Genomic DNA, 56,660 nt, shown 5'->3' on the forward strand with positions numbered 1-56,660 from the left:
GGATCGGTCGTGTAGTGAAATACGGAGAACGCACCGCTCGAGGAGAGGTCGTGTGCGAGCGACTGCGGAACGACACCGTCGTTCGTATAGAAGTACGAGAAGTTCCGGCTTCGGGCGACCAGATCAGCCAGGACGAGTATTCCGGCGAACACCCGAAACACGGCGAGGGTCCGCGTGTCGATCCGTACGCGATCCGCAACGCCCTCACGGACTCGAGTGGCGAGATCCAATCGACGAAGCGATAGCTCGGAAGTCATCGGTTCACGACCGCCTGACGGTCGAACGGCTGTGCTCTGTGAACGCACATCGCTCGTCCGTTCGTCGCCGTCCGTTCTCTCTGGCTCGTCATCGTGGCTTCCGTTTCGCCCGGTTCTCGACCAACTGTCGATCGAACGCCGGGTCGGGGACTCACGGCGTCGGTTCGGGAGGGATGACCGGGTATCTCTCCCAGTATCGCGAGCCGTCTCCTATATATTTTCTGTTCACCGCCGATCGACGGGAACGGTGAATCAGTTCGCACACCGGTACTCGAGTACATGCCTCGCCACCTACCCGTCGGGTTTTGCGGCCCGGTCGCGCGCCCGCTTCGGTGTCACCGGACTGCGACGCTCGGCGACCGTCGATCAGGGTCGTCTGTCAGACAGTTTCACCTGCCACGTCCCATCAGGAGCTCGTCCGCTGTCCCTTTGTTACGGCCTCGTCCGCTGTCTCTCCGTCCAGGACCTCGTCGGCTACGTTCCTCCTGTGTACTGGCTGCCGACGACCTCGCGGATCCGTTCGGCCGTCACTGCGCCGACGCCGTCGGCTTCCTGTAACTCCTCTTCGCTCGCGATCATCACCGCCTCGACCGTGCCGAACTCCTCGAGCAACGATCGGGCGGTGACGGGACCGATCTCGGCGATCGAGGAGACGACGTACTCCTGTTGTTCGCCCAGCGTCTTCGCCTGTTTCTCACCGTGAACTGATACCTTGCGGTCGCTGAGGTCCTGCTCGCGGCCGGCGATGACGGCGAGCAGTTCGGTCGTCTCCGCCTCGCTTTCGGTCCGCAGAACCGAGGCACCGAAGTCGACAGCCAGACTCGATAGCGCCCCCCGGATCGCGTTCGGGTGGACGTCCCGCTGGTCGTAGAGTCCGTCGCCCTCGACGACGACGATCGGCCGCGAGTAGTGTCTCGCCATCGCACCGACCTGTTCGAAGACCGACCGGTCGCCGCCGACGAGCGAGTCGACGAAGTCGGCGACCGACTTGCGTTCGACGACGACGCGATCCGAGAGGACGTAGTCGCCGACGTCGAGCGTCTCGAGACGAACCTCAACCCCCTCGCGCTTCGAGAGATCGCGGGCGATATTTGCGTCCATCTCGCGCTGGTCGGCGACGATCTCGATCGCGTCACCCTCGGCGGACGGTTCGTGGGTTTCGACGTCGCCGTCAGTGTCCGCCGAATCCGCGGACTCGCCGTTGGCACTCGAGTTCGAGTCAGCTTCCGCGAACTCCTGTAATCCGGGCTGTGTTCGATCCCCCTCGCTTCCACTGGAAGAGTCGCCGCCTGCGTCGGGTTCAGTGGTGTCGCCGTTTACTTCCGCTTCGCTTTGATCCGCGTCGAAATCGGCGAGTGACTGCTGGGAGTCGTCGAGTTCCTCCTCGAGATCGGTGGCGATCCCCTTCAGTTCGCGGAGTTCGTTCTCCATCTCCTTCTCGCGGCGACGAGAGATCCAGAAGTAGGCCTCGTCGCGGGTGTCCTCGGCCATGAGCACGACGACCCGCCCCTCCGACTGGCGGCCAGTTCGCCCCTTGCGCTGGATCGACCGGATCGCCGTCGGGACGGGTTCGTAGAAGAGCACGAGGTCGACCTCGGGGACGTCTAGTCCCTCCTCGGCGACGGACGTCGAGACGAGTACCTCGAACTCACCCGCCCGGAAGTCGTTCAACACCTCCTGTTGTTGGTTCTGGGTCATCCCGTCGGACCCCTCGCGGTCGCCCTGGCCGACGAACCGCTTCGCGTCGAAACTCTCCGAGAGGAAGTCGGTCAGCGCTTCGGCGGTGTCCCGGGACTCGGTGAAGACGATGACGCGCTCGCCGCCCTCGAGTCCCAGCGTCTCGGCGAGCAACATCCGGGTTTTGCGGTACTTCGGGTGGAGTTGATCGAAGTCCTCGGCCCGGCGCATCGCCTCCCGAACGCGGGGATCGCTCACGAGTCGCTGGCTCGCCTTCGAGGCGCCCGACGAACGCGCCTGGTTGCGCTGGCGTTCGAAGTACCGCTCCAGGGCCTCGACGCTTTGCGTTTCGACCAGGGTGACCGCCTGGCGGAGCTTCATCACCTCCGCGTGGATCGACATCCCCTCGAACCCCTCCGACTGATCGTTGTCGATCAACTGCTGGAGTTCCGCGCGCATCCGGTTCAGATCCGTCTGTGACTGGTCGGGTTGGGTCGAAGAGGCGATACCGAGTTCTTTGAGCTTCTCGAGGCGGTCCCTGACGACGTCGTTCAGCGCGTCCCTGATCTCGAGTACCTCCTCGGGGAGGTCGATGCGTTCCCACTCGACGTCGGTGTCGTGGGTGAACTCGCCAACGTCGGCGTCCTCTTCGGTCATCACCTCCACCTCCTGGATACCGAGGTTCTCACAGACCTCGAGGATGGCCTCCTCGTCCCCGCCCGGTGAGGCCGACATGCCGGTGACTAGCGGCCGGTCGGCGTCGGCGTGGTAGCGCTCGGCGATGTAGTTGTAGGCGTAGTCGCCGGTCGCGCGGTGACACTCGTCGAACGTACAGTGAGTGACGTCGGCAAGCGAGATCCGCGAGCCGACGAGGTCGTTTTCGATCACCTGCGGTGTGGCCATCACGACCGTCGCCTCCTGCCAGGTCTCGGCGCGGTCGTCGGGACTGACGTCGCCGGTGAAGACGACGATCTCCTCGTCCGGTATCTGGAGGGCCTCCCGGTAGAACTCCGCGTGTTGCTGGACGAGCGGTTTCGTCGGCGCGAGCATGAGCGAGGTGCCGCGGACCTCCTCGAGTCGCCGCGCGGTCACGAGCAGGCTCACGGTCGTCTTCCCCAGCCCCGTCGGCAGGCAGACCAGCGTGTGGTCGTTTGCGGCCGTACCGGCGAGTTTCAGCTGATAGAGTCGTCGCTCGAGGAAGTCGGACTCGAGCAGCGGGTGCTCGATCGACGGCGGCTCCGTCCCCTCGTCCGTCGTTGCCATTGTCCGTGGTTTGCCGTCGCCGCTGTTAAGGATTCGTAAAGCGAGGTGGAAGTGAAGAGGGGAGACCGGTTCGTCCCGGAATCGCTCGACTCGGTCTTCGACGTCGTCGAAATCGCCGTCGGTATTTATCGATTGCTGTACCGATTTACCGGCTCGGCGAGGGAGTTATCGAACGACTCGCGTGGTGTTCGTTTCGTCCCATTCGGACTGAACTATCAGTTCCAGTTACGTGCGTATTGAGCGGCGAGTATTCTATCAGTCTGGAAAAACAGAAGAAAACTCGGCAACTCGATCACGCTATTCGTTAGACGATTTGAAGATGTTCTTCTCGGAGCTCGTCATCTGAGAACTCCTGTCCGTGAACCTCTTTCATGTGTTTCTTAGCCAATTCAACAGTCTCTTCTTCGTTTTCCGATTGAATAATGAACCGGCATGTATCCGATACTGATTCACAATCGAGTTTGTGTGCGTCTGCCATGGGTTTTCACTCCTGTTTGGCCGCGGAGACTGGTACCCGATATTGCGTCCAATGCTACCAAGCACCAAATGACGTACGTCAGTAGATTACTTATCTATTTTTGTCGGAATATAACCACAACCTGAGAAGAAGTTCCAGCGAGCAATCAATTTATCTGCCGACGTTCCCCTCGCGAGCAGTACGCAGATGTGGCGAGCGGACGGGTCACCGGGTTCAGAGTGAAAAAACGAAGTCGTCGTGCTACACTAGTGGCGTCCCAAGCCTGCACTGATGGGTGAAACCGTGTGTGGGTGACTGGTTTCACCCATCAGTCAACGCTTGGGACGGTACTAGTCCGCTATATCTATCGGTAACTGTTAACACAGAACAGATAGATCGGTAGCCGCTTCGGTAACCGCTTGACCAGTGTAGAACGCTGACGCTTTCACGACCCGATCAAAATCTTGTGCGGCATTCGCGTTGTATGTTCGGTAAATCCCATCTCTCGACTACTGGAGAAGCATGAAACGAAACCACGGGTCCTGTCCTCTCCCATCGAGTATTCGAGGAGCGCGACTGACGACGGCGCGCTCGAGAACCCGTCAGGGAAGCCGCTCACAAACGCTCGAGACGACCGCCGCCTAGAAGCTTTTTCCCTGCCTCCGTGGTCTGCCTCCCATGGCGAGTTCGGACGTCGCAGTCAGCCTCGAGAACGTACACAAGACTTACCGGCTGGCGGAGCCCGTCTACGCCCTCGACGGCGTCTCCCTCGAGGTTCCACGGGGATCGTACACCGCGATCATGGGCCCGAGCGGGTCGGGGAAGTCCACCCTGATGAACCTCGTGGGCTGTCTCGACACGCCGACGGAAGGTGTGGTCGTCGTCGACGGACGGGACGTGACCGCCCTCGACGGGAGCGAACGGACCGCCCTTCGGGGGGAGCAGGTCGGGTTCGTCTTCCAGACGTTCAACCTGATGCCGCGGCTGTCGGCGCTCGAGAACGTCGCGCTTCCGCAGTTGTTCCTGGGCGTCGGCCGGGCCGAACGACGGGAGCGAGCGCGGGAGCTCCTCGAGCGGGTCGGCCTCGGCGATCGGACGGACCACCTGCCGAACGAGCTCTCGGGCGGTCAGCGCCAACGAGTCGCGCTCGCGCGGGCGCTGGTGAACGATCCCGCACTCGTCCTGGCCGACGAACCCTCCGGGAACCTCGACACCGAGACGGAAGCCGACGTCCTCGACCTCTTCGCCGAGTTCCACGACGCCGGGACGACGATGGTGGTCGTCACCCACGAGCGCCACGTCGCCGAGCGCGCCGAACGGATCGTCCACCTGTTGGACGGGAGAATCGAGCGGATCGAAGAACTCGAGGGCGTCGGCGAGCCAGCCAGGCCGGATCCCGCGTCGGGTTCCCGGCCCGGTTCGGCCGTCGAGCCGAAAGGCGCGGACAGCGACGACAAAACGAGAGCCGAGGACGAGCACGAATGAGACCGCTCGAGCACGCCCGCCTCGCGTGGCGGTCGATCCGTGGACACAAACTCCGGTCGGCGCTGACGACGCTCGGCGTGATCATCGGTATCGCCGCGGTGATCGCGTTCGTCACGCTCGGGGCGAGCCTGCAGGCGGGGATCGTCGGCGACATCAGCCCCGACGACCAGCGAAACCTCTACGGCTGGGCTGCCGAGCCGGAGACCGAAGGCGGGCCGCTGGCGGGCGCTCAACCCGTCGTCAGCCAGGACGATCTCGAAGAAATCGAGGAGTTCGACGAGGTGTCGGCCGCCTACGGCTACGCGACCGTTCCGACGCAGGCCGTCTCGGACGGCGACGAACAGGTCGCACTCGGTGATGGTCTGGTCGCGACGGGACCGTCGTACGTCCGAGAGGGAGAGCTCGCGGAGGGGCGGAGCTTCGAGGCGGGCGAGCGCGAGGCCGTGCTCAACCCGGCGGCTGCCGAACAGTTCGAGGAGAACGTCACCGTCGGCGACGAACTGGTAGTCACGACCGTCGGCGGCGGCCAGACGACCGTCGACGTCGTCGGGATCACGGCGACCTCCGAGGGGTTGAGTCCGTTCGAAGGGTTCGAGGCGTCGCCGCGGATCTACGTCCCGACCGATCCGTACTACGCCGAAGGGGCGGCCGGCATCGGGTTCGGGGACGGACTCGGTGGCGATCCGGGCAGCGGTTCCGAAGCCGAACCGACCGACGATCTCCGGTATCTCGCCGTCGTCGTCGAGGCCCAGTCCGCCGAGGAGGCGGACGTCGACGCCGCTCGCGATCGGGCGGTCGAGTACCTCGAGAGCGAGGAAGCCGACGCGAGCGAGTTCGTCGGCGGTGGCGAGGATCTCGAGGTGACGTTCCAGACCAGCACCGAGTTGCTCCAGCAGCTACAGGATATCCTCGAACTCTTACAGAACTTCATCGTCGGCATCGCGGCGATCTCCCTGCTCGTCGGCTCGATCGGCATCGCGAACATCATGCTGGTGAGCGTCACCGAGCGCACCCGCGAGATCGGGATCATGAAAGCCGTCGGCGCGCAGAATCGGGAAGTACTCGGACTGTTTCTCGCCGAAGCAGTGATCCTTGGCGTCGTCGGTGCCGTCCTCGGGACCGCACTCGGTCTGCTCGCGGGTTATCTGGGTGCGCTGTACGTCGACCTTCCGCTCGTCTACCCCCTCGAGTACGTCGCCCTTGCCATCCTGGTTGGAATTCTCGTTGGCGTCCTCTCGGGACTGTATCCGGCCTGGCGAGCGGCCCGCACGGATCCGATCGACGCGCTCCGATACGAGTGAGACGGACTGTCGTCACTGGTTACCGCTTCACTCGCCTCGCCGATGGTCGTCTCGGTCGTCCTCCCCCTCTTCGCGCCACCGCGTCGGCTCCGTCGGATCGGTCGACGGCGATCCGCCCGGTTCGCCAGGCGCTGACCAGCCGGTGTCGCTCGATTCGAGGTCCGTTCCGGCCCGTGATCGGGTTCGGTCCCCCCGACTAGTCGGACGTCGACCGATCCGTTCGTCCTCGCTCATACCGATCGTTCGGCGGGCGTTGGTTCGCTTCTCTGGATACTCGTTTGCGAGATAGGCACCAAGATAGCCACCCAGTAGCGCCACGCCGACGGTGTAGAGGAGTAACGCCGTCGCTCCGACGAGGATGAAAAACAGGACGAACGCGAACCCGCTGGCCGGCGCGCCCGAAACCCCGAACCCGAAGCCGACGAAGACGAACGCGAGGAGTGCGAACGCGGCGACGGGCAGAAACGTGATCGCACCCGCCAGCGCCCCCACGATCGCGCCCTCGCGCGTGTCCGGCCCCTCGAGAAATCCCGCGACTGCGCCGCCGATCACGGTCGAAAACGGGATGAACGAGAGGACGATCCCGACGATGGCACCGATGATCGCGTGAATGAGTGTCCGACTACTGACCATACCGAACGAACGACGAGCAGGGAGAAAAATGTCTGTGTACCGAAACACCGAGAGGTTGGGATCACCAGAGCGCAAACGGTGACTCGAGACCGACGCGAGTCGACAGCAACTCGACGACGGATGGGGGTCAACCTCGATCGAGAGGGGATCAGTGGTCCGCCGGTCGCGAACGGGACTCGTCGAACGTCGCTTCGGTGTCCGATTCGGGTTCGGATGACTGTGCGCCGGAATCGTCAGTGGCGTCCACATCAAGCAGATCGGCGACGTCGGCGTCGCCGTTGACCTCGTCGGCGAGCAGATCGACGGCCTCGACGAACACCGCGACGATCAGCGGGCCGACGACGATGCCGATCGCTCCGAGCGTAAACAGACCGCCGGTGAATCCGACGAAGTAGAGGCTTCCGGGAAGACCTGCCGATCGACGCGCTAGACGCGGACGAACGGCGATATCCGGAAGCCAGGCGACCAGTGCGATACCGAGAACCCCCACCAGAACGGCGGCGGCCAGTTCGCCCGCAACGACGTGATAACCTGCGATCGGTAGGATGAGAAGACTCGGACCGATGATCGGGACGAACTGCAAGATCGCCGCGATGATCGCGAGCGTAAACGGAATCTCGTACCCGAGCGCCCAGAACAGCGGGTAAGCGATGAACAGCGTCGCGGCCGATGTGGCGAGTTGTAACACGTAAATCGCGTACAGCGTCTCCCGAGCCCGCGTCGCCAGCGCGTCGACGATGTCCCGGTAGTCGTGGGGGACCGGTGCGATGGCGGCTCGAGCAGCTTCCTCGCCCTTGAGGACGAGCGCGAACAGCAGGATGACGAACAGCGCGAACTTGATCGCGAGGACGGGAAGCGCCGAGACCAGCGAGAAGGCGGTGCTCGTGAGCAAGTCGATTGCGAACGTCTGTACTTCCGCGACTTCGATCGTGTACGTGACGTCGAAAGCGGTAATCGGGATCTCCGGCGGGAGCCCCTCCACGATGTCGACGATCTCGTCGACGTTGACGTACAGCGTCAGGACGATCGGCGAGAAGACGGCGACGGCGACGACGAAACCGACGCCGGTCGCCGCGAGGGCACCTGTCCACTCGGTGAATCCGCGTCTGACGAACCAGCGCTGGACCGGCATCAACACGTACGCGACCGTCAGCGCGAAGAGGATCGTTCCGAGTACCTCGAGCAGTATTCCGGCCGTTAGAACCCCCAGGGCGGCAACGATGGCTGCAAGTACGTGTCGACGCGACCGCGTTCCGTTCGATTCCACGGTCGTGACTCACACCGAACGGAGAAAGTCTTTCCTCCAGACCGAAACCACGGATCGACTCCAAACGGTCGGGTCACGATCGATACGGTCTGTGACCGACCGATACCGACGCATCGCGGTCCGGACGAGCGTCCGAACCGCTCGGCGGCGAAACGGCACGATCCTTAAGCCGGTTCGTCGCGACATTCGAACGATGAGACGACGGAGCTTCGTCCGCGGCGTCGGCGCGGGATCGGTGATCGCCCTCTCCGGGTGTGCGACCCGCGAAAACGGGGACGAAGACGAGGATGATGACTCTGCAGCGGAACTCCCAGAGGACGAACTCGAGGACGACGGTGGCCTCCGCGTGGCAACGTACAGTTCCATGGTGGCCGAGGAGACGTCGGCCGGTCGCTGGCTCGCCGAGGCGTTCGAAGCCGAGTTTCCCGACGCCGAGATCGACTGGGTCGTTCCCGAAGCGGGGATCGAGAACTACATCCAGCGAGCACAACTCGAGGCCGAAATGGACGCGGACGTCTACCTCGGGTTGACCCTCCCCGAACTCGTTCGCGTCGACGAGTCCCTGTCGGAGCCGCTGTTCGAACCGCTCGAACGTAGTCGTCTCGAGAACGACGACCGGATCAGCGCCGACCTCGAGTTCGGGGATCCCGACGGGCGGGTGCTCCCGTACGACGTCGGGTACGTGAGCCTCGTCTACGACGAGACAGTTCTCGAACCGCCGGAGACGTTCGAAGACCTCCTCGAGCCCGAGTACGAGGACACCCTTCTGGCACAAGACCCCCGACGGTCGGCACCCGGGCGGGCGTTTCTGTTGTGGACGATCGCGACGTTCGGGGACGAGTACCTCGCGTACTGGAAGCGACTGTGGGAAAACGGCGTCGACGTGCGTCCTCGCTGGACCGACGCGTACGTGGACGGCTACCTCGAGGAGGCCCGGCCGATGGTCGTCTCCTATACGACCGATCGAATCGGCGCGAACCTGGCCGAGCGGAACCTCGATCGTCACCAGGTCGCAACGCTCGACGACGCGGGCTACGAGACCGTCGAGGGGGTCGCCGTCTTCGCCGAGACGGAACGGCGTGAACTCGCCTACGAGTTCGTCGACTTCGTCCTCTCGAGCGAAGCGCAAGCCGAGATCGCAGTCAGAAACGCTCAGTTTCCCGCAATCGAAGACGAATACCTCACGCTCGGAACCGAGTTTACGGCGTTTACACGCCGGCCATCGGAATCGGTCCGGTTTACCTACGACGAACTTCGAGAACGGCTGGATGGCTGGCTCGAGGCCTGGGACAACGAGTTTGGCGACCAGTTGGAGGATACTCCAATCGGAGAAACCGACGACGTATCGGGCGTCGAAGAAAACGGTGGCGAATCGGACGACGTCCCAGCGGAAAACGAAACGGCCGACGACGAGACTGATAGGGACACCGACTGATACGGTTTGCTGTAACGATTTACCGGTTCGACCGTAGGACGGGTCACGGTCGCACCGGAAATGACTTACAGCAGACCGTATGATACGGTCTGCGATCGACCGGGACAGAGATTGCGGCCCGTATGATACGGACGGCCCACTTTTGCGGGAGAAATGCGTCCTTTCGCTCGCGACAGCGGTGATATTGCAGTGCAGATTTAAGGAAGGGAACGTGGTACGTCGCGGCGCATGGAGTTTGGACGGTTACTCAGCGGCGACCCATCGAGGAGTTCGAAGCTCTACCTCGCGATCGGCCTCCTCTCGCTCGTAAAGGCGATCGCGGTACGCAACGACCGGGAGCGATTCAGACGTGAGCTACTCGACGCGGGACTGTTCATCGGCGTCGGGATCGCCCTTCGAAAGTACAGCCAGCTCAAAGCCCAGAAACGCGCCGAACTCGAGTCACAGGTACCGGACTGGCTCGCTGGATCGGGAGCCGACTCGAGCGAACCGACGCTCCAGTCGTTCGCGAAACGACAGTTCGGTCAACGATCCGAGTCCGAGCCCGAGCCCACGATCACGGATCGGGCCCGCGGAATCGTCTCGAGCCTGTAACCGCCTGGACGCCGCCGTCGCGATCGGCTACGTGGGTGGAGCGCCCATCGGTACCGACACCAGCTGGTGGAGATCCCACAGGAGGGACATCAGGCACGTGAACCGCCTCGGGGTCAAGCCCCGAGGCTTCCCGTGGTTTAGTCGGACACTCCCACGACACCATCGGTCTGATAACCTCGAACAGCGTCGTGGGTCACGGTCGGGGCGTCCACGGCCCCCGATGCCTGCCGTCGCACTTTCCGAACAACGGGAAGGCTGTTGAGAGCAGGCACATTCCAATCGAGTTTCTTCATACCTTTCACGGCGATATTGACGCTTGCACCTCGGTCGCTGTGGTCTTGATGACCACAGTCCCGACACTTGAACCGCTTCTTGTTGCGGTTCGCACGCTCCGTATGCCCACACATCGGACACCGCTGGCTGGTGTATTCGGGATTAACCCACACGGTCGGAATGCCCTCAAACGACGCTTTGTACGCCGTATAGATCTGAAGGGCGCGGAACGGGATGTGGTGCAAACGTCGGTTCATCCGCGTGCCGTAGTCGATACTGTCGCGCATCTCTTTGAGGTCTTCAAAGACGATACACGGCTTCTCGAACTGACGGCTCCACTCTACGATATGTCGAGACACCTTGTGGAGTCTGTCGCGGACGAACCGTTCCTCACGCCCTTCCAGCGTGTCGTGGATGCTGTCTTTCCCCGCGTTCTGCACGCGCTTACGCATCGTGAAGTAGCGGTGGCGCTCGAATTTGATTTCGGGGAAGTCGATGACCAACGTATCTTCGACACCATCCGTTGAGAGTGCGGCCAACGCCACGTTATCCTCATTCACGTCCACACCGACAACCGACCGCGAGCCCTGCTTGTCTCGAACGGTCTGTTCGGTGTTGGTGACGTTGACGTGCAACTCGGCGTTGTCGTTGTGGAACAAGGCTTCTGCCGTCCCAATCTTCCACTCGTCACTTTCGAGTGCAGTCTTGAGAATGTCGAGGTGGGCGTCACTCCCTTTGAGGACACCTTTGACGTGCTTGTACGGCTTCGCGCTGATGCGGAACGCCACGTCACCGTCGTCGGTGAGTGACAGGTTGTAGCCTTCCTCGTAGTTTGCACGAAGCGGGTACGCGCCGTTCTTGGTGTGACTGGGTTGGGCGAAGTCGTCGTACTCGTAGTAGTTCTCCATCGCACCGAGTGCCTTCGCAACGACACGCTGAGTCGTGTTCTTCACGAGGTTAGCGCCGCCGGCTACTCGGTCAGGAATGTCATCCCAGTCCACGCCTTGCTTGGCGAGGCGGATGGTTTCGTTGTACACCGACCGTGCTTCGAGCGTGGCGTCGTACAGCAGGCTCTCGTTGTCACTCTGGATGTTGAGTTGGAAGTCCAGCGTCTTGACGAGAGCCTGTGCGTCCGTCATTCTTGGTCGTTAGGTTGGACGTGACGGTAGTGGAGGAGGAGCGTGCGGAGTACGCTATCGAAACTCGTGTGGCCCTCCTCGTCCTTGAGTTCGTCAAGCTCGTCGTACACGGCGTCGGATACCTTGAGTTGCTTCGTCACGTCTACCCCTTGTTCTTCCACACTTAATAGTATACTGGTGGTAGTCTGTAAGTCGCTTCAAAGAATACTTTAGATCAGTCGTTGTGTTGTCAGGTATGGGCGAGAAGCGGTCAAACCACACGGTGTACAACGTCAACTACCACTTCGTGTGGTGTCCAAAGTCAAGCAAAGCGAAACTTTGCGTACCTCGCGGGATCGAAGATCCCGCTTAGTACCGTCACGCGATTCTCGAACCAATCGAAGCTTCGCTGGAAACGAGTTTCCGCGACGTGTGCGACAAGTACGGCTACGAGATATTATCGCTCCACATCTCGCCCGACCATGTACACCTGTTCGTCTCCGCTCACCCGAAGCACTCACCGAGCGAGATCGTGCGAACAGTCAAGAGCATCACGGCGCGGGAGATGTGGGAACAGCACGAACCGTTCTTGGAAGACTACCTGTGGGGCGGTGGGTTCTGGGAAGAATCGTACTACGTTGGGACGGCAGGCGATGTTTCGACCGACACGATTGACCAGTATATCGAGCGCACGGAACACGTTTAGCGGGGCTTACGGCCTTCACCCTCGGGGTCAAGCCCCGAGGCACTCGGCCTGCTCCGCCTGTAGACGAGACGGCTGATCGTCATACTACAGCGTCAACTCGAGTCCCGCACCGAACCAGCAAAACTCACTCGCCAGCCCGTCACCGAACGCCTCGTCACCGATTCGTTCGGCCGTCGGCTCGGGCCCGACCAGTTCGAATCCCGACCTCGAACGGTCGTCGTCGCACTCCGATACTGACTTCGAGTTCGATTCGGGGAACAGATCCCCAGCGTCGTCGCTCGATCGAATCGTTACCGTCGGCTCGCCGACGAGCACGGCGTCCGTCTCCCTGCCGAACTCGACGGGTTCGCTGTCGGCTGTCCCATCCAGGGGATCGGGCGCTGTATCGAGTCGGTCGAGACCGTCGAACAGCCCTTCGAGGTCGTCGGCGGTCGCATCGATCTCGTCGTCTGTCGTCGGATCGTGGTCACCACCGGCCTCGAGGAGTTCGTCGGCTGATTCGGCTCCAGACGACGCGAGGATTGCGTCGGGATCGGGCTCGACGTCTTCGAACACTTCGGTTACCACGGGGTTCGGGCTCATGCCCTCGAGTCCCAGGCCGGTCTCCTTCGTTACGAACCCGTTTCCGTCGGACAAGGGTTCGGTTACCACCGAATTAATTACAGATTCGGAGAAGACCAAAACAGTCAGAAAACGACGGGATTTCGATCCGAAGGATCGAATTAGTGACGGAAAGTCGATATCGAATGCGATAGCCTCGACGCGACGCTCGGCGACTGCGAACGTCGGTCGGGGAGGTCGACGCTTGTCGAAGTAACTAGAAGAGGTCCTGTGTCAACTCGAGAGTCTTCTCGCGGTCGTCCCACTCGACGAACAGGGCCACGCTGGTCGCGCTCGTGACGACATCTAGCAGGTGGATTCGTTCCTCCGCGAGTGGGCTGATGATCTCGTTGACGATTCCCGGTTGGTTGGGGAGTTCGCCGCCGGTAACCCGAACCACGGCGATCGGCGAGTCGACGGTGACACTCGAGAGCGCGTCGTGGGCGATAACCTCGCGATGGAGGATGTTTTCGGCGCGTTCGGCCTCCTCATCGTCGATGTAGAACGTGATCGTATCCATTCCGCTCGCGACTGCATCGACGTTAACGTCGCTCTCGCTCAGCGCCTTCGAGAGGTCGTAGAAGACGCCGGGTTGGTTGCGAATCGCGCGACCGGCGACGGTTAGACAGGCCAGCGGTCGTTCGCGAAGGTCGACGAGGTTCTTGAACTCGCCTTCGATGCTCGTTCCGCCCGAGAGTAAGTCGCCGTGTTGGTAGTGGACGACCCGGACGTTGAGCCTGCCGTCTTTGTACGAAAGCGCCGATGGGGCGACGACCTCTGCGCCACGGAACGAGAGGTTTCTGAGTTCGTCGACGGAAATTTCGCCGACGTTTCGCGCTCCCTCGACGACTCGGGGATCACCCGTCATAACGCCCTCGACGTCGGTCACGATGACGACCTCGTCGGCCTCCATGTACTTGCCCATCATGACTGCGGTCGTGTCGCTGCCGCCACGACCGAGCGTCGTGATCGAACCGTCCGGCCCCTCCGCGAGGAAGCCGGTGAGGACTGGAACCTCCTCGTCCATCGTCTCGGCGATCTCGATGGCGCGTTTCTGGGTTTCCTCGACGTCGACCTCGCCGTACTCGTCGGTTATGACCGGCCATCCGTCTTTGCCCGGTTCGAGGAACCGGGAGTCGATGCCCCGGGAAGCGAGGGCAGCCTTGAGCATCCGAACCGACGTTCGCTCGCCCATGCTGACGATCTGTGCGCGGTCGGCCTCGTCAGTCTCGAAGGTGATATCGTCGAGCAAGTCGTCGGTCGTCGACCCCATCGCACTCGCGACGACCGCGATCTCGTGGCCGTCCTCGACCGCCGCCGCGACGGAGTCGGCTGCACGGTCGATTCGGTCACCGCTCCCGAGACTCGTTCCACCAAACTTAGCTACAACGCGCATACTGGCACCTCACGGCGTGGCTGTGATCGTGTACCGATGTCCGAACTCATACTCGGTTCGTTACCAGAGCGAGCAGATAACTGTGTCCCATTGGACCGGCAAAGACCTCCGTATCGACACCTCAAGGTGGCAGACGAGACGACCATCGCCGAAAGTGATACGTTCTGGCGCGGTCGGAAACGACACGTCGACACCGCAGCCGGGATTTATATTCACGCGTGGCATTACCACACGACGATGAACGTACGGGACGCACTCGAGGCCGACGCCGACGCACTCGCGGCGATCGCCGACTCGCCGACCGACGTGATGCGAAATCTCGTTCACGATCGGACGGTCCGCGTCGCCGAAGACGGCACGCACGATCCGAACGCGGACGTCTCGAGTTCGCAGTACGACGGCTCGGATCCGGAGGATCTGCTCGGGTTCATCAGCTTCGACGCGCGCGAGGATACGGTTCACGTCACCCAGATCGGCGGGACCGCCGAGGCCTGCAAGCGGCTGCTGGCCGAACCGGTCCGATTCGCCGAACGCGAGTCGATGGCCGTCGAACTGCTGATGTCGCCAAACCGCGACTCCGTTCGAGAGGCTGCCGACGCGCTCGGGTTCGAACGAACGGGACGGGGACCACGGTTCGACGGCGCTCGAACGGAACGGTTTCGACTGGAGTCCGAGTGAATGGCGACACTCGACGCCGTTGGATCGTCGAGACGGGCCATCTCGTCGATCTGGCGCGCCCTCGAGCGACGTGTCGCGAACCCCGTCTTTCGTCGGTTGTTACGATCGCGATGTCACTGGCTCGTGAGTCGTCGTCTCCTGGTCCTCTCGTACGTCGCCACCCGTAGCGGGAAACGTTACACGTTCCCGGTCTCCTACCGTTCGGTCGACGGCCACCCGACCGTCCTCACGCCGCGGTCGGCGACGAACTGGTGGAAGAACTTCCGCGACCCTCACGAGTGTGTGCTCCACCTTCGCGGGAGGGAACTCCCCGCCACTGGGGAGGTCGTCGGCGACGACGAACGCGATGCCATTACCTCTGCGTACCTCGAGTCGAGTCGCCTGATCCGGTTGGTGTTCGGCTCCCACGAGATCGAAGCAGACCGAACCGACGACACGTCACCACGTCTCGTGGCCGTTCGATTTCGACTCGAGACCGACGTGGTCAGCTGAACTTCTGGACGGTAACGTCGAGCGTGTCCAGATCAACGATGGGCGCGTACCCCGCATCGGGGTCGATGTTGACGGACTTCTGGAAGTCGGTCTGGGCCTGCCAACAGCCCGAGTTTATCGCGAGCACGTTGTGATACTTGCCGAAGCCGAGTTTGTGGACGTGTCCGGTATGGAAGATATCGGGAACGTCCTCGATGACGAGGTAATCCCGTTCCTCGGGTGCGAGACGTGTGTGACCGCCGAACTGCGGCGCGACGTGTCGTTTCTTGAGGAGATGGTACATCGCTTTGTGGGGGTCGTCGTAGCTCGCTTTCTCCTCGGGGAGTTCGGCGATCACCTCGTCGAGGGAAACGCCGTGGTACATCAACACGGAGACCCCCTCGAGTGTCACCGTCGATGGGTTGCTCACGATCCGGGCGTCGTGAGCCGACATAATGTTGCGGAGGTTTTCGTCGAAGCCAGGCTGAGGTTCCGCGAGTCGTACCGCGTCGTGATTCCCCGGAATCATGACGATCTCGATGTCCCCGGGGACCGATTTGAGGTGTTCGTTGAACGTCTCGTACTGTTCGTAGATGTCGACGATCTCGAGTTCCTCGTCCTGGTTCGGATAGACGCCGACGCCCTCGACCATGTCCCCGGCGATCAACAGGTACTCGACGTGGTCGGCCTCCTCGGTGTAGAGCCAGTCCGCGAAGGCGTTCCAGGCGTCTTCCATGAACTCCTCGCTCCCGACGTGGACGTCGCTGATCAGCGCCGCCTGCACGTGACGATCCGCGGTCGACGGCTCGCGCGTTCGAGGAACGTCGGGGAAGTACATCGAGTCGACGAACGCGATCCCCGCATCGTCCGAGAGCGTCCCCTCCATCGCCAGCACCTCGTCACACAGCAGTTCCTCGACCAGGTCGGCGTACTCCCGGTCTTTCATCACCAACCACGGAAACGTCCCCGTGGCGTCCTCGAGTTCGATCAGCCAGTGCCCGCTCGCCGTCGACCGAACGTCGTTGACCAGCCCGACCATGCCCGCCTCGCTCCCCCCAGGCATACTCTGGATCGCCGTCGCCGGCCGGTGGTTGACCCGCCCTTTGAGCTTCGAGCCGAGTCGCTCGAGTCGATCGCGAAACACCGCGACGAAGTCGTCGTACTCCCCCGTCCCCGTGCTCTCGCCGGTCATATCGCCGTCAATCTCGAGCGACCGTAACTCGGGATCGGCCGATCGGTTTCCGGTAGACGACCGGTCGACGTCGGACGTCGACCGCGGCGAATCGACGGCGGTCGACGCCTGATCGGTGGCTGGCCGGGATCGGTCGTCGGGGGGTGGAGACCCCTTCGTTTCACCTGGAGATTGGGTACCCGAATCGTTCACACTGGTGGAGTTGTCTCCAGTTGAAACAGAGGGGTGTTCTCCAACGGGATCAGCCGACTGCGGGACCGAATCGTTCGACGACGATTCCGCCGAAAGCGCCGTCTCGACGTGGTCGGTTCGAACCACCAGCGCGTCCTCGGCCACGTCCTCGACGACGCGCTCTAAGACCGCCGCCGGATTCTCGGCGGAGGCGATCAGCGTGACGGCTTCGCGCTCGGCGTTGTAGCCGCGGCTCGTGAGTTCGTCGACGATCCGGGCCGCACCCTCGAGTGGCACGATCACACGTCTGCGACCGGACGAAAAAAGGGTAGCGAAACGACGGCCGACGCGATCGTTCGTGGCTCACTGCAACGGGTGTCGAACCGACCGGAACGCTACCCACTCTCAGTACTGTTCGACGAGGGGAACCTTGATTGCATGCCCCGGTAAAATGCGGGACGATGAGCGGTCCCCACTCCGGCGATCCAGGCGGTGACTCGGACGACGGAGATTCCGGTTGGAATTCCCGCAATTCGACGCGGAACGACGATCGTCCGGAAGAATCCGACGACGACGCCGTAGCGAACGAATCCGCTGTCGCCGACGCGTCGACCGAAAACGCCACGAGTGACGTGACGATCGAAGACGACGGAATCGTCCGCTGGTTTCTCGGCACCGAAGACGGAACGGTCGTCTTCGTCCGGGACATTCTGAGTAGCGTCGCTATCGTCGCCGTCATCGCGCTGATACTGTTCGGAATCAGCGGCATCTGGCCACCGCTGGTCGCCGTCGAGAGCGGAAGTATGGAGCCGAACATGGAACGTGGTGACCTCGTGTTCGTCGTCGACGACGACCGGTTCGTCGGCGACGAGGCCGTCGACGGAACCGGCGTCGTCACGCTCGAGAACGGCGAGAACGGCGACCACGAGAAGTTCGGCCAGGCCGGAGACGTAATCGTCTTCAAACCCGACGGAAGCGATCATCGCACGCCGATCATCCACCGAGCTCACTTCTGGGTGGACGAAGGCGAAAACTGGGTCGACACCAAAGCCGAAGACGAGTACGTCGGCGACGCCACCTGCGCCGAAGTGCCGACCTGCCCCGCCCCACACGACGGGTTCGTCACGAAAGGCGACGCCAACAGCGGCTACGACCAGTACCGCGGCGGCGCCCAGACGGACGTCGTTTCCCCCGACTGGGTGACCGGCAAGGCGATGATTCGCGTCCCGTGGCTCGGTCACGTCCGGCTGTTTTTCGACTCGCTGTTCGGCGCGATGGTCGGTCCCGTCCCTCACGGCGCAGGGTCCGGACTCGCCTCGAGCCTCCTCGACGGATCCACCGCGGCACACGTCGGCGTCGGCGCTGTCGTCGCCAGCGGAGACGGACTCGTTCGCCGTCGATAACTCGAGGTCAGCGTCCGCTTGTGATCTCGAAATTACTCCCCGGTCGTGATCTCGAGTCGAAGCGCATCCCCGTCCCGAACGACGTGCTCGGTCGGATCGACCCGTTCGTCGTCGACGAAGAACTCGAGTTCGACCGCCGACTCGCGGCCATCGTATTCGGTGTCGTCGATGGTGACGACGTGCTCGCCGTCTCGCTCGTCGGAGGTGAACTCCGGCAGGAGACCGATCGCCTCAGCGAACGTGACTCGCTCCCCACTCTCGGGATGGTCGTTGTACCAGTAGTCGTCGCTCTCGTGAAGGTGGAAATTCATCGAGTAGTCATCAGCATGTTCGGCCTGGAATCGGTCCGCCGAGAGATCGAACGGATCGCCGTCGATCACGATGTCGATTTCGCCGCGCTCGTACTCGTGATCGGGACCGTCGTCGGAAAGACACCCGGCTAGCGAGACGAGTCCCGCTGCGCCGGCGAGCACCGCCCGTCGGTTCATGTCGAGTGGAATCGGCTCGAGGACTATTAGCCCGTCGTCTCGAACCGGCGAATGCGTCGAAAATCGGTGGTTCAGTTCTCGAAACGGGCGATGCGCTCGTGGTTCAGTTCTCGAATCGCGCCTGCACGAACGGCTGGACGTCGTCGATATCGCTGAGCCGCGAGTCCGACAGCAGGACAGCTTCGGTCTCCTCGAGGGGCACCGAGAGGCTGATCTCCTTGGTCCGGCCGTACCGACCCTTCGAGACGACGACGGCGTTGACGATACCGAGCATGTCGAGTTCGCTGATGAGGTCAGTGACCCGCCGCTGGGTGAGGACGTCGGCGTCGATCTCCTCACAGAGGCGCTTGTAAATGTTGAACACTTCTCCCGTGTTGATGCTGTGAACGCCGTTTTTCTCCAGCAGGATGATCGAGAACAGGACGAGTTTGCTCTGGGTCGGGAGCGTGCGGACGACCTCGACGACGCGATCGAGTTCGATCTTGTCCTGGGCCTGTCTGACGTGTTCCTCGACGATCGTCTCGGACTGGGCCCGTTCGGCGAGTTCGCCCGCGGTTCGAAGCAAGTCGAGTGCGCGTCGCGCATCGCCGTGTTCCTGGGCGGCAAAGGCCGCACAGAGTGGGATCACGTCGTCCGAGAGCGCCCCACCTTTGAACGCCACTTCGGATCGGTGCTGGAGGATATCGCGCAACTGGTTCGCGTCGTAGGGCGGAAAGACGATCTCCTCTTCACCGAGCGAGGATTTGACGCGCGGATCGAGGAAGTCGGTGAACTTCAGATCGTTCGAGATACCGATGATCGACACCCGCGAGTTCTCGAGTTCGGAGTTCATCCGCGAGAGATTGTAGAGGGTGTCGTCGCCGCTTTTCTCGACGAGTTTGTCGATCTCGTCTAACATGATAACGACGACCCGCTCGTCGTAGTCGACCGCATCGAAGAAGACGCTGTAGACGCGATCGGTCGGCCACCCCGTCATCGGCACCTCCTCGAACGACTCTCGGTCCTCCTCGAGCGACTCGATTCGAGCCTCGACGGCTGATTTCGAGTCGAACGGCGTCGACTCGAGTGGGTGATCCGGCGGGAACTTGGCTCCATGTTCCTCGTGGCTCGAGGCGGACTCGTCGTCGACCGTGGTGATGAACCGGTCGGCGTCGTCGGTCTCGTCCGATCGCTCGCTACTGTCGGATGCGTCGGTTCCGGTGGGATCGTCGGTCGATCGATCATCCCCCTCGTTTCGAGTCGGTGATTCGCCCGTTTCCAACCCCCCCATTTCTACTGCAGAATCGCCATCAGTAGTCTGGTTTGTATCTCCAGATGAATCAGTCGAACCGGCGGGAGAGGTGGCAGTCGGATCTCCGGATCCAGTGTCGGCTTCGGTCGGACGCGCCTCCGCGTCCTCGATCGGGAACTCGAACAGTTCGGACTCCCCCTCGGACGAGTTGGGGGGTGAATCGGGCGGCTGGGATCGATCGTACTCGTCGACGGCAGCGAGAAGCGACTCCAGTTCGTCGATTCGGTCGTCGATACGTTGTTCGTTCTTCTCGATGAACTTATTCGCCAACTGTGCGAGTACGCGATACTGCGTATCGGTGACCTCGCAGTTGATGTACTCGACGTCACACGGAACGCTGTACTTCTGGGAGGTGCTCTCGAGTTCCTTGCTGACGAATTTTGCACTTGCGGTCTTTCCAGTTCCCGTCTTTCCGTAGATGAGGATATTCGACGGGGTCTCGCCACGGAGTGCTGCCACCAGGATCGTCGCCATCTTGTTGATCTGGTCGCTTCGATGGGGGAGTTCGTGGGGAGTGTAGGACGGGCGGAGCACCTCCTTGTTCTCGAAGATCGGCTCGCCGCTGAGGAGATCGTCGAACAGACCCTGATTCGACTCCTCATCGTCGACCTCCGTTCCGCCGAGATCCATGGCAAATCCACGCGTCCCGTCGATTTCGTTCGACCTATTGTTCGTATTGTCGTCTGACATTCGTCGTACACGCACCCCCTTGTTTCGTGTGGAGACCCGAACTCGAAGTCGCGATTAGACGGGCGTAGACGGGGAAACACAGCCAATCTACGAGAGTGGTGACCGAGTTCGGATCCAGTTGATGCAAACGAACCAGAGGAACACATGGATAATAAATTCTTCCCTTCAATTCAGGGTATTCGAGAAAAGACGGTTCACATCCGCCCTACGTTTCGTCTCGACGGCGCGTTTGGCGGCGTTTCGTTCGGCGACGTGGATAGTTCGCCTCGACAGGGTCGAACGTGATCGACCCGTACGGGTCGGTCTCGAGTACGGTGAGGGACAGTTTCGAGGAGGGTTTCGACAATCCGAGGCCAGACACTGGAGTGAAATCGAAACTGGGGCGATGAAGTCGGACGGGACGAGTAAATCGCCGATCGACGTTGTCCAACCCCCCCACCCCTTCGTTTCGAGTGGAAACCGTCGAAGAGGTCGGTGGGAACGACAGGATCTAGTCTGGGAAGTTTTATTTAGGTGGGATAGAAACAGTATCCGTAGAACTAGCAAAATAGAGTTGTTACTAGAGTGAATTGGTTTTCTTACTAGAAAGAACTAGATTTGCTCGATTTCTGCCGATGAATTACTAGAAGTCCTGAAAGCGTCAAAATCACTCCAGAGACGCCCAATCACTTCCGATCGACGCCGCTTCGTCCACCTCACCGTCCTCGAACACCGTCTCAAGAGTGACGGGTTCGTTGGTCTCCACTCGAAACGAAGGGGTGGGGGTGTGTTCCCCAGCCTCGACTCCACTCGTACTCTCTCCTCTCATGGGTCGTGACAACACTCCACATTCTCGTGTTGTCCTCTCTTAGTTCCGTGCTATCTCCTCTCACAGTTTACTCAGCACGTCCGACATCCCATCCGGACTCCTCGTCTTAGTTCACCTGTAGTAACACGTCCTTATCTCTCTGTTCGGACCAGCGACAACCGACCGAGTATCGCTCGAGTGATCGATACCAAGCTCGGTACTTCTCGCAAAACCCACACTCAAATATCTCGAAGGTATTACACTCTCTTCTGTCCGAGAGTCAACTCGTTTGACGTAGGCTTAAGTGAGTTCGGTTCAGTAGTACGCGCAGACACACCCCGTGTGCTGGAGGCCCTAACGATGGGACTGTTCACAGAACTCAAAGATAGTATCTCTCGGGCTACGGACCGCCTGTTCTCCGAACAGGAACCCAAACGAATCGGTATCTATGGTCCACCGAACGCCGGAAAGACGACACTCGCAAATCGCATCGCCCGAGACTGGACGGGCGATGCGATCGGAACGGAGAGTCACATCCCCCACGAGACTCGTCGCGCGCGTAGGAAAGAAAACGTCGAGATCGAACGGAACGGAAAGTCGGTAACGATCGACATCGTCGACACGCCTGGCGTGACGACGAAAGTGGATTACGAGGAGTTTACCGACGAGATGGAAGAAGACGACGCAATTCGTCGCTCTCGTGAGGCGACCGAAGGGGTCGCCGAAGCCATGCACTGGCTTCGCGAGGACGTCGACGGCGTCATCTACGTCCTCGACAGCGCGGAGGATCCGATCACGCAGGTCAACACGATGTTGATCGGTATCATCGAATCTCGTGATCTCCCAGTTCTCATCTTCGCGAACAAGATCGACCTCGACGACTCGAGCGTCAAACGCATCGAGGACGCCTTCCCACAGCACAAGACCGTTCCGCTCTCGGCGAAGGAAGGCGAGAACATGGACGAAGTGTACGAGAACATCGCGGAGTACTTCGGGTGATCCTGGATGCCAACAGCAACTAACGCCGACGACTCCGATCCCGCAGACGGAATCCAGATCGACCTGATCAGCGGTGAGCGCATGGAGAACATGGCGACGATGGAGAAGATCCGGATGATCTTAGACGGCGTCCACGACGGAAACATCGTCATCCTAGAAGAAGGTCTGACGCCGGACGAAGAGAGTAGGCTCATCGAGACGACGATGGCCGAAATCAATCCCGAGGACTTCAACGGGATCGAGATCGAGACGTATCCGAAGTCGGATAGCAAGGACTCGTCGCTTCTCGGTCGGATTATGGGTGGCGACGGATCGGAGGCGAAACTGACCGTGATCGGACCGGCGAACCGGATCGAGACGCTTCATAAAGACGAGACGCTCATCAGCGCCCTCGTCTCTCGAAGCTAACACCTACACCACTCCGAACTAATGCCCCACGAATGCACGAACTGCGGCCGGACGTTCCCCGACGGATCGAAAGAGATGCTGTCGGGCTGTCCAAACTGCGGCGGAAACAAGTTCCAGTTCACGCCGTCGACGTCAGCTGGAGCCGACTCCTCGGCCTCGGCTGAACCTGATTCCGAAGCCGACTCCCCGGCCTCGGCTGAACCTGATTCCGAAGCCGACTCCCGGTCGACCGACGCCGTAGCCGGAGCTCGATCACCGACCGACCCGGATGGAACTGGCTCGTCCGCTGTCGACACGGACGAATCTTCGTCGCACCCTCCCGACTCCGACTGGGTTCCGGCAACGGAGGCGACTGAATCGACCTCGTCTTCGTCTCGAGAGCCGTCACCCTCGAACCATCTCGAGAAGTCGGATGTCTCCGATCAGGCCTGGCCGGATACGGCTCGTCGTCCGGAGGACCGATCCGGCCGCGAGTCAGATCCCTCGTCCGCACAACCGGATCAACCTTCGTCCTGGACCGACGACGGTTCGACTCCGCCAAGCGATTCGAACCGACCCGAGGATCAGAGAGCGACGCTCGCGGAGTCCGAGGAATCTGCGCAGGCGGATGCACGGAGCGAATTCGTTTCGAGGAACGATTTACCGCCTGTTTCCGAACGTTCGTCTGCTGATCGATGGGACACAGCACAAAACCATCACGTGTCTGACGGCCCGGCGGATTCGACATCGACTGGTGAGGGCGACCGCCCCACCGCAAACTCCGAGGGAGCCGTCGACGACGCTGCGAACGAGGAGACGGCGTCTGAATCCGACGAGGACCCCGACCACGGGCGTGTCGTGAGCGAACCATCCGCTGATCAGCCATCGATGGAGGAACTTCGAGCAGAACTCAACGAGCAATTCGAGAGCATCAAGATCCTCAACCCGGGACAGTACGAACTCAACCTGATGGAACTGTACAACCGAGAGGAGTACATCATCTCCCTCCAGGAAGACGGTCGGTACGTCATCGACGTTCCGGACTCGTGGCGCGACGCGGAAGACTGATCGATCCGCGGAATCGGTGTCTCTCCGAGAGATCGACCCGTGTTCCCCGACCACCTTCGTTTCTTCTCGAGACGATCCGATTTGTTCAACCTTTCGAGAGCCAGGGCATGTAACAATTCCACGTGAACTGGTGGGGGTTTCTCCGAAGCCTTTGTAGACCGAACGAAATCCGCAGTGACCCACGGTCGACGATAAAGGGTGTCACGACGTGATCTTCGCCACACCCGTCCGATCGCGCCTCGAGACGGAGAATGATGGATTTAAGCGACGGTAACGGAAAGATGGATTTAAGCGGCGGCAACGACTGGGATCGAGTATGAGTACACCCACCAAGATCGTCGTCGGCACCGTTGCCGTCTCGGCTATCCTCTCGCTTTTGCTCGTTTTCCAGACCGTCTTCGTCTGATGTTCGAGAGCCGCGAACTCTCGGGACGTCTCGCGGACGTTCGAGACGAGCACGCGCCGAACACGCTCGTCTTCGACTGCGAGCGCGATTTCGAGACGCTGCGACCGGCGGTCGCGGAGGACCTCGGAGTGATCGTCGACGGCTTCGAGCCGACCAGCTATCCGTCGGAGTGGCTTCCGGAGGACGCGCCGACGTTGCTCCGGCGGTACGCCGGTTCGGAGCTCACGATCGGGATGCCCGGCGACGGGAGCATCGCCTGGACCAAACAGACCGATCCGGCGGTCGTTCTCGTCAAACCGCGAGTCGAAGGCTCACCCGAGCCGTTTCTCGAGTTTCTGATCGCCGAGGCGTTCGTCGAACTCGGCCTCGACATTCCCGAACACTTTCTCGGCTTCTTCGAGGAAGCCTACCGCGAGTTCGATCGGGTGGTTCCGCTCGGTCCGAACGATACTTACCAGGTGGCAACGGCGTTGTACGACGGCTGGGTCGGCCTCCAGGCGCGGGACGTGTTCGCCGACTGGCGGGACGACCAGCCCGACCTCGCGGACGCCTGGCAGGACGCCGGGAACCACCTCGAGGGACGGGTTTCTAACCTTCCGCGAGAAGTCGCCCGCGGCGAGACGGAGTTCGCGGATGCGACCGAACTTGCCTGTGGGGCGATCAAACACGCGATCGAGCTCCCAACCCCGTTCGCCGCCCTCGAGACGGGCGCGTACCGCGATCACGGCCCCGAGTACGCGATTACGTGGGCCGAGAAGACGTTCGACGCCCTCGCGGAGTAGTTCGTCTCGCGGAGTAGTTGTCTCGCGGAGTACGCCCTCGTAGAGTACACCCTCGTAGAGTAGTCCGAGTCTCCACGGAGTAATTCGGCGTCTTCGTGACGTGACTGCGTTCTCGTCTCTCTCGCCTTTCGGTCTCGTCCCCGGTTCTGGGTTATTCTTCGACGTCTTCGGGGTACCCTTCGGCACTTTCGGGGGACTCTTCGACGCACTCGAGGACGATCCCGTCCGCGAACCCACCTCGCACCGATCGTTTCTCGCGGCGAACCGCCTCGAGGTCCTCGAGCGTTCGCTCTCGGTGGTCGAGGATCGCGTAGACGACCTCGAGGACGTCGGCCAACTCCTCGAACTCACCGGAGTCTGCGAACTCCCGGCTCTCTTCGCGGAGTTTCGCGGCGAGGCGATCGGTGTACTCCTCGGCGTCGGCGACGTGGATCTCCGGTCGTTGGTCGTTTTTCTCTACGATCTCGGGAATCCGGTCACGGACGAGTTTGTCGTACTCCGGCATGTGTCTCGTTCGGTGTGGATCCGCGTCTCGTTCGTAGATCGATCAGGGTCTCGCTCGAAAGGCGATTGGAGTCTCGCTCGAAAGGCGATTGGAGTCTCGCTCGAAAGGCGATTGGAGTCTCGTTCGAAAGTCGGTTCGAACCTTGCTCAGAAGTCAGCCTCGACGTTCCCGTCCTCGTCGAGGTCGATCACGCCGTCGAAGCGGCTGCGAAAGTCGTCGACGACCGAGCGGTCGTGGGGTTCTTCCGAGAGGTGAAAGAGCCCGACTGCGTCGTGGTTCGCGAGTAGCTTGAGGATGCGGTCGACCGCCTTGAGGGCGTCGTCGTCGCCGGCGTAGTAGGCGAGTTCGGTGACGGAGTCGAAACTGAGCCGAAGTTTGCCGTCGTGGTTCTCGAGGAAGCCGTCGATGTGCTCGACGATGCCGTCGACGTCGTCGGGTGCGGCGACGTAGTGTACCGTGTCCGTCTTCCGTCGGGAGTAACCGCGTTCGATGCTGAGCGTGTCGAGGATCTCGGCGCGTTCTTCGTCGACGTCGTAGTACTCGAGTTTCTGTCTGACTTCGCGGGCGGTGGTTCGGGTGGAGACGACGAGGAAGTGGTCGGTGTCGGTTTTCAGAAAGTCGGTATCGATTCGGTCCGTTTCTCCGGTGCTCGGGTGAAGTAAGAGAACGCCGGTCCCACCGGGGATCGTCGCCGGTGTCCCGTCGATCTCGAGCCGATAGTCCATGTTGCACTGAACAACTTCCGGAATCGACTTAATAGTGCGGATATCACGAGTGGGGTGGTCTGCCACCACCGGAGGTTGATAGGGTTGATGGCGTCTGGCCTCCGACCGACCGTCGTACGGGTAACCCATTTCCAGCGCAATCGCGGGACGGGTCACGGTTTCGCCGGTACATTGTTACAGCAATCCGTATCAGCCGATCTTGCCACCCTCCTGTCGGAGCAGGACGATCATCGAGAGTCCGGAGATGAGAATCAGTAACAACGAGGGAACCGCCGCGTACCGGTACGCGAGTGAGTCTTGGGCGTTCCAGATGAGGCTGACGAGCGTCTCCATCCCGATTGGTCTGAGCATCAGCGTCGCTGGCAGTTCCTTCATCGTCGTCAGAAACACGAGGATGCCGCCGGCGATCACACCGGGCATAATAAGAGGTAGGGTGATGCGACGGAACGCCTCGAATCGGCCAGCGTTGAGTGTCCGGGCGGCTTCAATCGTCTGGTAGTCGACCTGCAAGACGGACGAGCGGACGGTCCCGACCGCCTGGGGCAGGAACCGGACGACGTAGGCGAACACGAGTAGCCAGATGCCTTCCCGGTACAGCGACGGCAGGGTTCGGGTTCCAAGGAACACTAACGCGAGGCCGATAATGACGCCTGGAACGGCAAAGCCGATGTAGGTCGCCCGTTCGAACACCCGTGAGACGAATGAATTCGCCCGTCCGGAGTAGTAGGCGACGGGAAGCGCGAAGACGCAGGCCACCAGCGCAGCGATTGCGGCGAGGTGGACGGAGTTATAGATGATTCCCCACCCGTCGCCGATGGCTATCCCGAAGCCCTCGAGTGGGTTGACTGAGCTGACGGTAATTCCTAAATCCAACTCGTAGGCCGGAATCCGGTCGCCCTCACTGCGGAACACCCAGTTCGTGAAGATCGCGACCGGAACGACGAGGGTGAGCATACCCAGCCCCGAAACGAACCCCATCGCCGGCCACTTCCAGTTGCCGAGTCGTATCGTACTCCCAGTGTCACCGCCACCGCTGGCGTCCTCGTCGCGGCCGATCCCTGCCTCGATGACGAGGACGACGGCGACGATCGCGATCAGTTGCAAGGCGAGCAATGCGGCGTACTCGACGTTGAAACTACTGAATTCCCAGTATATCCTGCTCGTGAAGACGCTCGCCCGCATGAACGCAGGTGTTCCGAAGTCAGAAATCGCGTAGAGGCCAGCGAGCAACGCACCGGCGGCGATCCCTGGCCTGATCTGTGGCAGCGTGACGCGCCGGAACGCTTCGAACGGACCGGCGTTGAGCGTCCGTGCGGCGTCGGCGAGCGAACTGTCCATCGACAGCAGCGCTGCGCGGGTCGTCAGGAACACGTACGGGTAGGTGTACAGCGTGATGATGAAGGTCGCGCCGGAGAGGCCATCGATCCGCGGGAGCGACATCCCGAATAGCGAGTCGATTTCACCGCCCGAACCGAACATGCCGGTAAACGCGATTGCGCCGATATAGCTCGGAATTACGAGCGGGAGTGCGGCCACGACCGTCCAGAACCGCGGATACGGGAGATCGGTTCGGGTCGTCAATAGGGCGAGCGGGACACCGAGCAAAATGGAACAGACGGTCACGAACAGCAGCAATCCAATACTGTTCGCCGTAATGCGTGCGGTCTGTGAGGAAACGATGAGATCGTACGCCCGGGATAGTTCGACCGTCGACGCCTGCCAGACCAGCCAGAACATCGGCAAAATGATGAGAAACGCGACGAGAGCGCTCGCGGCGGCTAGGGCGATCGTCCAGGGCTCGACACGCTCGAGGCGCTCCCTGGCTGCTTCGACGCGTTGTGTGGTATCGACGGCGTTTGTGAGCGATTTCATCGTCTGTGTCTGCTAACCGAATCGGCTCTCCTATGAATCGGTCCGCCTTCGATTCTCTTGAACCCCCTGATTAGTTCCTCGAACCGGGAATGCTGAACGGTGATACACATTCTACAAATAACGAAATCGATTGTATCGATCGAACGTCGGTATTACGACTGATCGAAGCACGTTTTCGGAGAGATGAGGCCGTGTGAGTTTGATGAACACTTGTGTGGGTGGTGAAAGGCGGAACGGAATGGGTGGGACAGAATGGACCCGATTTCAGGTGTCGGTGGTCGTCGTACGATTTGCTGTACCGAGTTCCCGGCGTACGCGCCGTCCGGTTCGCGATAGCGCGGGAAATGATGGACAGCAGACCGTATCAATCGTTCGTCGGTGGGTTACAGCGGCATCATACCTTCGTCTTCCAGAAGGTCGTTGGCCGCCTGCAGTTCCATGTCGAACTCGCTGAGGTCGTACGTCGGCGAGTTGAGCTCGTCGGGACCGGGCAGCGGGCCAACGTAGTCGACGCCGTCGACGACGGGGAACTCGCCGTTGTCATCCATCATGAACTCCTGTCCCTCGACGGCGACGAGGTGACGAGCGAATTCGGCGATGAGTTCGGGATCGTCGACGTTGTTCGTGACGGCGATGCCCGCAACACTGAACAGGGCACCTGCATCGCCTTCGGTGAACGTCACGCGGATCGGCGAATCGGGGTCCTCGTTGACGAGGCGGGCGGCGTAGTAGCTGTTGCCCAGACCGATGATCGGGTCGCCGTCACCGCCGCGGTTGACTTCCTCAGCCTGCGTGCTTCCGCTCCCGTACCGCTGTGGATCCTGATCCATGAAGTCGCTGACCCACTGTCGCGTCGCGTCTTCGCCCTCGAGGTCGACCATCGCCTGAATGAATCCGCGGAACGTTCCGGAGTTCGGCCGCGTCGAGATGATACCCTCGAACCGATCGTCTTCGGCGTACGAGAAGATGTCCGTCGGTAGTTCGTCCCAGCTGTCGAACGGCGTCTCGTCCAATCGGTCCTCATTGTAAAAGACCGAACGGACTCGGCCGCTAACCCCGGTCCAGTATCCGTCCGGATGGCGGTAACTCTCGGGGACCGTATCGACGATGTCGCTCGGAAGCTCCTGGACGATTCCCGCGTCGTGGACGGCACCGAGCGCGCCCGGGTCCTGTGAGTAGAACACGTCTGCCGGCGTCGCGTCGCCTTCTTGTTCTAACTGGTTGACCTGGACGTCGTTGTCGTCGTAGTCGCGGTTGATCGTCAGTCCGCTGTACTCGTTTTCGAGTTGCTCGAAAACGAGATCGATCTGGTCGGGGGTTCGGCCGGAGTACACCGTGATCTCGCCCTCGAGATCGCCGAGATCGTCCCAGCTCACGCCGCTCGAGTCGACCGGAGTGGCGAGTGGTTCGGCGTCGGCGACCGACGGGGCCCCGGCGTCCCCACCGTTTCCGTCGTCATCACCGTTTCCATTACCGCCGTTACCGCCATTGCCGCCGTTCCCACCGTTACCGCCGTTTCCACCCTCGTCGCTCGTACAGCCTGCGAGTGCTGCGAGTCCGACCGCGGAGAGGCCCGCGGAGGCGAGGAACGGTCGTCGTCCAGTCGTCCTGTCCGTGCGATTGCTGTCGCGCTGTTGCATATCTTGTTTTAGGTCGGCCTAAAACACATATAGCTTCCGATTATCTTCGAGAGAAGGGTCGAGAGGAGGGGACAGCGTTGGCTGTCTCGCTCGACCGAGACCGATGCCCACGGTGTTTCGGCCGACCTAAACCTCTCCACTCATACTTTTTAGGCGGTCCTAAAGAGTCTGTCGGTCGTCACGGAGCGATCGACACACCGTCGAGGCGGCGGGCGCGCCAGGCGTCGATACCGCCGGTCGCCGACGACATCCCCGTCGCGGATGTCGATGACTCGAGTCGAAGGCGAACGGATTTTGGTGTGGGGAGTCGACCGCTGTGTATGAGCGTTCGCGAGGAGTTCGACGAGTGGGCCGCAAGCGGCCGAGACAGGGGAATGGAGGACCGACACTGGCACACCGCGAAACACGCGCTGGCGCGGATGCCGGTCGAAGCCGGCGACGTGGTTCTCGATCTCGGCTGTGGCAGCGGCTACGCCGGTCGTGCACTCCGGGAGACAAAGAACGCGGGACGGATCTACGGGCTCGATGGCTCACCCGAGATGACGCGAAACGCGGCGGGGTACACCGACGATTCCAGTGTCGGTTACGTCGTCGGCGACTTCGGTTCGCTTCCGTTCGCGACCGACTCGATCGACCACGTCTGGTCGATGGAGGCCTTCTACTACGCTGGCGATCCCCACCACACCCTCGAGGAGATCGCCAGAGTACTGCGGCCGGGCGGAACCGTCTACTGTGCGGTCGACTACTACGAGGAGAACGTCCACTCCCACGAGTGGCAGGAATCCATTTCGGTGGAGATGACCCGCTGGGACCTGGCGCAGTACCGCGAGGCGTTTCGCGAAGCGGGACTCCACGTCGCCGAGCAGGACAACCTTCCCAACCACGAGATCGAGATCCCGCCCGAATCCGAGTTTCCAACCGATAACTGGGACACCCGCCAGGCGATGCTCGAGCGCTACCGCGAGTTCGGCACGTTGCTCACGGTTGGTGTCGCCCCGTAGCGATTACGATTCGAACCGTTCGCCGGCCGGAATCGTTACCTCGAGCCAGTTTTCCTCCGGTGGGAGCGGACAGTCGTAGCTGTCACTGTACGCACAAAACGGCGTGTACGCCAGGTTGAAATCGAGGAGGATCTCGTCGCCGTCCGTGAGCTCTCGGTCGGGTGACAGCTCCATGTACCGGCCGCCGCCGTAGCTTTGCTGGCCGGTCGTCTTGTCACGGAAGGGGACGAAAAGCGGCTGATCGCCCGAGCTCTCGAGACGGTAGGCCGCGAGTTCGAACATACCGTCCGCGAGGTCGGGCTCCTCACGATCGAGCGTGAACTCGAGGGTCCTAACCCGCAGGTACCGCATCTCTCCGCCGGCGGTCGTCTCCATCAGGACGACCTCGGGATCGTCGTGAGTCTCGACCGTCGCCGTCACTCGGTAGGTCGGGTCCGGTTCGAAGTACGAGAGCCCGTCGAACGCGTCGCGGTCGTCCGGCGGGATCGGCGACTGGGGATGGGTGCCGAAGAACTCGTCTTTCTCGGCCCGTTTCTCCTCGAGTTCGGTCCGCCACCGATCTACGTCCACGTCGTCACCCGTGCCGTCACCGGAGTCGCTCATAGCGGGACTACCGTCCGAGGACGGGAGTGAGTTGCGCTTTGGCACTGATCACTCGAGGACCGATCGGAACCGGACAGACTCGGAGCGCGTATCGAGGATCGCGACGGTCCGGTGGTCGTCCGGGATCGTCGGGAACTGTCCGCCAGGATTGAGCACTGTCGTTCGACCACGTTCCGTCCGCTCTCGCTCGTGGTGGTGGCCGTAACAGACGACGTCGTACGTCTCGGCGTCGGCGAGTGCCTCGACCTCCGCCTTCGACTCGCCGTGGAGAACGGCAACGGAGAGCCCGTCGAACTCGAGGCTCGCGAACCGGCCGTGGAGTTCGCTTTCCGACCCGAGGTCGTCGAAGGCCACCTCGAGCCCCGATATCTCGCCGTCGTTGTTCCCGAGGACGCCGTGGACCTCGAACCCCTCGAGGGCGGACAGCAGCGGCGGGGCTATGAAATCGCCACAGTGGACGACGATCTCGACGCCTTCCTCCGCGAATATCTCGGCGGCTCGCTCGGCGGCGTCGACGTTGTCGTGGGTATCTGCGATGATCCCGATGTTCATACGGGTATCCGTGCGGGCGAACCACAAAGGCGTTCGGGAGCCGACGGAGTCGCGTCCGGGACCGAAGCCTCGATGACCGACTCGAGTTGAGTGTTGCGCTCGTTTTTGCCACGTCAGTTACGACGAACGTATCACGCTGGATCTTGACGAGATTACCACGCGCTGGGTTCGTCGGATTTCGTCGTCCAGCACTCGACGAATTCCGGGGGCGAACTGCCGAGTTCAGCCCGTCTCGAGCGCTCACTGGGCAAAACGTCCCACATCTATAATTGTTTTCAACACGCTGGTCAGTGTGAGATTGGGATGACGAGCGCAGAACAGTCGCTGACCTTCTTTATGCTGATCTGTGCCGTCCCCATCGCCGGAGTGGCGGCCTACGCGTTCCGCAAACGCGACGAGCCGGGTGCTCGTGGCCTCTTCCTCTGTGAACTCGGAATGGCCGGCTGGTCGATTCAACTCGCGTTGATCACCTGGCCGACCGCGGTCATGCCGGTATTTCTCAACACGACGATCCGGCACGTCTTCCAGATCCTCGTCATCTTCGGCTGGCCGCTTCTCGTCCTCGAGTACACGAGACGGGGACAGGTAACGGTCAAACGGCCGTGGCTGGTCGCGCTCCTGGTGGTCCCGGTCGTGACGGTCGTCCTCACCGCGACGAACCCGTGGCACCATCTCGTCCTCGCGCCGGAGACTCCGGGGGACCCCTCCGGAATCGCCGAGTTCGTCCTCGGACCGTGGTACATCGTCCACATCGGGTTCGCGGTGGCGATGGTGATGCTTCCCGCCGGTCTCCTCGCACAGGACCTCCGGTCGGCAGTCGGGGATCACCGCAGACAGCTCCTGTTGCTCATCGCCGGCTGGGCCATCGGCTTTCCCGGCGCGCTCAACACGTATGTGTTCAGAAACGTCGACGCCGTTCCGCCCTACGTCGATCTGACGCCACTTCTGTTCCTCGTTACGACCGTGCTGTGGGGGCTCGCACTCTTTCGATACCAGCTCTTTGCCCTCGCGCCTGTCAGCCGTCGGAAAGCCGTCGAGACCATGTCCGATGCGCTGCTCTCCGTCGATACCGAGGGCGTCATCGTCGACAGCAATCCGGCCGCACGAGCGCTGTTCGACGTCAACGGGAACTGTACCGGAGACGATCTCGAGTCCGTCTGTGGGGAGTACCCCGCGATCGTCGAACAGTACGAGCGCGGTGTCACGGCCGGGACCGAAGTCAGCCTCGAATCCGAGGGGGAGGTTCGTCACTTCTCGATGGACGTCCGACCGATCGAGCAGGGAGCGACGGCGACCGGCACGTTGCTTCTCTTGCGCGATATTACGGAACTCAAAGAGCGCGAACAGGAACTCGACTTGCTCAAGCAGGTGCTCTCTCGCGTGTTCAGACACAACATCAGAAACGAGTTGACGATCCTACGTGGACACGCGGAGATCATCCAGGAGCGGGCCGACGACGGCCGGTTCGACGATCACGTCGCCGAGATCGTCGCCAACACCGATCGCATCCTGAGCCACAGCGAGAACGCCAAAGACCTCGAGACGATCATCGACGCCGAGACGGCCGACGAACGGATCCCACTCGACCCCGCCGTTCGGCGGTGTGCTCGAGCGTACGCCGACGACCACCCGGGCGTCGAGATCGATATCGACGTCCCCCCCGAGGTGGTCGTTTCGGCACACCCGAGCATCGAGCGGGCGCTCGAGGAACTCGTCCAGAACGCCGTCGCTCACCACGACGGCTCCGATTCGATCCGAATCGACGTTCGTGCCCGACCGACGGATGGCACTGTCCGTCTCGTCGTCGCGGACGACGGCCCAGGTATCGATTCTCACGAGATCGAGACGCTACAGGCCGGGGAGGAAACCGACCTCCAGCACGGCTCCGGGATCGGACTCTGGATGGTCGATCTCGTCGTTCGCAAGTCCGGTGGCTCGCTCCGGATCGACGACGACTCCGAACTCGGCGGCACGCGAGTGTGTATCGAGCTTCCACGGGCCGACTGATACGGGGTCAGTCTCGAGACGGATCCGGCTCCGGCGTCGTGACGAACTCGAGCAGTTCGTCGGGGTCGGTCTCGAGTCCCTGCCGGGAAAAGAAGCTCGCGACGTTCTCACAGTCACGCTCCAGGAAGTCGCGGCTGTTGGGGTGGTGGACGGTGACGGCCTGCCCGACGTCGATGATCACCAGTTGTCCCTCGTCGAAGACGACGTTGTACTCGCTCAGGTCGCCGTGGATGATCCCGGCCGAGTAGAGCCGGCGCATGTACTCGCGCATGACCTCGTAGGCGGTCTCGGGGTTCTCGATGTGGACCTCACCGAGGCGTTTTGCGCGCCCCTCCTCGTTGCCGATGTACTCCATGACGAGGACGTTGCGTTCGGCGGCGATCGGTTCCGGGACGCGGACGCCCGCCTTCTGGGCCCGCCGGAGGTTCGCCAGTTCCTTCTTGGTCCAGGCGAGGACGACGTCTTTCTTCTTGCCACCCAGCCCCTCGAATCGCGGGTCGCCCTCGAGATAGTCACGCATCTGGCGGAAGTTCGACGCGTTGATCCGGTAGACCTTCACGGCGACTTCGCGGCCATCGCCCTGTGCGTGGTAGACGTTTGCCTCCTTGCCCGTCGAGAGTGGGCCACCGAAGGCCTCGACGTAGCCGTCCTGGACGAGTTTGTAGAGTGCCGCCAGCGTCGCGTCGTCGAACACCGACTGTTCGACCTTGAACTGGTCGGCGTCTTTGATCCGCTCTTCGAACTGCTCGAACTTTCGGTCGCGCTTGCGGGCGATGCGATCGGCCTCAGTATCCGAGACGTCGATCTCCTCCCACTCGTCGCCTGGAACCTCCGTCTCCTCGAGGTCGACCAGTCCGTACTCCGTTCCCGTTTCCATCTACCGTGGTATACTCTCCCAGCAGGGTAAAGTGCTGGGTCTCGCCACGGGGCCGGTCAGCTCCTGGCGGTCGACGACGAAACGAACGATCTGACCCGATCGAGCAGTCGGTCGTCGCCGCCGGTCGGCTCGACACGGTACTCACTCGAGAGGTCGCCTCCCGTCGCGCTCACCATCGTGACGTCTTCTGCGTCGAGTATCTCCGCGACGCCTTCGTCGACCGAGCCGTTCGTCGAGAGCACGATCGGTCGAGCGTCTACCTCCCGTGCAATCTTGGCGAGTCGGCGGACGTCCTCGGAGTCGGGAGAGTCGTGGACGCCCGCGACGATCCGATCGTCGAGGAGGTCGTCTTCCGCGTACACGTGCACGGGCAACTCCGTCTCCGCCGCGGGCGGAGACACGTCGACGCTCGTCTCGTATCCGCGACTCTCGAGGGCTTGCGCGAGCGATCGCCGCGCGTCCTGTTGGTCGGCGAGCCACCGCTCTCCGGCGGACGTCAGGTAGTACCTGTTGAGCGGCTGTTCGCGAGCCTCAGCCGGTGGGTACGTGCGCGGACACTCCCGACACCACAGTCGGTGGACCGGCGAGTCGGTCCAGGAATCACAATCGTGACACCGATAGTGCTGACCGCGCTCGAGGTCGTCCCGGGCAACGTCCGCGTCACAATCCGGACAGTTCGACGCGTCCGCGTGCGCCGCGTCGTCGTCCGGGGGCTCCTCGAGCGGTTCGCCACACTCTGGGTGGACGACCGTCGTCTCCCACGTCCCGTGAACCGAGCTACAGCTCGGACAGCCGGTGCTGTATTGCATCCCTTCGGCGGCGCAGTTCGGACAGACGTACACCTTGTGTTCGAACGACGACGAGAGGACGCCGCTGTCGGCCATCGCCTCGAGAACGTCGATAGCCGTCCCGTCCCGCTCGTCGAGGTGTCGCTCGACCGCGGGGTAGGTGACGTCCCCGGTTTCGTCGATCGACGGCTCGAACGCGTCGCGGTCGTCGCGGTGCAATTCGCTTACGGCCCGGAGCTTGCCTGGTGATACCATGGACGGATACGCTCGTCCGTTCCGACCGCCCGCGTCGGCTTTAGTATGGGCTGATTTATCCGAAGACCTGGGAGAGCGGCGCTCTCGGCGCGTTTGACCGCACGAACCCAAGAGGGTAGCAGACGAGTACACGTGGCTGTCATGACACGATCGGCGACCGGTCGATTCGACTCGTCGACACCTGCTCGAGGGTAGCATCCCCCGAGTCGAGTCATCGTCTTTAGGAGGTGGTGGTTCGAACCATCGACCCAGAGCCATGTCCGCCGCCGACGCGCCCGAGGAAGGCAATCCGTATCTTCGGGATCCGCCGACGGAGTTCGATCCGCTCGAGGACCTCTCGGAGGACGAGGCCCGCGAGCACGTCGAGTTGCTCCGAGAGGCGATCCGCGAACACGATCGCCGGTACTACGTCGAGAACGATCCGATCGTCGCCGACCGCACCTACGACGCGCTGTTCGCGCGCCTCCGGGAACTCGAGGAGGCGTTCGACCTCGCCCATCCCGACAGCCCCACGCGGAGCGTCGGCGGCGAACCGATCGAGGAGTTCGAGACGGTCGAACACGTCGCGCCGATGCTCTCGATCGACCAGAGCGGCGAGGCTGGCGACGTCCGGGAGTTCGACGAGCGCGTGCGACGGGAGGTGGGGGACGTCGAGTACGTCTGTGAACCGAAGTTCGACGGCGTCTCGATGGAGTTCGTCTACGAGGACGGCTCGCTCGAGCGCGCCGTGACCCGCGGCGACGGCCGCGAGGGCGACGACGTGACCCGAAACGCCCGGACGATCGGCTCCGTTCCCCAACGTCTCCACGGCAACTACCCCGACTTTCTCGCCGTCCGCGGCGAGGTCTACATGCCCAAAGACGCCTTTCAGGAACACAACCGCGAGCGGATCGAACGCGGCGAGGACCCCTTCGCCAACCCTCGAAACGCCACCGCGGGGACGATCCGTCAGCTCGACCCCTCCGTCGTCGCCGAGCGCCCGCTCGAGGTCTTTTACTTCGACGTCCTCGACTCGAGCGACGGGGCCGACACTCACCGGGAGGAACTCGAGCGCTTCCCCGAGTGGGGGCTGCGGGTCAACGACCGCGTCGAGGTCGCCGACGGCTCCGGCGAACGGTCAGCGATCGAGGCGGCGATCGACTACCGCGATCGGATGCTCGAGGCTCGCGACGACCTTCCCTACGAGATCGACGGCGTCGTCGTCAAAGTCGACGACCGCGACGCCCGCGAGCAACTCGGGCGAACCGCTCGCCACGACCGCTGGGCGTTCGCCTACAAGTTCCCCGCCCGCGCGGAGGTGACGCCGATCGTCGACGTCGCGGTCCAGATCGGCCGCACGGGACGGGTAACGCCAGTCGCCTTGCTCGAGCCGGTCGACGTCGGCGGCGTCACCGTCTCCCGGGCGAGCCTGCACAATCCCGAGGAGATCGCGGCAAAGAACGTCGACGTCGGCGATACGGTCCGCGTCCAGCGGGCGGGCGACGTGATCCCCTACGTAGAGGAAGTGGTCGAGAAAGGCGACGAGAACGAACCAGAGAGCCACTACGAACTCCCCGATCGCTGTCCAGTCTGTGACAGCGCCATCGAGCGCGACGGGCCGATGGCCTACTGTACGGGCGGGTTAGCGTGTGACGCCCAGCTTCGACGTTCAATCGAGTACTACGCCAGCGACGACGGCCTCGACCTCGAGGGGGTAGGCGAGAAGACCGTGCGCCAGCTCGTCGACGAGGGACTGCTCGAGTCGATCGCGGACCTCTACGAACTCGAGTCAGAGTCCCTCGTCGCCCTCGAGGGGTGGGGGGAGACGAGCGCGACGAATCTCCTGTCCGAACTCGATTCGGCCCGTGAGCCGCCGCTTCCGAACTTCCTCTCGGCGCTCGGCGTCCCACACGTCGGGCCGGCGACGGCTCGGGAACTCGCCCGCGAGTTCGGGACGTTCGAGGCGATCCACGAGACGGCCGAGACCGAACCCGACCGGCTCGAGGGCGTCGACGACGTGGGCGAGACGGTCGCCGAACAGATCCACGACTTCTTCGTGAGCGAGGCCAACGCCGCCGCGGTCGACGCCATCCTCGAGCACGTCTCGCCCCAGGAAGTCGACCTCGAGACCGGCGGCGACGAACTCGAGGGGCTCACCTTCGTCTTCACCGGCTCGCTCGAGGGGATGACTCGAGGCGACGCACAGGAGCTGGTGGAGGCCCACGGTGCGAACGCGACCTCGAGCGTCTCGGGCAACACCGATTACCTCGTCGTCGGCGACAACCCCGGACAGACCAAACGCGACGACGCCGCCGAAAACGACGTCCCGATCGTCGACGAGGAGGCGTTCCGGGAGTTGCTCGGGGCGAGCGGCATCGACCTCAGGTAGGCCCGGACGAGAGGTGGCACGACTTCGAGGGTGTGGCCGCCGGGGAACTGTCCTCGATCGCCACGTCGTACTCGAGAAAGCGACAGCTACATGCTCCTACTCGGTGTACCACCGGGACGAACCCGTGATCGATCGTCGTTCGCTGTCGATCTTCTTCGGCTCGCTCGTGGCGCTCTCGAGTGGCTTCGTCGCCGTCTCGAGACTCACAGGCGTGAGCATGATCGTCCTCGCCCCGGCGTACATGTTCACCCCGATGTTCGCGGGGATCGTCACCTGTATCGTCGGGCGTCCGTCGTTCGAACGCGCGGGGCTTCGGTTCCCGTCGAACCGACTCGTCTGGCTCGGCGTCGCCGCCGTCGTGCCGATCGCGTTGCTTCTGGTCGGTACCGGCGTTTCGTTACTCCTTCCTGGCGTCGAGTTCGTCCCAGACGCCGATCCACTCACCGGTGAGGGGACCGAGTTCGCGCCGGCGGAGGAACCGGCCGGGCCGTCGCTGCCGGGCTGGCCGCTCAACCTCCTGTTCGCTGTCGTCCTCGCCATCGCGGTCGGCGCGACGATCAACGCGGTCTTCGCGTTCGGCGAGGAGTTCGGCTGGCGGGGTGTCCTCCTCACCGAACTCGCACCGCTTGGCTTCTGGGGCGCGTCGGCCGTGATCGGGGTCGTCTGGGGACTCTGGCACGCTCCAGTCGTCCTGGCGGGCTACAACTTCCCGTCCAACCCCGTTCTCGGCGTCGGCGTGATGACCCTGGCCTGTCTCGCGATGTCGCCGGTGTATACGTATCTCACCGTCACGGCGCGGTCGGTACTCGCGCCGTCGATCTTCCACGGCATCTTCAACGCCTTCGCCGCGACGATGTTTGTCTTCGCACAGGGCGGTTCCGAACTCCTCGTCAACCCCGTCGGCGGGGTCGGCATCCTCGTCTTCGTCGTCGCCGCCCTCCTGGTCGCCGTCTCTGGGCCACCCACGCTCGACCGCGACTGGGCGCTCGAGGGCGATGTCGCGGACGGGCCTCGAGCGGACGCCGACGCCGAATCCGCAGACGCGTAGCCCCGGGATCGAGGGTCTTGGGGCTACCAGTGGTTGAGAACACAGTTATTTTATTCAGCAGAGTGGCTGCAACGATTGTTCGATACAGGCGAAGAAGTGTGCACTCACCGCGAGCGAACGACGTGAGCGAGCGGGCCGACGACCGACCCGAAGGGGAGGGAGGAGTGCTTTTTATCAACGTTTTGCCGAGTGCGGTCGCTCTGCGACCGCACGCAGAGCAAAAGGTTGGCACACGTAGTTATCGCACTGTATTCAATTACAGAAATACGGTGGAATGAAGAATTCGAACTGCTATGGTGAACTTCCAGCAATTCCTGGGCTATGTACCAAAGTCCATAGGATTATGGCGATGGAGCTAATAACATAGGATAGCGGATGGCGTCCTACATCACTATCGTAGACTGGAAGGATGTCGAAGACGGATACGTCGTTGATGTCACCATCCGACAGACGGAGGATGAGAAGTATCCGAGCGGGTGGGACTACGGTCTTCACCTTGGAGAAGTCGGCGGGGATACCATCCTTCGCTACGACAACGCCCACGAACGGACGAAGGGTCACGAGCACCACACCCATGACGGTGTCGAAATCATCGAATTCCCTGGGATGCTGACGCTCTACGACCAGTTCAAACGAGAGACTGAAGCAATATCGTCTGTTTCGTGGAATTGGCCTGAGTAGGACGCCTCTAGGAGGTACAAACAATGCCCACGCTCAAAGTCACAGTCGGCAAACGCGACCGCCTCGACCAGCACACGCGCAGCCGTATCAAGGCCGCCCAGGAGGGTGAAGAACTCGACGACGCCCAGCCGGTATTGAACTTCGGATCGTATACAGAACTCAGTCGCCTGCTCAGCCCGAAGAATCTGGAATTGTTGGAGGCAATATCCAAACACGACCCCGAGAGTATCCGCGAAGCCGCTGCCTTGGTGGAGCGAGACTACAAGCAGGTCCATCGGAACCTTTCCGAACTCGAGGACATCGGTGTCCTCGAGTTCGAAGGCGGTGGATCGGGCCAGGCGAAGCAGCCGAAGTTAGCCTACGATGGTCTCGAAATCGACATCCCGTTTGCAAGGTCGAACGGGAGTTTCGGTGCAGCCGCACCTTGAAGGCCCTATCGCTCTTGTACAGCACATCGTTTACTCGTATCATCAGCTGAGTATCACCATCCCAAATTTGACACTCTCATCGCCCTGAACAGTAGTTGTGAAGGGCAACATCTGTGCACGGCAAATTTTCACCTCGATATTGTAGAATTGAGCAGTCGGTATAGAGTAAACAGTTACCGTTCTGTTGACTCTTGTGGGAGATCGTCAACCCCACTCGCTTGTAGCACCTGGCGAATATGGAAGTCCTTCTCAGACGAATCGTCTGACTCTAAAGCGATCTCGAGATGTTCCTTGCACTCATTTCTGAGCCGCGCCATACAGTCAATCCTCGACACCTCTTATTAAAATACCATCATGTGCATTGGTAATAATTTTGCAATATTTGAATTTGGAACCGTCACTATGCACACGTCGTTATCGACTCACCCAATCCAGTTCCAGCCGTATTCTGAATACAGAAATCGCGCTACCAACTACTGCTAGTGCGACGACACCAGTCAGTATCCTAACGTTCTTTACGTTGGTTGAACAACGAATAGACGCGCACTGAAAGTGCGCCGAGCCGGAGTCCACGCCTGCAAGCAAGTACTCCGGCTCGTACACCACTCCCGCGTAGCGGGAGCAGTCCACCATTGACGTCGGTGAAATAAAGACCTGCCGACGTGTCGCCGAACCAATCCCACGCGCTCCACTGAAGCGGTCTCACGTGTTCGTTTCACTGGAGCGGTCTCACGGGTTTCTGGTTCCCTGGCTGGGTTGTGCTCCGCTGCGTCGGGTCTCGAGAACTGAGCTACGCATGCCAACGAAATTCACCATCCACTGCGACTGTGGTACCGACGTACGGACGGAGCCGACCGGCGACGCGATCGCCGCCGAGAGCGCGATCGTCTGTCCCGACTGCGAATCGGTGTTCGCCGCGAGAATCATCGAACTCGAGACCGATCACGATGCATCCAGCGCTCGCCACGGCACTCGCTCGAGTCGCGGCCCGTGAGGGCTGTCGCGGGACGTCCCTCCCGCCGCTGTACGAGCACGTGGACACCGAGGCGCTGACGACGGTGCTCGAGTCGGAGGCCGACGTGACGGTTCGGTTCGAGTACGAGGGATATCGGATCGTGATCGGACCGGGGCCGCTCGAGGTGACGGTGATCGACGGGGGTGGGTGACGGACCGTCGGTCGCTATTACACTCTCTTGCTTTGATGCTATTCAGATCACGCGGGAAAGCGTGTCAGAGAACTCTTCCGATAGTGTTGATGGCACTGACTCTCCCGGTGAAACAAGTCGGTCTGTGTATTCACGGGCTCGCTCACCGGAGTCGACGTGGCGAAGAACCGTTCTGCTATCGTGGCAACGGTGAGTAGCCACGTCCTCCCCAGCCGATTCGCTCCCGTTGGTCGCTCATCCATAGGAAGACGTTTCACGCCTTCCACGCCTTCGCTCGCTACGCTCACGAAGACCTCGCGCAGTTTTCTCGAGCGGTCCCGTCATCACTCGACCGCTCGACAGCGCGCGCCACCGCAAGTCGGTGCGGGACAGTGGACTGCTACTATCTTCGCCTGTACTGACTGCCCGTCGGAAGCTGTTAGATCACTACAAAAGGGGCTGACTCGTGCGTAGCGGCTTCGCCGTCGCTCGAGAGACCAACGGTCTCGTCCTGAGTGGGAGTTGCTCCTGTGAGGTCTACAGAGTCAGAGGCTTTCGTGGTGGGTGTAACCCGCCCAGATACCCTGACATCGTCCGAACACTGCGCTCGCATTTCAGCCGACGGTTTATATCCGATGCCGAGGCACGACTCCGTCAACGCTATGACCGACGGAAGATGAGTACGGAAAGAGTCATGGACTGGCGTCCGATCTTCGGCCACGACGAGCCCTACGACGCGCAGGTCGACGGTATCGAGACAGCCGTCGACACCGCTCGAGAGGGCGGCTTTTCGGTCGTCGAGGGCGCCTGTGGCACCGGAAAGACGATGATCGCTCTCACCGCGGGAATCTCGCTCGTCCGCAATCGCGACACCGACTACGAGCGCGTCCTCGTCCTCACGAGCGTCAAACAGCAACTGCGCCAGTTCGAGACGGATCTCGAGACGATCAACGAGAACCTCCCCGACGATTGGGACCCGATTTCGGGCCTCACGCTCGTCGGAAAGGCCGACGTCTGTCCGTACAACCGCGAGCGCGCGGCCGGCATCGACGACGGCAACGTCTACGACCGGTGTGAGACCCTGCGCGATCGAACCCGTGATCTGACCGGCGAGGGTGGCGAGACGACTGCCGCCAGCCTGGCCGCCCAGGCTCGAAGCCAGCAGATCGGCCTCGCCGACAGCGGAAGCCGCGGGGGTGGCGCGACGTTCCTCGAGACTGCGGGCGAGGCGACGCCGTACCCACCAGACCTCCCCAGCTACGGCGAGGGCGGCCCCGTCGGCGCCGAAACCGAGTACTGTCCGTTCTACGCGCGCTATCTCGAGGATCTTCCCGACGAGGGAAGCGACGGCGACGCGGCCGAGGCCGTCCCCTACGACTTCACCGGAGCGGGGATGGTCACGCCCGAGGACCTCGTCGCCCGGTCGGCCCGTCACGGCACCTGCCCGCACTCGGTGATGGGGGCGGCTCTCGGCCACGTCGAGGTCGTCGTCGGTAACTACTACCACGCGTTCGATCCCCGGACCGTCGGCTCCTTTACGGGCGCGTTGCTCGACGACTCGACGTTCGTCGTCTGCGACGAAGCGCACATGTTAGAGCCCCGCGTACGCGATCTGGTCAGCGAAGGAATCGCCGACACCACGTTGCGAGACGCCGAGACCGAACTCTCGCGGGTCATCCAGCCGGTGAAGTTCGAACGCGAGGGCCGCCAGGCGGAAGGCGGCTCGAAGACTGCCGACGCCGACCTCGTCCGTGCCGAACTGAACGACAGCGACGTCTCCTACGAGGAACTCAACCGAACCCTCGAGTTCCTCCGGGATCTGCGGGGCGAACTCGACCGGCGCGTGACTGCCTATCTCGACCGGAATCACCGCGGGTGGCAATCGAACCTGACCGACCTCGAAGACGCCGAAATACCGCTTCGCGACCCGGCCGAACCCGCCGAGGACGAACTCACCGAGTGGGCCCGCGAGGCGGGCTACGGCGACGCCGACTGGGTCCGCGCGGAGGCCGTCGGTGCCGTCGTCGCCCGAATCCTGAACGAGGCCGAAGACGAGGAACGAACCCGTGCGGCCCCCGCAGTCGGCCGCGTCCTCGGCGAGTGGTACCGCCGTGGTCACACCGACTACTTCCGCGAGGTCGAACTCGAGCGAACCTGGAACGAGGTCGAACCCGCAGACTCCTGGCGACGAGCGTACACCGCCCGTCTCGCCTTGCACAACTGTGTGCCGAGCGACGCCATCGGCTCGCGACTCGCGGCCTTCGGCGGCGGCATTTTGATGAGTGCGACCCTCGAGCCGATCGAGGCCTTTACCGAGGTGACGGGTCTGCAGTATCTCGAGCGCGAGGAGGACCGTCCGGTCGTCGAACGCCGGTACGGCCTCCACTTCCCCGAGGAAAATCGCGAGAGCTTCGCGGTCGCCGCACCGAAGTTCACCTACGACAACCGGGGTCGTCCGGGCGAGGAGAACCCGACACGGGACCACTACGCCGATGCGATCGAACGGATCGGCCGCCTCCCCGGAAACGTCCTCGTGGGGATGCCCAGCTACGCCGAGGCCGACTGGATCGCGGGCATCCTCGAGAATCGGCTCTCGAAACCCGTCTTGCTCGACGCCGCGAGCGACGACGAGACGACAGAGTCGCTCAAAACCGATTTCTTCGACGGCGAGGGGAAGGTGCTCGTGACGAGCCTGCGGGGGACGCTCACCGAGGGCGTCGATTACAGCGGCGACCGACTCTCGGCCGCCGTGGTCTGTGGCGTCCCGATCGTCAACACCTCGAGTCCCCGGACGAAGGCGGTTCGGCGGGCCTACGACGACGAGTTCGAGGACGGCTTCACGTACGCACTGACGATCCCTGCCGTCCGCAAGGCCCGGCAGGCGATCGGTCGGGTGATCCGCTCGCCCGAGGACGTCGGCGTCCGTGTTCTCCTCGACGAACGCTACGCCCGCGAGAGCTGGGACTCCGTCCGCCCGTACCTGCCCGCCGACGGCGAGTTCCAGCCCGTCAGCCCCGACATGCTCGAACTCGGCCTCGACCGGTTTCGGTCGAAACTCGAGTCGGATTCTTCCGTCTAGCCACCGGGCTGTGACGGTTCTCGTTCTCGTCTTCGTTTCACGCGCGAGTCACCTCGAGGAACTCGCGGTGAACGTTTGCGCTGTGGTCGTCTCGACGTACAGCGAGTACAGCAGGATGGCGAACCCGCCCGCGACGAACGAACTCTGGATCGCGACGCCGAGAGCCACATTCCCGCCGAGGAGGTGGGCGAAGCCGCCGAAAACGGATCCGACGACGATGAAGGCGAACCCGGTTGCGACCGCGCGAAGCGGCCGTAAACCGGTTCGACGGAACGCCTTGAACGCAAGCGTCGCGACGGCACCCCCGGTCAGAAGCGTCGCCGCGTTCGCGACTGCGATGATGAGTGTGTACTCGTTCATTGGCCGTCTCGAGTCGGTCGACTCGTCGTTCGAGTGTTCACGAATATCGTTCTTGAGTTGGGTTCACCCTTCCCAGCCGGGAAGAACCGTGACGAATACGTTCGGCGAACGTCGGTCCAGTCGGAATCGCTATCTCCGTGATTGTGCGGTCACGACGCCACGATATCGCTGTTTGTCGATCGGCTCGATCGAGAAGCCGAGCGCCTCGTAGAACGGGCGGACGTCGTCGTCGAAGCGCACCGTGAGCCGTCCCTCGCGCTCGAGTGCCCGTTCGATCAGTGTGGTGCCGATCCCTCGTCCCCGGTGGCGACGACGGACGCCGATCGCCGAGACGTGTGCGCCGCCGCCGTCGTCGGCTTCGAGGACGGTGGTGCCGAGAATTCGCTCCGCACCGTCTCCGGTCGCTCGCTGCTCCGTGCTCGTGTCGGCCGTTCCACCGTTCGTCTTCGGTCCCCGACGATCCCCAGCCACCAGGACGTCGCCGACCGCGATCCGCGCTTCGACGTCGCCCGGCTCGAGCATCGCGGCGTCGAGGATTCGTCTCACCTCGAGAGCGTCGTCGTCGCTCGCGATCCGGACGTGTGGTGACATCTCGGAGACGGCTACGCGACGCGGTGATAAAACGACCGACCTTTCGCCAGCGCGGTTGTACCCCCGTCCCTGCCGAGGTTCCCCGATCCGTCCCGGCGGGTGGGGCCGATTCGAGCGTCACCCGCCTTTGATCAGCCGCAAGACGGTGACGTGCTCGCTCTCGATCGGTTGATCCTCGGGGACCGGGCGACCGTCGACGAGGACGCTCACCTCGTGGGGGCTGAGATCGACCTCGCCGAGGAGGTCGGCGTACGTCGGCCTCCCGTTGGCGGCCTCGAGTTCGACCTCGTGAGTGTCTTCGCCCTTGACGTCGACGGTGACGTGCATACGCGCAGTTGGGCGAGGCCGAACTTGAGCGCGTCGCTCGAGGGATATCAATCCGCCGCCGGGCCGTCCGCGCCGACCCCTTCCTGGGATCGCGACTCTCGCTGGCGAACCGCACGCCGGTGGGCGACGATCCCCCGGGCGAGCGCGCCGAGTCCGAGCAGGAGGACGAACAGGTCGACCAGGCCGCCGAGATACGGTATCGGGCTGACGAGCGCGCCGGCGACTACTCCGACGAGGAGCGCGACCCACCGGTTGTGGACGTCGACGAGCGAGAGGAGCCAGGCGGCGACGGCGTAGCGTCCGTAGACGACGGCGATCCAGATCGCGAGGGCGAACGCGAACCCGCCGAAGACGGACACCGGGATCCCGACGATCGTGATCGCGAGCGCGACGAGCAGGATGGGAACCCCCACGAGCACACCGAGCCCGACGAGTCCGGTTCGGACGGGATCGGTCCCGATCCGTCCGGCAACCCCGCTGGAAAACCGGGGGAACACGAGCAACAACGCCGCGCCGAGCAGCAGGTTCAGTCCCAGCGTATAGAGCGCGAACAGCCAGGTGGCGATCGGCTCGAGGATGGGTTCGAACTCCCAGCCCGTCGATTCCTGGGCGATTTCACCCGCGACCGCGTCGGTGTTGCCGACGAGTTCGCCGCCGTAGCGGAGATCGCCCGCGATCGCGGCGTCGTCGCCGAGCCGGATCGTCTCCGCGCCGGCCGCCACGTTCCCGTCGACGCTCCCGTCGATCACGACGGTTCCCGCGCCCGCCGAGACGTCACCGCCGACGGTTCCACCCTCGCTCACCCTGAGTCCGCCCGCGGCGGCGTCGACGTCACCGTCGACGTTCCCGTCGATCGTGACGCTTCCGCCCGCAGCCTCGAGGTCGCCGCCGACGTCGCCCTCGATTCGGACGTCGCCCGCGACGGCGCTGACGTCGCCGGTGACGGTTCCCTCGACGATAACCGCTCCTGCGAAGGTTTCGAGTTCGTCGACCGTCTCCCCGTCTTCGACGATAACCGTCCCGCCGGTCTGGGACTCCGACTGGGCGGCGACCGTCCCCGGGAGCGCCCCACAGAGGACGACCGCGAGCGCGAGGAGGAGGACGCCCGTTCGCAATGGTGTGTTATCTATACCCATATACGAACTCCCTCGAGCACGATCAAAAAAGTGTCACACATACGTCAGATGTGTGGAGAATCACAGGGTACGTCTCGTCTCCCGTACGGTCGACGCGATGGATTTCTTCGGGCGATTTATTTCCTGGCGATTCCTTGGTCGGGTATGAGCGAGGCCGACGCCGAGGCGGCGGAGCCGACCCCCGGCAAGACCGAAGTCTGGATCGAGAAGTACCGGCCGGAGCGCCTCGACGAGATCAAGGGCCACGAGAATATCGTCCCCCGACTACGGCGGTACGTCGAACAGGACGACCTGCCCCACCTCATGTTCGCGGGGCCGGCCGGGACGGGAAAATGCGTGACAGGGGAGACTCCAGTACTAACCAACGAGGGTATTTCGCCCATTTCAGCTGTCGTCGGTGGCGTCGACGGATTCGGCGACCCGGATGACGATCTCGAGATACTCACGTACGACAACGACGGTACGTTCGAATACGTTTCTCCCTCCCACGTTTTCTCGAAGAACGCAACCGATCTTGTCTCGATCGAGACCCGTGACGGCAACGAGTTCACGGTCACACCGGAACACAAGCTACTCATCGCGGACGAATCGGGACTCGAGTGGCGGGAGGCTGGAAGGCTTTCCGGGGAGGAACGTATCGTTCGACCGCTGAAGACGCCCGTGGCCGACGGCCCGTTTTCTTCACTCGACTGGCTCTCGTCGATGGACGGCGAGCGAACGTTCGTGACCGTCTCGGAATCTTTCGCTCGCCGACACGAAATCCCGGCCGAAGAGAACTACGTCGGACAGAAAAAAACGGTGATCGGCTGTCTCCGACGCGGCTATTCGATCGACGAGATCGTTTCCGACTACGATATCCGTCGAAAAACCGCCACCGATTACGCTCGGACGGTATCGATCGATCTTCATGTGCCGTCGACGACGTGTTCACTGTCGTATCTTCGGTCGCTCGATGTCGAGAAGTCGGAACTTCGATCCCACGTCGAACGTATCCAGTACGTGACGCGATACAACAAGCGATCCAGCCCGATCACGCCGCCCTGGGAACTTACTCCGGACCTGGCACGCTTCGTCGGTCTCGCTGTGAGCGAAGCACGGATCGAGAATGGGCGGATCAAATTCTACAATACCGATAGGACGCTCTGTGAGACGTTCGAACGGATTGCACAGCAACTGTTCGATGCCGAAACGACTCGTGGTGTCCAGAAGGGCGTTCCGTACGTCGACCTCCGAACCAAGTCCCTCCATCACTTCCTCGAATCCTGTTTTGACGTCTTCGGTGATTCGCACACGGCCGCTATCGGTTCGACGCTGGTCCACGCCTCAGAAGACGCTCGAGCAGCGTTCCTTCAGGCCGTTTTCGATTCAGAGGCGTACGTTGCCACCCAGGGGACGATCGAACTGACTCAAAAGGACGAATCGCTGATCACGCTCTGTTCTTATCTGCTCGCGTCGTTCGGGATTCCAACCCGGCGCAAGCGGGTCGAAAAGACGGCAACGAATGGATCAGGATCACCTCAGGAGTATCATTCGCTGTATATCTCTGGAATCCCTGCTCTTTCGCGCTTCGAGGATGCCGTCGGATTCACCATCGATCACAAGTCTGATCGAGTCGCTGATGCGACGGCCGGCTCTGGAAATCCGAACCACGATACGATTCCTGCGCAAGCGGCCGTCGACCACCTGTGTCACACGCTCTCGTTGAAAAAAGAGCCACTGATAACCGAGACGCTGAACCCGGAAAACCCCGGCCGTGAGTCCTATCTCGAGGACATCGACCGTCTCATTCAAGCAGCATCTGATCGCCTTGAGGCGGCACAACAGGTTACGCACGATATCGATCGAGTCCGGTCGGACATTCGATCGATAAGCGCAATCCCCTCGGTGTGGGCCGGAGAGCGATCCACGTTGGACCCACTCTCGATCAGAAAGGAAGTCGAAGCGACGACTGGAATTCGGTCGGATCGGCTGCTTGAGTACTCTGATGGACGACGATCGCCGGTTGCAAGCCGCACGAGCGAGCTCCTCGTTACGCTTGAGTCACGTACTGACGTGCCAGACACTGCATCGATACAGCAATCGCTCGGAAACGCGATCGATGCCCTTGGTGTCTCGGACAATCGAATCGCGGAGGGAACGGCGTTGCTTGGTAGTGATGTCCGTCAACTTATCGAGAACGACGATCACGACCTCGGGTCACTGCCGCGGTTCGAAACTGTCGCCGAACGAATTCTCGGCGTTGCCAATGAGATGTGTTCAATGGAAGTCGTCGAACAACTAGTTGAACTCGATCGACTCTCGCGCGGAACGCTTTACTTCGACCACATAACGGACATCGAACACGTCGAAGACGAGCGTCGTGTCTACGATCTCACGGTGCCCGGAACGCGAAACTACGTCGCAGGTGACGTGCCAACCGTTATGCACAACACAACGGCTGCACAGGCCATCGCTCGCGAAGTGTACGACGAGGACTGGCGCGAGAACTTCCTCGAACTCAACGCCTCGGACCAGCGCGGGATCGACGTCGTCCGCGATCGGATCAAGGACTTCGCGCGTTCGTCCTTCGGCGGCTACGACCACCGCATCATCTTCTTAGACGAGGCCGACGCGCTCACCTCCGACGCCCAGTCCGCTCTCCGACGGACGATGGAGCAGTTCTCGAACAACACCCGATTTATCCTCTCGTGTAACTACTCGAGTCAGATCATCGACCCCATCCAGTCGCGGTGTGCCGTCTTCCGATTCACCGAACTCGGCGAGGAGGCACTCGAGGCCCAGATCCGCGAAATCGCCGAGACGGAGGGGATCGAGGTGACCGACGACGGCATCGACGCGCTCGTCTACGCCGGTGATGGCGACATGCGAAAGGCGATCAACGGCCTGCAGGCCGCGGCAGTCATGGGCGAGACCGTCGACGAGGAGACGGTCTTCGCGATCACCGCCACCGCCCGGCCCGAGGAGGTCGAGGCAATGGTCGACTACGCCATCGACGGCGACTTCACTGCCGCCCGCGCCGCCCTGGAGGATCTCCTGACCGACCGCGGGCTCGCCGGCGGCGACGTCATCGACCAACTCCACCGCTCGGCCTGGGAGTTCGACATTCCGGAGGGGGCCACCGTGCGACTGCTCGAGCGCCTCGGCGAAGTCGACTACCGCATCACCGAGGGAGCGAGCGAACGACTGCAACTCGAGGCGATGCTGGCCTCGCTCGCACTCGACGACGAGTAGTCGACGATGGCGGGCGACGTCCGCATTCGAGTCGCCGAGCCCGGAACGATCACCGGGGGGACCGTAGCTGGCGGAGACGCGGCTGCCGTTCGCGACATTTACGCACACTTCTGTGAGTCGACGCCGGTCACGTTCGAGGAGCGCGCGCCGACGGAAGCCCAACTGGCCGACCGGATCGCGTCGACCCTCGAGACGTACCCGTGGCTGGTCTGTGAACGCGACGGCGAGGTGGTCGGCTACGCCTACGCGAGTCGGCTGCGGAAACGACGCGCCTACCAGTGGGTCGTCGAACTTTCGGTCTACGCCGCCGCCGACGCCCGCCGGTCGGGAGTCGGGCGTGGGCTCTACGAGTCGATGTTCGCGATTCTCGAGCGCCAGGGTGTTCGCGACGCCTACGCGGTGACGACCGTTCCGAACCCCGAGACGGTCCGGTTCCACGAGCGTCTGGGATTCGAACGGCTGGGCGAGTTCCCGGCGATCGGCTACAGCCACGACGACTGGCGGGACGTCGCCTGGTGGCGTCGCCCGATCGGCCCGAAGACGGCCGACCCCGATCCCATCGCGCCGTTTCCCGAGGTCCGCGAATCCCCCGACTGGGAGTCGCTGGTCGCGACCGGTGAACCCTCTCTCGAGTTCTGACGGAAGCGATCGCTCAGGTTCGGCTCCGCACACTGGGCGATCGGTTACCTCGTCGCTGATTCGCGCCGATCACGTTCGCCGTCCTCGAGTGCGAGACCGTCGCCGGCGACGGGTTCGGTCGCTCGAGCGATCGCGACCAGACGATCGAGCAGCTCCCGTTGCTGTCGTTGGGCGTCGGCGATTTCCACGAAGTGTTCTCTGTCCCCGGTTTCTTCGGCGATATCGAGGAACCCGCGGGCGACGTTCAGCAGCGTCCGCACGTCGTCGTCGACCAGTTCGGCGACGGTCGAAAGACGCCGCTCGGCCGCGGCCAGATCGCGTTCGCATCGTCTCGCCTCCGTGACGTCGTCGTAGACGACCAGTCCTCCGGAGTTTCGTTCGCCTTCCCGCGCGTCGCCGTCGTCGCCTGTCTCGAGTGGAACCACCGCGAGGCGGTATTCGCGGATCTCGTCACCGATCTCGACCCGACTGACGAACCGTCGTCGTTCACCCGCTCGAATCGCCTCGCGCAGCGTCGACTCTCGACGTCCGACGCCCGGCAGGACGGCCTCGACCTCGATGGGGACGTCGACGACCGTCTCTGGGTCGACGCCGAAGACGTCCGCGTAGGCTTCGGTGACGGCTCGGACGATCACCTCTCCGTCGTCGATCTCGTAGCGGGCCGCCGGCTCCGGGAACCGCTCGAACAGCGATCGGAGACGGTCGCGTTCCGTGGCGGCGTGATCCCGTTCGACGAGGAGTTCGTCGCGTTCCGTGGCGACGTGATCCCGTTCGACGAGGAGTTTCTTTTGCTCCGTCCGAACGCGATCCCGCTCTTCCCGGAGACGGTCGTTCTCGTCGGCGAGTCTCGACTCGGTCTCGAGACGCTCGAGGACGGCGCGGGCGACCCGACAGTACGACGCGAGCGCCTCGCAGTCGCGCTCGTCGAACGCGGTTCGCTCAGCCGTTGCGGCGTGTAAGACGCCGACGTCGCCGACGGGGACACAACAGATCGATCGCAGTTCGTCGACGGCGTCGAACGGGTGATCCGGCTGGTCCTCGTCGCGCTCGTCGAGTATCACGGGGTCGCCGCTCCGGAGAACCTCGTCGAGGACTCCGTCGCGGGCCATCCCGTCGAGGTCCGATTCGGGAACGGCCGCAGTCGCGGATCGCAGCGTGAACTCGCCAAACTGGACCGTCGAGAGCCAGCAGTAGTCGACCTCGAGTGCGGTCGCCGCGTGGACGACCAACAGTTCGAACAGTCGATCGCGATCCTCCCGGGTTGCGACGTCGACGAGCGACTCGAGGAGTCGGTCGGCGAGGTCGTCGCTCGTCGCCGACCGGCCGCCGGGCATGGCGATCGTCTCGGGTTCGGCGTCGGATTCGGCTTGGCCGGCACACACCCACTCGATCTCGTCGGCGAGGTGGACGATCGCGTCGTCGGCGTCTCGCCGAACGTACCCCGCGAGTCCGTCCGTCGCCCGTGCCGCCGTCGGGGCGTACGACGCCTCCGAGAAGAGCACGATCGGCGTCGACTCGCAGGTTTCGATCGCCTCGAGGAGCGCCGACCCCGCGGCAGTCGGGGTCTCGGCGAAGACGATGCAGTCGACGTCCGACTCCCACGCCCGTAACTGTCCGACGTCCTCGGTCGACATCGGGTGGACGTATCTGTCCGGCCCCGAGCGAACCGTTTCCAGCGCGGCCGCGCCCTCGCGGGCCGAACCAGCGGTTTCGGCGAGGTAGAGAACCGTACGCTGTCGTGATCGCGACGAGAAAGTCATTCCGAAGTGATCGTCTCTGTCCCCGTGTGATTCTCTATCCAGATAAAGGTACACACCCGTTTGTCACCTATATAACGATATCCGGGTCCGAATTAAACACCGGTTTGACAGCTGTCGCTCGATCCTGCGGTCGATCGCTCGCCGATCCACCTTCGGCCACCCGTCTCGCCGACCGAAGCCGCTTAGTGTCTCACTGCCGCCGTATCCGCCATGGCACCCTCGAACTGGCGGACCTACCTCGTCACCCAGGAGTCGCTCTCGAGCGGTCGGTCGACCGTCGAGATCGTCCGCGAGGCAATCGACGGCGGGATCGACGCCGTCCAGCTTCGCGAGAAAGACACCGATACGCGCTGGCGGTACGAACTCGGCCTCGAGTTGCGCGAACTCACCGCCGCGGCGGGCGTCGATCTGATCGTCAACGACCGGGTCGACGTCGCGACGGCGATCGACGCCGACGGCGTCCACGTCGGTCAGTCCGATCTCCCGGTTGCGATCGCCCGCGACCTGCTCGGTCCCGACGCGATCGTCGGCTGTTCGACCTCGACCGTCGAGCAAGCCGAGCGCGCCGAGGCCGACGGTGCGGACTACCTCGGCGTCGGGACGATATACGGCACCACCTCGAAGGACGACGCAGTGGAGAAAGACGGCGTCGGCCCCAAACGCGTCGCCGAGATCGCCGACGCCGTCTCGATCCCGATCGTCGGCATTGGCGGCGTGACGGCCGACAACGCCGGGCCGGTCGCCGAGGCGGGTGCCGCCGGCGTCGCCGTCATCTCGGAGATAACGACGGCGACGGATCCGAGCCGGGCGACCGCGAGACTGGCAGCAGCCGTCGAAAGCGGCAAGAGCCCCGAGAGCGGAGAACCGACGAATGAGTGACTCGATCGACGTTACGACGGCGGAACTCGCATCGTCGCTTCGGACGATCCGCGAGGGTGAACCGCTGGTTCAGTCACTGACCAACGAGGTCACGATGAACGACGTCGCGAACCTGATCCTCCACTGGGGGGCACTGCCGGTGATGGCCGACTCGCCCGGTGACGCCGGCGAGATGGCCGACCTCGCGGACGCGGTCCTGATCAACACCGGGCAGATTCCGGCGCCGAAAGTCGAGGCTGCCCGCGAGGCCGGTCGCCGGGCGAACGAACGCGGCGTTCCGGTCGTCCTCGACCCCGTCGGCGTGGGCTCGACGCCCTCTCGGGAGGCGGTCGCCGAGTCGCTGCTCTCGGAGCTCGAGTTCTCGATCATCAAGGGCAACTACGGCGAAGTGAGTGCCCTCGCTGGCGTCGAATCCGAAGTGAAAGGCGTCGAGTCCGTCGGCGACTACGAGGAGATCGAACGCACGGCTCGCTCGCTGGCCGACTCGACCGGCGCGACCGTCGTCGCCTCGGGCGTCGAGGACGTCATCGCCGACTCCGAGAGCGCCTACCGACTCTCGGCCGGTCACGACCGGCTCGGCGACGTCGTCGGCACCGGCTGTATGCTCGGTGCCACCCTCGCTGTCTTCGCGGGCACACTCGAGGACGGCCACGCGGCTGCCGTCCACGGAACGCTCGCGTTCGGCGTCGCCGGCGAGCACGCCGCTGAGATGGACCACAACGGCCCGGCGAGCTACCGGACGAACTTCCACGACACCGTCGCTGGCCTCGGTCCCGACGCCGAACACGTCACCGATCTCGAGCTCGCCGACCGAATTTCCAGAGTCGTGTAGCTCCTGAAACAGTTTTATCAGCCCCCCTCGAACGCTCGTACATGACGCGTGACCGACTCGCGGACGCGGCCGACTCACTCGAACGTGCGGCGAGCGCGGCGGACGGCGACGCCCGCGACCGACTGTCCGACCAGTCCGAACAGTTCGAGACTCTCGCGGACGCCGATCGAGGCCCCGATCACGGCAAACTCGCCCGTCACGAACACGTTTTGAACGAGATCGCCGACGACGCGGGCGGGGAGGTCGCCGACCACGTCGAGGACGCACTCGAGTCGATCCACGCGTTCCGAGAGACGCTCGAGGGCGTCTGATCGACACGAAGCGCGCTCAACAGACTGGTTTCGGGTTCGCACCCATCGCCTCGAGGTTCTCGACGTACTCCTCGTAGGCGGCCTCGATCGCACCCGTCGCGGCTTCCTGGGCGCGCTCGCGGTCGTCCGCGTCGGAACAGACCTCCTCGAGCAGCGTCTCGGCGCGCTCGAGTTGGTCGTCTAAGTCGTCGCCGAACTCGCGGAAGACGCCGGCGGTCTGGGGGTCGGCGTCGCCGACGAAGTAGCCGACGACCTGATCTTTCGAGCGCGTGCTCGCGAGGATGCGTCCGACGAACGCGCCGACGCGGTCGACCGTCGACTCGAGTCCGCGGAGGTACTCGTGGAGCGCCGGCACCTCCTGGGGGTCGTAGCTCTCGTCGCCGAGATGTTCGAGGACGGTCTCGAAGTGGGCTTGCTCCTCCTCGGCGGTGGTCGCGAACGCCTCGCTCGCGGCCGAAACGTCCTCGTCGTCTGCCCACCCCTCGAAGGTCTGCCAGGCGGCGTGTTCGGCGTCCGCGGTGGCCTGGAGGACGGGTTCGGTGTCGATCTCGCCGCCCGTATCAGCATAGAGGGACTTCGAGGAGCCAAGTCTCGAGAGCGCGGTCTGATTGTCTTCCTGGACGGTCTCGAGGAACGCGTCGGTGTCAATCATGAGTGGCGGTTCGTGTGGGCGGGGGTTAGGCCTATCGTCGCGGGAAGCGCGGCGCCGCCTTGCTCCACGGGTCGCTTTCGCTCCCCGTTCCGGTAGGAGGGCTCCTTCGCGTCACTCAGTCCCCCTCGCCTTTCTCGATCGGTGCGTTCACGAGGTTACCCCACTCGGTCCAGGAGCCGTCGTAGTTGACGGCGTCCTCGTAGCCGAGCAGTTCGTGAAGCGCGAACCACGCGACCGAGGAGCGCTCGCCGATGCGGCAGTAGGCGACGGTGGTCTCGTCGCCGTCGATGTCCTCCTCGGCGTACAGCTCCTCGAGTTCCTCACGGCCCTTGAAGGTGCCGTCGTCGTTCGTGACCGCGGCCCACGAGATGTTCGTCGCGCCGGGAATGTGGCCGCCGCGCTGGGCGGTTTCCTGCAGTCCCGGTGGCGCGAGGATCTCGCCGCTGAACTCCTCGGGCGAGCGGACGTCGACGAGCGGAACGCCGCGTTCGATGGCGTTTTCGACGTCCTCGCGGTAGGCGCGGATGCTCTCGCGCGGGCCCGCGGCATCGTACTCGACGGCCGAGAAATCGGGCTCCTCGTCGGTCGTCGGATACTCGTTCTCGAGCCAGTACTCGCGGCCGCCGTCGAGGAGATAGACGTCCTCGTGGCCGTAGTATTTCAGCTGCCAGTAGGTGTAGGCGGCAAACCAGTTCGAGTTGTCGCCGTAGAGGACGACGGTGTCGTCCTCGCTGATGCCGTGACTACCGAGCAGCTCCTCGAAGTCCTCTTTCGAGAGGATATCACGAGTGGTCTGGTCCTGGAGCTGGGTCTCCCAGTTGAACCCGATCGCACCGGGGGCGTGTTCTTCGTCGTAGGCTTCCGTGTCGACGTCGACCTCGACCAGCCGGAGGTCGGAGTCGTCGCTCTGGAACTCCTCGAGGCGCTGGTCGGCCCAGTCGGCGGTGACGAGTACGTCGTTGGCGTATTCAGTTGCCATACTCGAGTCCACGTTCCCCGGGGTCATAGTGGCACTCGAACCGGACAATTCGGTCACAGGTCGACCGTCTCGGTGATGGTTGCCGCTACCTCGAACGACGACCGACTACGGACG

Annotated in this window: 53 protein-coding genes and 2 pseudogenes (1 of these 55 cut by a window edge); 28 read left to right on the forward strand and 27 right to left on the reverse strand. The window is 62.8% G+C overall.

The annotated features are described in order from the left end of the window. The 3 genes from FYC77_RS00285 to FYC77_RS00295 all read right to left on the reverse strand — a co-directional run. Positions 1 to 257, reverse strand: the 5' portion of a protein-coding gene (locus FYC77_RS00285) for an HTTM domain-containing protein (RefSeq protein ID WP_149079509.1). 1,345 nt of this gene lie to the left of the window's left edge; the window shows 257 of its 1,602 coding nt (coding positions 1–257); the start codon lies at positions 255 to 257; its stop codon lies off the left edge, out of view. 474 nt (positions 258 to 731) lie between these two features. Continuing rightward, entirely contained in the window at positions 732 to 3,197 is a 2,466-nt protein-coding gene (locus tag FYC77_RS00290) for a DEAD/DEAH box helicase (RefSeq protein WP_149079510.1), read from the reverse strand. 304 nt (positions 3,198 to 3,501) lie between these two features. Continuing rightward, positions 3,502 to 3,675: a DUF1059 domain-containing protein gene (locus FYC77_RS00295; protein ID WP_149079511.1), complete on the reverse strand. Its 174-nt coding sequence runs from the start codon at positions 3,673 to 3,675 to the stop codon at positions 3,502 to 3,504. 657 nt (positions 3,676 to 4,332) lie between these two features. Between FYC77_RS00295 and FYC77_RS00300 the strand changes: the two genes are divergently transcribed. Beyond that, entirely contained in the window at positions 4,333 to 5,139 is an 807-nt protein-coding gene (locus tag FYC77_RS00300; RefSeq protein WP_149079512.1) for an ABC transporter ATP-binding protein, read from the forward strand. After that, a complete protein-coding gene (locus FYC77_RS00305; RefSeq protein WP_149079513.1) occupies positions 5,136 to 6,440 on the forward strand; it encodes an ABC transporter permease in 1,305 nt (434 codons plus the stop codon). The genes FYC77_RS00300 and FYC77_RS00305 overlap by 4 nt, the downstream gene beginning before the upstream one ends. Positions 6,441 to 6,467: 27 nt before the next feature. On the opposite strand, the gene FYC77_RS00310 is transcribed toward FYC77_RS00305, so the two are convergent. Further along, the gene (locus FYC77_RS00310; protein WP_149079514.1) at positions 6,468 to 7,073 is read right to left on the reverse strand and encodes a DUF5518 domain-containing protein; all 606 of its coding nucleotides are present in this window, start codon (positions 7,071 to 7,073) and stop codon (positions 6,468 to 6,470) included. Positions 7,074 to 7,221: 148 nt separating this feature from the next. Further along, positions 7,222 to 8,340: an AI-2E family transporter gene (locus FYC77_RS00315; protein WP_149079515.1), complete on the reverse strand. Its 1,119-nt coding sequence runs from the start codon at positions 8,338 to 8,340 to the stop codon at positions 7,222 to 7,224. 193 nt (positions 8,341 to 8,533) lie between these two features. Between FYC77_RS00315 and FYC77_RS00320 the strand changes: the two genes are divergently transcribed. Both FYC77_RS00320 and FYC77_RS00325 read left to right on the forward strand, forming a co-directional pair. After that, the gene (locus tag FYC77_RS00320; RefSeq protein ID WP_149079516.1) at positions 8,534 to 9,775 is read left to right on the forward strand and encodes a thiamine ABC transporter substrate-binding protein; all 1,242 of its coding nucleotides are present in this window, start codon (positions 8,534 to 8,536) and stop codon (positions 9,773 to 9,775) included. A 228-nt stretch (positions 9,776 to 10,003) separates the two neighbouring features. Next, positions 10,004 to 10,369, forward strand: a complete 366-nt coding sequence (locus FYC77_RS00325; RefSeq protein WP_149079517.1) for a hypothetical protein — start codon at positions 10,004 to 10,006, stop codon at positions 10,367 to 10,369. Positions 10,370 to 10,506: 137 nt separating this feature from the next. Here the strand turns inward: FYC77_RS00325 and FYC77_RS00335 are convergent, their stop codons facing one another. Both FYC77_RS00335 and FYC77_RS20080 read right to left on the reverse strand, forming a co-directional pair. Continuing rightward, a complete protein-coding gene (locus FYC77_RS00335; protein ID WP_149079519.1) occupies positions 10,507 to 11,781 on the reverse strand; it encodes an RNA-guided endonuclease TnpB family protein in 1,275 nt (424 codons plus the stop codon). Beyond that, entirely contained in the window at positions 11,778 to 11,942 is a 165-nt protein-coding gene (locus FYC77_RS20080; protein ID WP_162354461.1) for a hypothetical protein, read from the reverse strand. Before FYC77_RS20080 ends, FYC77_RS00335 begins: the two co-directional genes overlap by 4 nt. A 74-nt stretch (positions 11,943 to 12,016) precedes the next feature. On the opposite strand from FYC77_RS20080, the pseudogene tnpA reads away from it, so the two are divergent. After that, positions 12,017 to 12,466, forward strand: a pseudogene (gene tnpA, locus FYC77_RS00340) (IS200/IS605 family transposase). A gap of 84 nt (positions 12,467 to 12,550) precedes the next feature. Here tnpA and FYC77_RS00345 read toward each other — a convergent pair. Next, positions 12,551 to 13,117 carry a hypothetical protein gene (locus tag FYC77_RS00345; RefSeq protein WP_238386761.1) on the reverse strand — a complete coding sequence of 189 codons (567 nt, stop codon included), beginning with the start codon at positions 13,115 to 13,117 and terminating at the stop codon, positions 12,551 to 12,553. 166 nt (positions 13,118 to 13,283) lie between these two features. Further along, the gene (locus tag FYC77_RS00350) at positions 13,284 to 14,462 is read right to left on the reverse strand and encodes an aspartate kinase (RefSeq protein ID WP_149079520.1); all 1,179 of its coding nucleotides are present in this window, start codon (positions 14,460 to 14,462) and stop codon (positions 13,284 to 13,286) included. 237 nt (positions 14,463 to 14,699) lie between these two features. On the opposite strand from FYC77_RS00350, the gene FYC77_RS00355 reads away from it, so the two are divergent. Together FYC77_RS00355 and FYC77_RS00360 are read left to right on the forward strand one after the other, a co-directional pair. Further along, a complete protein-coding gene (locus FYC77_RS00355) occupies positions 14,700 to 15,140 on the forward strand; it encodes a hypothetical protein (RefSeq protein WP_149079521.1) in 441 nt (146 codons plus the stop codon). Continuing rightward, entirely contained in the window at positions 15,141 to 15,632 is a 492-nt protein-coding gene (locus FYC77_RS00360) for a hypothetical protein (RefSeq protein WP_149079522.1), read from the forward strand. On the opposite strand, the gene FYC77_RS00365 is transcribed toward FYC77_RS00360, so the two are convergent. Next, positions 15,625 to 17,271: a DNA-directed DNA polymerase II small subunit gene (locus FYC77_RS00365; protein WP_149079523.1), complete on the reverse strand. Its 1,647-nt coding sequence runs from the start codon at positions 17,269 to 17,271 to the stop codon at positions 15,625 to 15,627. The genes FYC77_RS00360 and FYC77_RS00365 overlap by 8 nt on opposite strands. Before the next feature lie 164 nt (positions 17,272 to 17,435). On the opposite strand from FYC77_RS00365, the gene FYC77_RS00370 reads away from it, so the two are divergent. Continuing rightward, the gene (locus tag FYC77_RS00370; RefSeq protein WP_149079524.1) at positions 17,436 to 18,377 is read left to right on the forward strand and encodes a S24/S26 family peptidase; all 942 of its coding nucleotides are present in this window, start codon (positions 17,436 to 17,438) and stop codon (positions 18,375 to 18,377) included. A gap of 32 nt (positions 18,378 to 18,409) precedes the next feature. On the opposite strand, the gene FYC77_RS00375 is transcribed toward FYC77_RS00370, so the two are convergent. Then, entirely contained in the window at positions 18,410 to 18,865 is a 456-nt protein-coding gene (locus FYC77_RS00375; RefSeq protein WP_149079525.1) for a hypothetical protein, read from the reverse strand. Positions 18,866 to 18,968: 103 nt separating this feature from the next. Continuing rightward, on the reverse strand, positions 18,969 to 20,846 hold the full coding sequence (locus FYC77_RS00380) for a Cdc6/Cdc18 family protein (protein WP_149079526.1): 1,878 nt from the start codon (positions 20,844 to 20,846) through the stop codon (positions 18,969 to 18,971). 1,147 nt (positions 20,847 to 21,993) lie between these two features. On the opposite strand from FYC77_RS00380, the gene FYC77_RS00385 reads away from it, so the two are divergent. The 6 genes and pseudogenes from FYC77_RS00385 (at position 21,994) to FYC77_RS00400 (ending at position 25,275) form a co-directional block, all read left to right on the forward strand. Continuing rightward, entirely contained in the window at positions 21,994 to 22,632 is a 639-nt protein-coding gene (locus FYC77_RS00385) for an Era-like GTP-binding protein (protein ID WP_149079527.1), read from the forward strand. 6 nt (positions 22,633 to 22,638) lie between these two features. Continuing rightward, a complete protein-coding gene (locus tag FYC77_RS00390; protein WP_149079528.1) occupies positions 22,639 to 23,040 on the forward strand; it encodes a DUF2073 domain-containing protein in 402 nt (133 codons plus the stop codon). Positions 23,041 to 23,115: 75 nt separating this feature from the next. Beyond that, a pseudogene (locus FYC77_RS20980) lies at positions 23,116 to 23,166 on the forward strand (hypothetical protein); the annotation flags it as partial. Positions 23,167 to 23,739: 573 nt separating this feature from the next. Continuing rightward, positions 23,740 to 24,087 carry an OapC/ArvC family zinc-ribbon domain-containing protein gene (locus FYC77_RS20985; protein ID WP_394349008.1) on the forward strand — a complete coding sequence of 116 codons (348 nt, stop codon included), beginning with the start codon at positions 23,740 to 23,742 and terminating at the stop codon, positions 24,085 to 24,087. A gap of 316 nt (positions 24,088 to 24,403) precedes the next feature. Then, on the forward strand, positions 24,404 to 24,493 hold the full coding sequence (locus tag FYC77_RS21155; RefSeq protein WP_440590508.1) for a hypothetical protein: 90 nt from the start codon (positions 24,404 to 24,406) through the stop codon (positions 24,491 to 24,493). Next, the gene (locus FYC77_RS00400; protein WP_149079530.1) at positions 24,493 to 25,275 is read left to right on the forward strand and encodes a DUF7089 family protein; all 783 of its coding nucleotides are present in this window, start codon (positions 24,493 to 24,495) and stop codon (positions 25,273 to 25,275) included. The genes FYC77_RS21155 and FYC77_RS00400 overlap by 1 nt, the downstream gene beginning before the upstream one ends. A 151-nt stretch (positions 25,276 to 25,426) precedes the next feature. Here the strand turns inward: FYC77_RS00400 and FYC77_RS00405 are convergent, their stop codons facing one another. The 4 genes from FYC77_RS00405 to FYC77_RS00420 all read right to left on the reverse strand — a co-directional run bounded on the left by FYC77_RS00405 (position 25,427) and on the right by FYC77_RS00420 (position 30,017). Then, positions 25,427 to 25,780 (reverse strand): nucleoside triphosphate pyrophosphohydrolase, encoded by a 354-nt coding sequence (locus tag FYC77_RS00405; protein WP_149079531.1) that lies wholly within the window; start codon positions 25,778 to 25,780, stop codon positions 25,427 to 25,429. A gap of 146 nt (positions 25,781 to 25,926) precedes the next feature. Next, positions 25,927 to 26,505 carry a DUF7090 family protein gene (locus FYC77_RS00410; protein WP_149079532.1) on the reverse strand — a complete coding sequence of 193 codons (579 nt, stop codon included), beginning with the start codon at positions 26,503 to 26,505 and terminating at the stop codon, positions 25,927 to 25,929. Between the two features lie 189 nt (positions 26,506 to 26,694). After that, entirely contained in the window at positions 26,695 to 28,377 is a 1,683-nt protein-coding gene (locus tag FYC77_RS00415; protein ID WP_149079533.1) for an ABC transporter permease, read from the reverse strand. A gap of 383 nt (positions 28,378 to 28,760) precedes the next feature. After that, positions 28,761 to 30,017, reverse strand: coding sequence for an extracellular solute-binding protein (locus FYC77_RS00420; protein WP_202911740.1), 1,257 nt, complete (start codon positions 30,015 to 30,017; stop codon positions 28,761 to 28,763). Positions 30,018 to 30,337: 320 nt separating this feature from the next. Between FYC77_RS00420 and FYC77_RS00425 the strand changes: the two genes are divergently transcribed. Then, positions 30,338 to 31,018, forward strand: a complete 681-nt coding sequence (locus FYC77_RS00425) for a class I SAM-dependent methyltransferase (protein ID WP_149079534.1) — start codon at positions 30,338 to 30,340, stop codon at positions 31,016 to 31,018. A 3-nt stretch (positions 31,019 to 31,021) separates the two neighbouring features. Here FYC77_RS00425 and FYC77_RS00430 read toward each other — a convergent pair whose 3' ends face one another. Next, entirely contained in the window at positions 31,022 to 31,621 is a 600-nt protein-coding gene (locus FYC77_RS00430; protein ID WP_149079535.1) for a DUF1684 domain-containing protein, read from the reverse strand. A 48-nt stretch (positions 31,622 to 31,669) separates the two neighbouring features. Then, positions 31,670 to 32,173, reverse strand: a complete 504-nt coding sequence (locus tag FYC77_RS00435) for a metallophosphoesterase (protein WP_149079536.1) — start codon at positions 32,171 to 32,173, stop codon at positions 31,670 to 31,672. A gap of 303 nt (positions 32,174 to 32,476) precedes the next feature. Between FYC77_RS00435 and FYC77_RS00440 the strand changes: the two genes are divergently transcribed. Then, positions 32,477 to 34,180: a histidine kinase N-terminal 7TM domain-containing protein gene (locus FYC77_RS00440; protein WP_149079537.1), complete on the forward strand. Its 1,704-nt coding sequence runs from the start codon at positions 32,477 to 32,479 to the stop codon at positions 34,178 to 34,180. Positions 34,181 to 34,187: 7 nt separating this feature from the next. Here FYC77_RS00440 and rio1 read toward each other — a convergent pair whose 3' ends face one another. Then, positions 34,188 to 35,057, reverse strand: a complete 870-nt coding sequence (rio1, locus tag FYC77_RS00445; RefSeq protein ID WP_149079538.1) for a serine/threonine-protein kinase Rio1 — start codon at positions 35,055 to 35,057, stop codon at positions 34,188 to 34,190. A gap of 56 nt (positions 35,058 to 35,113) precedes the next feature. Continuing rightward, positions 35,114 to 36,100: a TackOD1 domain-containing metal-binding protein gene (locus FYC77_RS00450; protein ID WP_149079539.1), complete on the reverse strand. Its 987-nt coding sequence runs from the start codon at positions 36,098 to 36,100 to the stop codon at positions 35,114 to 35,116. 256 nt (positions 36,101 to 36,356) lie between these two features. Between FYC77_RS00450 and ligA the strand changes: the two genes are divergently transcribed. The 7 genes from ligA to FYC77_RS00485 all read left to right on the forward strand — a co-directional run bounded on the left by ligA (position 36,357) and on the right by FYC77_RS00485 (position 44,849). Further along, positions 36,357 to 38,468 carry an NAD-dependent DNA ligase LigA gene (gene ligA, locus FYC77_RS00455; protein ID WP_149079540.1) on the forward strand — a complete coding sequence of 704 codons (2,112 nt, stop codon included), beginning with the start codon at positions 36,357 to 36,359 and terminating at the stop codon, positions 38,466 to 38,468. A 124-nt stretch (positions 38,469 to 38,592) separates the two neighbouring features. Then, positions 38,593 to 39,516 carry a CPBP family intramembrane glutamic endopeptidase gene (locus tag FYC77_RS00460; protein ID WP_238386774.1) on the forward strand — a complete coding sequence of 308 codons (924 nt, stop codon included), beginning with the start codon at positions 38,593 to 38,595 and terminating at the stop codon, positions 39,514 to 39,516. Between the two features lie 375 nt (positions 39,517 to 39,891). Beyond that, on the forward strand, positions 39,892 to 40,197 hold the full coding sequence (locus tag FYC77_RS00465) for a toxin-antitoxin system TumE family protein (RefSeq protein ID WP_149079541.1): 306 nt from the start codon (positions 39,892 to 39,894) through the stop codon (positions 40,195 to 40,197). Between the two features lie 23 nt (positions 40,198 to 40,220). Continuing rightward, entirely contained in the window at positions 40,221 to 40,625 is a 405-nt protein-coding gene (locus FYC77_RS00470; RefSeq protein WP_149079542.1) for an HVO_A0114 family putative DNA-binding protein, read from the forward strand. A gap of 796 nt (positions 40,626 to 41,421) precedes the next feature. Then, complete coding sequence (locus FYC77_RS00475; protein WP_149079543.1) at positions 41,422 to 41,619, forward strand: hypothetical protein; 198 nt, start codon at positions 41,422 to 41,424, stop codon at positions 41,617 to 41,619. Beyond that, positions 41,573 to 41,791 (forward strand): HalOD1 output domain-containing protein, encoded by a 219-nt coding sequence (locus tag FYC77_RS00480; RefSeq protein ID WP_149079544.1) that lies wholly within the window; start codon positions 41,573 to 41,575, stop codon positions 41,789 to 41,791. The genes FYC77_RS00475 and FYC77_RS00480 overlap by 47 nt, the downstream gene beginning before the upstream one ends. 655 nt (positions 41,792 to 42,446) lie before the next feature. Continuing rightward, complete coding sequence (locus FYC77_RS00485) at positions 42,447 to 44,849, forward strand: ATP-dependent DNA helicase (RefSeq protein WP_149079545.1); 2,403 nt, start codon at positions 42,447 to 42,449, stop codon at positions 44,847 to 44,849. Between the two features lie 48 nt (positions 44,850 to 44,897). Here the strand turns inward: FYC77_RS00485 and FYC77_RS00490 are convergent, their stop codons facing one another. The 4 genes from FYC77_RS00490 to FYC77_RS00505 form a co-directional block, all read right to left on the reverse strand. After that, positions 44,898 to 45,209 carry a DUF7521 family protein gene (locus tag FYC77_RS00490; protein WP_149079546.1) on the reverse strand — a complete coding sequence of 104 codons (312 nt, stop codon included), beginning with the start codon at positions 45,207 to 45,209 and terminating at the stop codon, positions 44,898 to 44,900. Between the two features lie 129 nt (positions 45,210 to 45,338). Beyond that, on the reverse strand, positions 45,339 to 45,800 hold the full coding sequence (locus FYC77_RS00495) for a GNAT family N-acetyltransferase (protein WP_149079547.1): 462 nt from the start codon (positions 45,798 to 45,800) through the stop codon (positions 45,339 to 45,341). A gap of 117 nt (positions 45,801 to 45,917) precedes the next feature. Beyond that, on the reverse strand, positions 45,918 to 46,127 hold the full coding sequence (samp2, locus tag FYC77_RS00500) for a ubiquitin-like small modifier protein SAMP2 (protein ID WP_149079548.1): 210 nt from the start codon (positions 46,125 to 46,127) through the stop codon (positions 45,918 to 45,920). Between the two features lie 47 nt (positions 46,128 to 46,174). Next, positions 46,175 to 47,263 carry a polymer-forming cytoskeletal protein gene (locus FYC77_RS00505; RefSeq protein ID WP_149079549.1) on the reverse strand — a complete coding sequence of 363 codons (1,089 nt, stop codon included), beginning with the start codon at positions 47,261 to 47,263 and terminating at the stop codon, positions 46,175 to 46,177. 144 nt (positions 47,264 to 47,407) lie between these two features. On the opposite strand from FYC77_RS00505, the gene FYC77_RS00510 reads away from it, so the two are divergent. Together FYC77_RS00510 and FYC77_RS00515 are read left to right on the forward strand one after the other, a co-directional pair. Next, complete coding sequence (locus tag FYC77_RS00510) at positions 47,408 to 50,494, forward strand: replication factor C small subunit (protein WP_149079550.1); 3,087 nt, start codon at positions 47,408 to 47,410, stop codon at positions 50,492 to 50,494. A gap of 6 nt (positions 50,495 to 50,500) precedes the next feature. Beyond that, entirely contained in the window at positions 50,501 to 51,133 is a 633-nt protein-coding gene (locus tag FYC77_RS00515) for a GNAT family N-acetyltransferase (RefSeq protein WP_149079551.1), read from the forward strand. Between the two features lie 44 nt (positions 51,134 to 51,177). Here the strand turns inward: FYC77_RS00515 and FYC77_RS00520 are convergent, their stop codons facing one another. Beyond that, complete coding sequence (locus FYC77_RS00520) at positions 51,178 to 52,893, reverse strand: GAF domain-containing protein (RefSeq protein WP_149079552.1); 1,716 nt, start codon at positions 52,891 to 52,893, stop codon at positions 51,178 to 51,180. 210 nt (positions 52,894 to 53,103) lie between these two features. Between FYC77_RS00520 and thiE the strand changes: the two genes are divergently transcribed. Genes thiE through FYC77_RS00535 form a run of 3 tightly spaced genes read left to right on the forward strand, consistent with a single transcriptional unit; the run spans position 53,104 to position 54,915 of the window. After that, complete coding sequence (gene thiE / locus FYC77_RS00525; RefSeq protein WP_149079553.1) at positions 53,104 to 53,772, forward strand: thiamine phosphate synthase; 669 nt, start codon at positions 53,104 to 53,106, stop codon at positions 53,770 to 53,772. Then, a complete protein-coding gene (gene thiM / locus FYC77_RS00530; protein ID WP_149079554.1) occupies positions 53,765 to 54,604 on the forward strand; it encodes a hydroxyethylthiazole kinase in 840 nt (279 codons plus the stop codon). The genes thiE and thiM overlap by 8 nt, the downstream gene beginning before the upstream one ends. A 41-nt stretch (positions 54,605 to 54,645) precedes the next feature. Next, on the forward strand, positions 54,646 to 54,915 hold the full coding sequence (locus FYC77_RS00535) for a DUF7553 family protein (RefSeq protein WP_149079555.1): 270 nt from the start codon (positions 54,646 to 54,648) through the stop codon (positions 54,913 to 54,915). A 16-nt stretch (positions 54,916 to 54,931) separates the two neighbouring features. Here the strand turns inward: FYC77_RS00535 and FYC77_RS00540 are convergent, their stop codons facing one another. Together FYC77_RS00540 and FYC77_RS00545 are read right to left on the reverse strand one after the other, a co-directional pair. After that, the gene (locus FYC77_RS00540; RefSeq protein WP_149079556.1) at positions 54,932 to 55,567 is read right to left on the reverse strand and encodes a rubrerythrin family protein; all 636 of its coding nucleotides are present in this window, start codon (positions 55,565 to 55,567) and stop codon (positions 54,932 to 54,934) included. 115 nt (positions 55,568 to 55,682) lie between these two features. Then, positions 55,683 to 56,546 carry a sulfurtransferase gene (locus FYC77_RS00545; protein ID WP_149079557.1) on the reverse strand — a complete coding sequence of 288 codons (864 nt, stop codon included), beginning with the start codon at positions 56,544 to 56,546 and terminating at the stop codon, positions 55,683 to 55,685. Positions 56,547 to 56,660: the final 114 nt, after the last annotated feature.

This window comes from Natrialba swarupiae (genome assembly GCF_008245225.1).
In the GTDB taxonomy this organism is placed as follows: domain Archaea; phylum Halobacteriota; class Halobacteria; order Halobacteriales; family Natrialbaceae; genus Natrarchaeobius; species Natrarchaeobius swarupiae.

Excerpts from the sequence above, each read along its gene's own strand:
- FYC77_RS00290 (WP_149079510.1), bottom strand. The coding sequence starts at position 3,197 with ATGGCAACGACGGACGAGGGGACGGAGCCGCCGTCGATCGAGCACCCG.
- FYC77_RS00295 (WP_149079511.1), bottom strand. The coding sequence starts at position 3,675 with ATGGCAGACGCACACAAACTCGATTGTGAATCAGTATCGGATACATGC.
- FYC77_RS00300 (WP_149079512.1), top strand. The coding sequence starts at position 4,333 with ATGGCGAGTTCGGACGTCGCAGTCAGCCTCGAGAACGTACACAAGACT.
- FYC77_RS00305 (WP_149079513.1), top strand. The coding sequence starts at position 5,136 with ATGAGACCGCTCGAGCACGCCCGCCTCGCGTGGCGGTCGATCCGTGGA.
- FYC77_RS00310 (WP_149079514.1), bottom strand. The coding sequence starts at position 7,073 with ATGGTCAGTAGTCGGACACTCATTCACGCGATCATCGGTGCCATCGTC.
- FYC77_RS00320 (WP_149079516.1), top strand. The coding sequence starts at position 8,534 with ATGAGACGACGGAGCTTCGTCCGCGGCGTCGGCGCGGGATCGGTGATC.
- FYC77_RS00325 (WP_149079517.1), top strand. The coding sequence starts at position 10,004 with ATGGAGTTTGGACGGTTACTCAGCGGCGACCCATCGAGGAGTTCGAAG.
- FYC77_RS00335 (WP_149079519.1), bottom strand. The coding sequence starts at position 11,781 with ATGACGGACGCACAGGCTCTCGTCAAGACGCTGGACTTCCAACTCAAC.
- FYC77_RS00350 (WP_149079520.1), bottom strand. The coding sequence starts at position 14,462 with ATGCGCGTTGTAGCTAAGTTTGGTGGAACGAGTCTCGGGAGCGGTGAC.
- FYC77_RS00355 (WP_149079521.1), top strand. The coding sequence starts at position 14,700 with ATGAACGTACGGGACGCACTCGAGGCCGACGCCGACGCACTCGCGGCG.
- FYC77_RS00360 (WP_149079522.1), top strand. The coding sequence starts at position 15,141 with ATGGCGACACTCGACGCCGTTGGATCGTCGAGACGGGCCATCTCGTCG.
- FYC77_RS00370 (WP_149079524.1), top strand. The coding sequence starts at position 17,436 with ATGAGCGGTCCCCACTCCGGCGATCCAGGCGGTGACTCGGACGACGGA.
- FYC77_RS00375 (WP_149079525.1), bottom strand. The coding sequence starts at position 18,865 with ATGAACCGACGGGCGGTGCTCGCCGGCGCAGCGGGACTCGTCTCGCTA.
- FYC77_RS00380 (WP_149079526.1), bottom strand. The coding sequence starts at position 20,846 with ATGTCAGACGACAATACGAACAATAGGTCGAACGAAATCGACGGGACG.
- FYC77_RS00385 (WP_149079527.1), top strand. The coding sequence starts at position 21,994 with ATGGGACTGTTCACAGAACTCAAAGATAGTATCTCTCGGGCTACGGAC.
- FYC77_RS00390 (WP_149079528.1), top strand. The coding sequence starts at position 22,639 with ATGCCAACAGCAACTAACGCCGACGACTCCGATCCCGCAGACGGAATC.
- FYC77_RS21155 (WP_440590508.1), top strand. The coding sequence starts at position 24,404 with ATGAGTACACCCACCAAGATCGTCGTCGGCACCGTTGCCGTCTCGGCT.
- FYC77_RS00400 (WP_149079530.1), top strand. The coding sequence starts at position 24,493 with ATGTTCGAGAGCCGCGAACTCTCGGGACGTCTCGCGGACGTTCGAGAC.
- FYC77_RS00405 (WP_149079531.1), bottom strand. The coding sequence starts at position 25,780 with ATGCCGGAGTACGACAAACTCGTCCGTGACCGGATTCCCGAGATCGTA.
- FYC77_RS00410 (WP_149079532.1), bottom strand. The coding sequence starts at position 26,505 with ATGGACTATCGGCTCGAGATCGACGGGACACCGGCGACGATCCCCGGT.
- FYC77_RS00415 (WP_149079533.1), bottom strand. The coding sequence starts at position 28,377 with ATGAAATCGCTCACAAACGCCGTCGATACCACACAACGCGTCGAAGCA.
- FYC77_RS00420 (WP_202911740.1), bottom strand. The coding sequence starts at position 30,017 with ATGCAACAGCGCGACAGCAATCGCACGGACAGGACGACTGGACGACGA.
- FYC77_RS00425 (WP_149079534.1), top strand. The coding sequence starts at position 30,338 with ATGAGCGTTCGCGAGGAGTTCGACGAGTGGGCCGCAAGCGGCCGAGAC.
- FYC77_RS00430 (WP_149079535.1), bottom strand. The coding sequence starts at position 31,621 with ATGAGCGACTCCGGTGACGGCACGGGTGACGACGTGGACGTAGATCGG.
- FYC77_RS00435 (WP_149079536.1), bottom strand. The coding sequence starts at position 32,173 with ATGAACATCGGGATCATCGCAGATACCCACGACAACGTCGACGCCGCC.
- FYC77_RS00440 (WP_149079537.1), top strand. The coding sequence starts at position 32,477 with ATGACGAGCGCAGAACAGTCGCTGACCTTCTTTATGCTGATCTGTGCC.
- rio1 (WP_149079538.1), bottom strand. The coding sequence starts at position 35,057 with ATGGAAACGGGAACGGAGTACGGACTGGTCGACCTCGAGGAGACGGAG.
- FYC77_RS00450 (WP_149079539.1), bottom strand. The coding sequence starts at position 36,100 with ATGGTATCACCAGGCAAGCTCCGGGCCGTAAGCGAATTGCACCGCGAC.
- ligA (WP_149079540.1), top strand. The coding sequence starts at position 36,357 with ATGTCCGCCGCCGACGCGCCCGAGGAAGGCAATCCGTATCTTCGGGAT.
- FYC77_RS00465 (WP_149079541.1), top strand. The coding sequence starts at position 39,892 with ATGGCGTCCTACATCACTATCGTAGACTGGAAGGATGTCGAAGACGGA.
- FYC77_RS00470 (WP_149079542.1), top strand. The coding sequence starts at position 40,221 with ATGCCCACGCTCAAAGTCACAGTCGGCAAACGCGACCGCCTCGACCAG.
- FYC77_RS00475 (WP_149079543.1), top strand. The coding sequence starts at position 41,422 with ATGCCAACGAAATTCACCATCCACTGCGACTGTGGTACCGACGTACGG.
- FYC77_RS00480 (WP_149079544.1), top strand. The coding sequence starts at position 41,573 with ATGCATCCAGCGCTCGCCACGGCACTCGCTCGAGTCGCGGCCCGTGAG.
- FYC77_RS00485 (WP_149079545.1), top strand. The coding sequence starts at position 42,447 with ATGAGTACGGAAAGAGTCATGGACTGGCGTCCGATCTTCGGCCACGAC.
- FYC77_RS00490 (WP_149079546.1), bottom strand. The coding sequence starts at position 45,209 with ATGAACGAGTACACACTCATCATCGCAGTCGCGAACGCGGCGACGCTT.
- FYC77_RS00495 (WP_149079547.1), bottom strand. The coding sequence starts at position 45,800 with ATGTCACCACACGTCCGGATCGCGAGCGACGACGACGCTCTCGAGGTG.
- samp2 (WP_149079548.1), bottom strand. The coding sequence starts at position 46,127 with ATGCACGTCACCGTCGACGTCAAGGGCGAAGACACTCACGAGGTCGAA.
- FYC77_RS00505 (WP_149079549.1), bottom strand. The coding sequence starts at position 47,263 with ATGGGTATAGATAACACACCATTGCGAACGGGCGTCCTCCTCCTCGCG.
- FYC77_RS00510 (WP_149079550.1), top strand. The coding sequence starts at position 47,408 with ATGAGCGAGGCCGACGCCGAGGCGGCGGAGCCGACCCCCGGCAAGACC.
- FYC77_RS00515 (WP_149079551.1), top strand. The coding sequence starts at position 50,501 with ATGGCGGGCGACGTCCGCATTCGAGTCGCCGAGCCCGGAACGATCACC.
- FYC77_RS00520 (WP_149079552.1), bottom strand. The coding sequence starts at position 52,893 with ATGACTTTCTCGTCGCGATCACGACAGCGTACGGTTCTCTACCTCGCC.
- thiE (WP_149079553.1), top strand. The coding sequence starts at position 53,104 with ATGGCACCCTCGAACTGGCGGACCTACCTCGTCACCCAGGAGTCGCTC.
- thiM (WP_149079554.1), top strand. The coding sequence starts at position 53,765 with ATGAGTGACTCGATCGACGTTACGACGGCGGAACTCGCATCGTCGCTT.
- FYC77_RS00535 (WP_149079555.1), top strand. The coding sequence starts at position 54,646 with ATGACGCGTGACCGACTCGCGGACGCGGCCGACTCACTCGAACGTGCG.
- FYC77_RS00540 (WP_149079556.1), bottom strand. The coding sequence starts at position 55,567 with ATGATTGACACCGACGCGTTCCTCGAGACCGTCCAGGAAGACAATCAG.
- FYC77_RS00545 (WP_149079557.1), bottom strand. The coding sequence starts at position 56,546 with ATGGCAACTGAATACGCCAACGACGTACTCGTCACCGCCGACTGGGCC.